Source organism: Aeromonas sp. FDAARGOS 1410 (genome assembly GCF_019048745.1).
GTDB lineage: Bacteria > Pseudomonadota > Gammaproteobacteria > Enterobacterales > Aeromonadaceae > Aeromonas > Aeromonas jandaei.
The window spans coordinates 541,131-587,500 of the sequence record NZ_CP077401.1 but is presented as its reverse complement, the minus strand read 5'-3'; the positions used below and the strand labels follow the sequence as shown (position 1 = coordinate 587,500).

The window sequence follows — 46,370 nt, the reverse complement described above, 5'->3', positions numbered from 1 at the left end:
AACAAGTTATCTATACGCCCCCCCAAGGTAAATTGCTGAGTCACCTCGTAACTGGCGGCCAGGTTTAACAATGTATACGCTCCGAGCTCTACCCGTTGGTTTGTCGCCCAGTTATTGTCATAGCGCTTGCCGACATAGAGCAGCTCAGTCGTCAGTGTCGTGGCATCGAATCGGGTATCTGCGATCCAGCTACCCTTATGCTCGGCTCTGCGCAGCAACTGCAAATCCTGATTACCCTTGTCTTTGGCTCTGGTGTAGTCGTAACTCAAACGATGATGCACGGGCCCGGTATCGATACCGATTTCCGTTTCCACCCCTTTGATATCCGCCGTGGTATTTTTGGGATTGCATGTGTAGCTCATGCTGGTCAGGCAATAAATCAGATTATCGATGCGGTTGCGATACAGATTTACAGACCAGTCCCAGGCCGAATAGCGACCTGACAGACCCAGCTCCAGGTTTTTGCTCTCTTCCGGCTTGAGTGTCGGATTCTCAGACCCGGGATAATAGAGCTGGTTGAAGGTGGGCGCTTTGAAGCCAGTACCGTAGCTCAGCCGGACATTATGGTTTTCATCGATATCCAGCCCGCTGGCCGCAGACCAGGTGTTGTGACGGCCATATTGCTGGTTGTCATCGGTACGACCTGACAACTCCCACAGCAGCGCCTGCCAACGGTAGCTCCCCACGGCAAACAGACCGGTATTGTCGCGATCAGGTGCGCTGAAGGTTTTGCCATAGCTGCGGGAGTCTGATTTCATCTCCTCACGCTGCCAATCTGCGCCACCGGTCAGATTCATCCCTTCGATGCCGCTCCAACTGTTAATCCAGGAGAAGCGGGTTAAACCTGTATGAATAGGCTCACCGCTAGCCTCTCCTTTAGCCTCCTGCCAAGTCTTCAGCTTGTTCTCACCGTAACTGGCTTCAAGTCGACTGCTCAGATCCTTACCCTGGAACTTGAGACCACCATCATATTGGAAAGCCTGTACCCGACTCTGGTCCGTGCTGCCATCTGTGTCGGTGAGATTGTCATAGCCCTGAGCATTGAAGTCCGCACTCCAAGCATCATTAAAAGCGTGGTTCAAACCAATTTGGCCATTACGGCTGGCAAAACCATCCCGATCCGGCTGTTTGGTATTTGCTACGACATCAAAACCATCGGTACGCTCGTAGCCGATCAGCATGTTCATATCGGTTTTTTGACCCAATGACTGAACCGTTCTGAGCTCGCCTTGGCCATAACCATTGCTGCCAGCACCGCCCTTCAGGTGTGTCTCGCTGCCATTTTTGGCGGATGTTTTGGTGATGAGGTTGATAACGCCGCCAATGGCATCAGAACCATACACAGCCGCGCGTGGGCCACGGATATACTCGATTCGCTCGATATTGCCGAGCGGGATTTGGCTGAGATCAGGCGTACCCGCCACCATGGCTGCAATCGGACGACCATTCATCAAAACCAGCGAGTGGTTGGAGTTGGTTCCACGGATAAACAGGCTGCTGATGTGACCCCGGCCTCCCAGTGTCGCCATCTGCACACCGGGCAGGGTTTTCAGCAGATCGGGCAAACTCTGAACCTGACGAGATTCGATCTCGGCGCGATCGATCACCACAACGGGCGCCAGCACCGAGCTGACCGGTTGTTCCACGCGGTTGGCCGTAATGACCAGAGTTGGATTGATGGGGATGGTTGTTTGGGCAAATGCCGCCGTCGGCAACAGGGCAGCCGCCAGAAATTTCTTCGACATGAGAGATCCTTAAGTTCGCGTAAGTATCTACTTCGTGGCCGGTTTCTCTCGGCCCGAAATACGAACTCTGGCAGGTCTTCGGGCTCGGGGGCTGATAGCCTACGGCGACGGCTTCCCGCCTGACGGCAGTGCCCTGATGTCGCTTCGTTCCCCCTTACCGCTGCGCGCCAGCTCCGGATTCTCACCGGATTCCCTATTAAGCATGATGCGCCAAAGCGGGAGGATTATAGGCAGAGCAAGGCTGGATGTATAGCCATCCAGATTTCTATTTGTTGCCCACCAGCGCCGCCAGCCGCTGCTGGGCCCCCTCCATCACCGCCTGCACCCCGGGATGAGAGAGATGGCGCCCTGCCGACACCAGATAGTAAGAGAGGGTGACGTCGGTGAGGGTCGCAATCCGCTCCACTCCGTAGAGGCGGCCAATCTCGTCGGCCATCGCCAGCGGCGCCGGGAAGATCCCCATCCCCGCCTTGCCGAACGACTTCATCAGGGTGGAGTCATCAAACTGCCCCACCAGATGGGGATGAATGCCCTGCTGGCGATACCACTCCAGCAGCCGATCGTGGGTGGCAGACTTCTCTCCGGGGATCAGCAGCGGCAACCCCTCCAGTGAGGCGGGAAAGCCGTCCCGCGCCCGCGCCGCCAGCTCCTGGCTGGCAAACAGCGCCAGCGGGCTGCGCCCCAGCTCGTGGTTATAACCGCGCACGCCGCTGTCGGGAGGGAGCGGGCGATCGATCAGCACCATATCCAGCTTGTGGCGGGCCAGCTCGCTGAACAGCTGCTCGGCCCGCTCCTCGTGACACACCAACCGCAGCGGCGTCGCCAGCGCCATGGCGGGAGCCAGCAGCTCGAACGCCAGGGTGCGGGGAACCGAATCGGCGATCCCCACCTGCATGGTCAGCTCCTGACTGGCGTGGCGCAGGGTGTGCTCCAGCTCGGCGCCGAGCGAGAAAATAGCCCCCGCCTGCTCCTGCGCCTGCCGTCCCGCAGCAGTCAGCACCAGACGTCGCCCCACCCGGTTGAACAGTGCCACCCCGAGGGACTGCTCCAGCTCGGCGACCTGACCGCTGATGGTCTGCGGCGTGAGATGCAGCTGTTCGGCGGCCTGCGTCACGCTGCCGCAGCGCGCCACATGCCAGAAGTAGTAGAGCTGTTTGTAGTTGAGCATGCCGTTCCCTATCAGTTTTTTCCGAACAACCATCAGCGAGAATCTGATTTTATCGAAACATTGCGGGCTCTAGCATGCAACCATTATCTGAACTGCCCTGCGAGCCATCATGCTGGACGTCGTTGTTCTCTTCTTTCTGTTTGGTCTGCTGGCCGGTCTGGTGCGCTCCGAGCTCAAGCTGCCGCCCGCCCTCTACGACACTCTCTCCCTCTTTTTGCTGCTGGCCATCGGCCTCAAGGGCGGCGTCGGTCTGGCCCAGCAATCCCTGCAACCTCTGCTGCCACAACTGACGCTGGTGATCCTGCTCGGCGTGGTGCAGACCCTGCTCGGCTTTGCCGTACTGCGCCTCAAGATGAACCGGGTCGATGCCGCCGCCACCGCCGCCCACTACGGCTCGGTCAGCGTCGCCACCTTTGCGGTCGGGGTGAACTGGCTCACCGAACGGGGCATCAGCTTTGAATCCCAGCTCTCCATCTTTCTCGCGGTGATGGAGATCCCGGCAATTCTGGTGGGCATAGTGCTCGCCCGCGGCATCAGTCGCGAGACCCGCTGGCGCATGCTGGCCCACGAGACCTTCCTCGGCAAAGGGGTAACCCTGCTGCTGGGCGGCATGGCCATCGGCTATCTGGCCGGGCCGGACGGGATTGCCCCGCTCAAACCGCTGTTTGTCGACCTGTTCAAAGGGGCGCTGGCGCTGTTCCTGCTGGAGATGGGCCTCATCGTCGCCCGCCAGTGTCAGGATCTGCGCCGCCATGGTCTGTTCCTGCTCGGCTTCGCCCTGTTGATGCCGCTCGCCTCGGCTGGACTGGGATTGGCAGCTGGCCAGCTGATGGGGCTCTCCCTCGGCGGCCTGACCCTGCTGGCCACCCTGGCGGCCAGCGCCTCCTATATTGCCGTGCCGGCCACCATGCGCATCGCCGTGCCCCAGGCCAACCCGGGGTTGTCACTCAGCGCCGTGCTGGGGGTCACCTTTCCGTTCAACATCATGCTGGGGATCCCGCTCTACCACAGCTGGGCCCGCCACTTCACGGAGTAGCCACATGCAGACCGAGACCCGCACCCTGCTGACCGTCATCACGGAAGCCAATCTGGAGCCTACCCTGCTGCGCACCCTCACCCGCGAGGGGCTGCGCGGCTACACCATCACAGATGCCCGTGGCCGGGGGGATCATGGCGAGCGCAACGCCAGCTGGAGCGAGAGCGGCAACATCCGGCTGGAGGCCATCTGCAGCCGGGAGCAGGCGGAGCGGCTGCTGGCCCATCTGCAGAGTCGTTACTACCCCGATTACGCCATGATCGCCTTTCTGCAACCGGTCGAAATCGTGCGACCCGAGAAATTCTGAGCCGGCTTGCCGGCTCTTTTTGTTCACCAAAAGCAAACGTTTAACAGCAAGGATTCAGAGAAAATGAACACCCCTCCCCTGATCGGCCTGGTAATGGGCTCCGACTCCGACTGGCCAGTGCTGCAGGCTGCCGCCCGCATCCTCAAGGAGCACGGCGTGCCCTACGAGGCGCAGGTGGTCTCGGCCCATCGCACCCCGGATCTGCTGTTCGAGTATGCCGCCACTGCCCGCGAGCGCGGCCTGCGCGCCATCATCGCCGGAGCCGGTGGCGCCGCTCACCTGCCGGGTATGGTCGCCGCCAAGACCACATTGCCGGTGCTGGGGGTGCCCATCCCCTCCCGCCATCTCAAGGGAATGGACTCCCTGCTCTCCATCGTGCAGATGCCCAAAGGGGTACCGGTCGCCACCTTCGCCATCGGCGAGGCGGGGGCTGCCAACGCAGCCCTGTTTGTCGTCTCTCTGCTCTCCGTTGCACAAGACGGCGACGCCCCCCGCTACTGGCAGCAGCTCGACGACTTCCGCACCCGCGAGCGAGATCGGGTGCTGGCACTGCAACTGGAGGAGCCGACATGATCCTGCCACCCGCCACCCTCGGCATGCTGGGGGGCGGCCAGCTCGGCCGCTACTTCGTGATGGCCGCCCATCGCCTCGGCTACAAGGTAGTGGTACTGGATCCCGATCCCGCCAGCATCGCCGGTGCCGCCGCAGATCACCATATTGTCGCCCCCTATGACGACCCGACCGCCCTGCACGATCTGGCCAGCCGCTGCGAGGCCATCAGCTGCGAGTTCGAGAACGTGCCGGCCACCGCCCTCGCGCTGCTCGAAAAACAAAAGCCGGTGCGTCCGACCGCCAGCGCGGTGCGGGTCTGTCAGGATCGCCGCGAGGAGAAAGCCTTTCTGCGCGGTGCTGACATCCCGGTCGCCCCCTATCTGGCGCTACTGCCGGAAGAGCCCATCCCCACACAGGCCAGCGAAATCCTCCCCGCCATTCTCAAAACGGCCCGCGAAGGGTACGACGGCAAGGGGCAGTGGCAAGTGAACAATCTGGATGAGCTGGCGACGGCGCTGGCAGCCAGTGCTGTGCCCTGCGTGCTGGAAAAACGGCTGGCGCTGGAGGGGGAGTTTGCCCTGACCCTGGCCCGCAGCCCGAGCGGCGCCATCAGCGCCCTGCCACTGGTGCAGAACTGGCACAGCGGCGGCATTCTCGACCAGACTCGCTCCCCAGCCAATATGCCGGCGCTGGAGCGCGAGGCCAAAGGGATCGCCGAGCACATCATCGCGGCCCTCGATTACGTGGGGGTGCTGACGGTGGAGTTCTTTCTGGTGGAAGGCCGACTGCTGGTCAACGAGCTGGCGCCCCGCCCCCATAACTCGGGTCACCCCAGCCTCGACAACGCCGCATGCAGCCAGTTCGAGTTGCAGGTGCGCGCCCTGTGCGATCTGCCGCTGCCGGAGCAGATTGCCGTGCGCCCCGCCCTGTTAATCAACCTGCTGGGGGATCTCTGGCAAAACGGCACCCCCGACTGGGCTGCGCTGCTGGCGCTGCCCGGCCTGCATCTGCACCTCTATGGCAAGGGCGAACCCCGCCCCGGCCGCAAGATGGGCCATATCACAGTAACCGGTGACGGCTGGCCAATGGTGGAAGAGACCTGCCGTCAGGCCCGCCAGCAGCTGGGGCTAGCGCCACGCTGAGCGACCATCGGAAATGCAAAGACCCGGGCATGGCCCGGGTCTCTGTTGTTGCTTGCTGTGGCAGAGAGGTTTAATCAGGCCCGTTCGGTGGTCAGCGCCACGGGAGCCGGCAGACGGATGGTGAGGGAGAGCACCAGCGCCACCACCAGCAACACCAGGATCAGGTGGAAGGTCGCCATAAAGCCGCCAAACAGGGAGGCTACGATAGAGCCGATGATGCTGCCCAGACCAAAGCCCAGATAGATGACACCGTAGTTCTTGGTCAGGTTGTTGAGACCGAAGAAGTCGCTCACCAGCGAGGGGTAGACGGTGATGGTGCCACCAAAGCTGAAGGCCACACAGGCAACCGCCACGAAGAACAGATTGGCATTGAGCGGCACGAACAGCAGCAGCGCCATGCCCGCCAGGGTAATCAGCTGGGCAATGGTGATAACCCGGATGCGGGACATCTTGTCGGAGAGGATACCCAGCACCAGACGGCCACCCAGGTTGGCCATGGCGATGATGGCGACGGCATTGGCGGCGACCACGGCCGGCAGACCCACCATCTTCTCGCCGATATCCTTGGCCACGCCGATGACGTAGAGGCCGCTCATGCAGGCGGTGAGGAACATCAGCGCCAGCATCCAGTACTGCGGCTTGCGCATCGCCTCGGCCAGGGTGAAGTCACGGCTCTCGCTCTGCTGCACGGAGGCGGCCTGCTTGGGCGCATCCTTCATCAGCATGCCGCCCACCAGCACCATGGACATCGCAATCAAGCCCCACAGCTGGAAGGTGGTCTCAAGGCCGGAGCTGGAGAGCAGCAGCAGGTTGATGTATTTGAAACCGAGACTGCCGAGACCATAGGCACCGATGGAGCAGGCGGAGATCAGCCCCTTGCGCTCCGGGAACCACTTCACGCAGTTGGAGAGGGTCATCAGGTAGCCGGTACCGTCGGCAAAACCGACCAGAATGCCGGCGCAGAGGTAGAGCATCGCCAGATTGCTGGCATGGGCGGTGAGGAAGAAGCCGATGCCGAGCAGCACGCCGGCGCCCAGGGTCACGTTGCGCACCCCGAACCGCTCCTGCAGCTTGCCCGCCATGGAGGAGGCGACTGCCAGCGAGAGGCTGAGCAGGCCGAAAGCGAAAGCGACCTGACTCACCGGCTCGTCCAGCTTGTCGGAGAGCTGGGCGTTGAACAGGCTCCAGGTGTAGACAGAACCCAGTGCGAACTGGGTGATGATGGTACCGATCAGTGTCAGGTACCGGGTGCGATTCATCTCTTTGGTCATGATGCGTCTCGGTCGATGGCCTTAAGGAAATTGAGGCCACTATAGGCAAGACGCAGCTCGCGCCGATCGATTAAGGCATGAAATGCAGATCGGCGGGAATGAATGACAATCAGAGCCGCATCAGCTGACGGAACGCCTTGATGTTGCTGCGACTGACCGGCACCTCGAACGGCAGATCATGGAGCCGGATGAGATAGGTGCTGTTAAACCAGGGGACGATTTCACGGATCTTGTTGATGTTGACGCAGTAGGAGCGGTGGCAACGGAAGAACCCCTCGGCAGGCAGCCGGCTGACAAACTCGCTGATGGTCATGGTCATCACGTAGCGGTCATCGCGGGTGTAGACATAGGTGAGCTTCTCGTCGGCTTCCGCGTAATAGATCTGCTCGCAGGGGGTGACGATGATGCGCTCCCCCTTCACCAGATTGACGGTGCGATTCTGCGCTGCCCCCGGCTCGCTCCCCTGCCCCGCCTGCGACTTGCCTGCCTGCTCCAGCTTTTGCAGCAGGCTGATGAGGCGCGGCTCGTTGTAGGGTTTGAGGATGTAATCGAACGCCTCCAGCTCGAACGCCTCCACCGCAAACTCCTTGTAGGCGGTGACGAAGACGATGTGGGGCGGGTGGCTCGACTTGTGCAGGTTCTTGGCCAGCAGCAGACCGTCGATGGAGGGGATCTGGATATCCAGAAACACCACGTCCACCTCGTGATCCTGCAGGTATTTGAACGCCTCCAGCCCATCCTCAAAGCTCGCCACTATCTCGATCTGGCTGTGCTGATTCACCAGATAGATGAGCTCCTCGCGAGCCAGATACTCGTCTTCCACAATGATCGCTTTCAGCATGACAACACCTCTCGCGGCACACACTTATCCTCAACCATGATGGCTCTCAGCATGGCATCGACTCCTGATCCGGCAGATAGAAACTCACCTCGGTACCCGGCTCCAGCCGCTTGAGGTGCAGGCCGTCGCCATAGAGCAGCTTGACCCGCTGATGCACGTTCATCAGGCCGATGCTGCGGCTCTCCACCCGCCCGGCGGCCACCCCGTCGATCACCTCCTGACTGATGCCGTAACCGGTGTCCCGCACCGCCACCCGGATGCCGCCCGCCAGCTGTTTCACCTCGATGGTGACCCGGCCCGGCGCACTGCGGGGCTGGATTCCGTGCAGGATGGCGTTTTCCACCAGCGGCTGCAACAGCAGGCTCGGCACCTCGATATGCACATCATCCACATCAAACACCACCTCCAGCTTGTCGCCAAAGCGGGCCTGCTCGATGGCCACGTAATCGCGCACCTGCTGCAACTCCTCCTTGATGTCGATGAGGGTGTCACCCTTGTTGAGGTTGTAGCGCAGGTAATCTGCCAGATTGGCGATCAGCTGGCGCGCCTGCTGGGGCCGGATGCGGATCAGCGACGAGATGGCGTTGAGGGCATTGAACAGGAAGTGCGGGTTGATCTTGCTCTGCAGCGCGGTGAACTCTGCCTTGCGGGTCATCTCTTTCAACTGCTCGATGCGCGACACCTCCATCTGGGTGGAGATGAGCTGGGAGAGGCCAACCGCCATCTCCCGCAGCGAACTGGTGATGCTGTGGGTGCGGCGGTAGTAGATCTTGAGGGTGCCGCTCACCGAGCCGTTTTCCCGCAGCGGAATAATGATGACCGAGTGGAAGTCGGCCAGATGGTACTGGCGCAGATCGTTGTTGATGATGATCTGGTCGAGCAGCACCGCCTGCTGGGTCATGCCGCTGATGGCGTGGTGCTCCTCCAGCTCATAGTAATCCTTGCCCACCCCGACATAAGCCAGCACGTCACGGGTGTCGGTAATGGCCACCGCGTCGGCACTGATCTCGCTGCGAATGATGGCGCAGACCTGACTCAGGGAGTGGCGGTCGATGTTCTGGAAGAAGGGCAGCGTCTTGTTGGCGATATCCAGCGCCAGCTTGGCCTGCTTGGCGGCAATCAGCTCCTTTTCGTCATCCAGATCCTGCACCAGCTTGATGATGAGACCGATGCAGAGCGCCCCGGCAATCATCGGGTAAGCGATATGGCTGACGATCTCGACGCCCACCTCGTGCGGCTCGGTCAGCAGCCAGATCAGCAGCATGGTGAGCCCTTCACACAGCATTCCCGCCAGAATACCGTAGAGCCAGAGCCGCGACTTGCGGCAGCGCAGGTGCAGCCAGGTAGCGAGCAGGCCGGCGATGATGCTGGCGATGAGACACGGGATCGAGGTGTGGCCATCCATGTCGATGAGATAGCGGTGCAGACCGGAGATAACCCCGGCCGGAATGCCGACCCAGGGGCCAAACAGAATGCCGCCGGAGATAATGGCGATGATCCGCACGTTGACCAACGCCCCCTCCACCGGAATGCCGGTGTAGGTACTGAACACAGCAAACAGACAGAAGATGGTGGCAACCAGCACCCGCTCCGCCGGTGTGTGATCCTGTTTCTGGAACAGCCGCTGGAACGGCCGGGTGCGGGTCAGGAAGAAGAGGGTCATCAGCATCAGCGCCGCCCGTTCGAACACCGCCAGCAGCATCATCTGATTTTCAAGCATCCAGACCCCCTCTTGTCACTCGTTCAACTCGCAATCATCACCAAAAACCGGGGCCGGATAAACCAGCCCCAGCGACATCAACAATATTGGCCGGCCACCCAGCCGGAGGACCAGGCCCACTGGAAGTTGTAGCCACCTAGCCAGCCAGTCACATCCACCACTTCGCCGATGAAGTAGAGGCCGGGCACCTTGCGCGCCTCCATGGTCTTGGAGGAGAGCTCGTTGGTATCGACGCCACCCAGGGTCACTTCGGCGGTGCGATACCCCTCGGTGCCGTTGGGCAGGATCTGCCAGTCACCCAGCAGGTTGGCGATCGCTTCAAGTTCCCGCTCGTTGTACTGGCGCATCGGCTTGCTGACCAGCTGACCCAACTCCACCAGCTTGTCGACGAAGCGCTTGGGCAGCTCGCGCCCCAGCACGGTTTTCAGCTCCTGCGCCGGATGAGCCTGCGCCCATTCACGCAGGGCAGCCGGAATATCCAGCTCCGGCAGCAGGTTGATGTGGATCTTCTCGCCGGCGTGCCAGTAGGAGGAGATCTGCAGGATGACGGGGCCGGAGAGGCCGCGATGGGTGAACAGCATCGCCTCCTTGAAGCGGGTGCCATCCTCGGCGGTCACCGCCACCGGCAGGCTGATACCCGCCAGATCGGCGAAGGCCTCTTTCTCTGCCTGATGGAGAGTAAAGGGCACCAGACCGGCGCGGGTCGGAATGACCTTGAGGCCAAACTGCTCCGCCAGCTTGAAGCCGTATGGGGTCGCCCCCAGCTTGGGCATGGAGAGGCCGCCGGTGGCGATGACCAGCGAGTGACAGCCGATCTCCCCCTTGCTGGTCGTCAGCACGAAGCACTCGTCCTGCTTGCTGACGGTGAGGATCTCGGTCTGGAACTGCAGGGTCACCCCGGCCCAGTCGCACTCGGTAAGCAGCGCATCGACGATCTCCTTGGCGCTCTCGAGACAGAACAGTTGCCCCAGGGTGCGCTCGTGATAGTTGACCCCGTGGCGATCCACCAGATCGATGAAGTCCTGCTGGGTGTAGCGAGCCAGCGCCGACTTGCTGAAGTGGGGATTCTCCGACAGGTAGGCGTGAGCGCCAGCCTGATGGTTGGTGAAGTTGCAGCGACCACCGCCACTGATGAGGATCTTGCGGCCCGGTTTCTTGGCATTGTCGAGCACCAGCACCGAGCGGCCCCGATAGCCTGCCTGCGCCGCACACATCAATCCGGCCGCACCGGCCCCGATCACCACCACATCGACCTGCTTCATCATCACTCACTTATCAAAATAGAAACGGCACCTGGCCAGAACCGAGATTGCCTCTGGCGGAACACAACCATAGTGGCTGCCCAGCAGAATAAACAACGGCCCTTAAAAGGGCCGTTATTGTACTGGCTGAACACTAAGTGTCCACGACTATCAGGCGTTGCTGTCCATGATGCTGGCCGGGGCGCCCTTGGCCAGTTCGGCCAGCTCCTTGTCGATGAAGTAGAGGCCTTTGCCATCTTCACCCACCAGACCGAGACGGTCGACGATGCTCTTGAACAGCTTCTCCTCTTCATGCTGCTCGGCCACATACCACTGCAGGAAGTTGAAAGTGGAGTAGTCCTGAGTAGTAAAGGCTACGTGGGCCAGACCATTGATGCACTTGGTGATGTGGTACTCGTGCTCCAGGGTGGTACGGAACACGTCGCCCAGTGACTTGAACTCGTGGGGAGGGGCATCGATGGCGCCCAGCTTGGGCATGGCTCCGGTCTCGCTCACATAGGTGAACAGGCGCTCCATATGCTGGCGCTCCTCGACGGCGTGCTGGCGCAGGAAGGTGGCAGCCCCCTCGAAACCCTTGTCTTCACACCAGGCGCTCATCTGCAGATAGAGATTGGAGGAGTAGAACTCCAGGTTAATCTGCTCGTTCAACTTCTCGATCATGGCTTTGGCCAACATCTTGTTTCTCCTCAGTGATTTGGTATCGATTGTCGCCACACTCCGGCCATGAATCAACCCGCCAGAGAGAGGGGGATCCCGTTCCTGCCAACTCAGGGTGTCAGCTCGCCAAGGGAGGCGACATCCACCGGCGCACCATAATCGACGCCCGGCAACTCGAAGCCGTTGAGCTGCATGAAATCCTGCCGCAGCCCGGCAAAATCCCCCAGCCCGTGGAAGTTGTCCGGCGTCACCTTGGGCCAGAGCGCCGAAACGGCGGCCTGAATGGCCGGGTCAAGCTCGTGGTCATCCATCCGGATCAACCTGTTGCCATCGGCCACCACCCCATTGGGCCCGTACATCTTGGCGGCGAACAGTCGCTGCATCTGCTCGATACAACCTTCGTGTACACCGCGCTCCTTCATCACCCCCATCAGCAGGCCGAGATAAACCGGCAGCACAGGAATATAGGCGCTCGCCTTGGTCACCAGCGCCTTGCAGACCGATACCCAAGCGTGACCGCCAATCTCGGCCAGCTGCAGGTTGATGGTCTCGGCGGTAGCGTGCAGATGCTCCTTGGCATAACCGATGGTGCCATCGCGATAGAGGGGATAGGTGGATTCCGGGCCGATATAGGAGTAGGCGACGGTTTGTGCACCAGCGGCCAGACAGTCGGCCTGCTGCAACGCCTGCATCCAGAGCTGCCAATCCTCGCCACCCATCACGGTGACGGTATCGCGGATCTCCTCAGGCGTGGCGGGCGCTAACGACTGCAGCACCAGCGTATCGCGCTCCAGATCCAGCCCCCAGCCGCTGAATGGCTGGCCGGTGGTCTTGAGCACAGAACGCACTTGCGTGCCATCGGGCAGCACCCGAATGCCGCTCGCGAGCGAATAGATCACCAGATCCACCTGCCCCAGCTGCTGGCGGATGGTGTCGATGGCCTGCTGGCGCATGCCGTCGGAGAAGGCATCACCAATCAGGTTGATGGCGATACGCCCCTCCTGCTCCGCCTCCTTGCGAAACCAGATGTTGTTGTACCAACCGGCACTGCCAAGCCCCTTGTCGGAGGGGCCCCGCTCGAACGAGATGCCGATGGTGTCGGCACCGGCACCGAAGGCGAGCGCAATGCGCGACGCCAGCCCGAACCCGGAGGAGGCCCCCAGCACCAGCACCCGCTTGGGCCCGTTGAACGGACCAGCGGCCTTGATGCGTTCGATCTGCTGTTGCACGGCGGCGCGGCAGCCGATGGGGTGACAGTTGCGGGCTACACAGCCCTGGATCTGCGGATGAATGATCATGGGAAGGCCTCCAAAGAAACTGGCTACAGCATAACCAAATCGAAGGAGATTAACTTGATGCCGGATCGCTATCAGTCAGAAAAGCGGCAAGAAATGAGGCAGAAAAACAAAAGGGAGCACGTGGCTCCCCAAAGCGGTATTCAGATGCTTTTTGTTGTTTTGTGTTCATTGCGAAGCACGGGCACATCCTATGCCTCTCACCGGCTGCGGGCAATAGAGTGGGTGTGACCTAGCTCAAACTCCTGTTTAATTTACGAGCAAAAAGTGATTATTAATTGAGTCAATTGCAACCGTCAGCTGGAAATTAAACTCGTTCAAATCCCTAAACTGTGCCCAAGGCACCATTTTAGTTTCAGCAGAGATTGGTATAGTGAGTGAAGGATCGGTAAGGAGACATCCCATGAGTGGTACAACCTATTACAAGCATATTCTGGCCGCGATCGACTTGTCGGAGGATAACCGCAAGGTGATCGACAAGGCGGTGGACAGAGCCCGTTCCAACGGCGCCAAGCTGTCGGTTATCCATGTCGATGTGGACCTCAAGGATCTCTACACCGAGATGATCGATATCGACATCGACAACGTGCAGGATCAGGTAATCGCCGAAGCGAAAGAGAAGCTGGAGGCCTTCCTCGCCTCGGTGGACTACCCCATCGAGAAGAAGCTGGTCATCTGCGGCGATCTGAGCGAGCGGGTCAATCAGGCGGTCAAGGAGTACGAGATCGATCTGCTGGTATGCGGCCATCGCCAGAGCTTCTGGAGCCTGCTCACCTCGAGTGCGCGCCAGCTGATGAATACCGTGCCCTGCGATCTGCTGGTCGTTCCCTTGCAGAAGTGATCAAACAGGCGTAGTGTGATTTGCCATGAATATGACCTCATTCAATCACAACTACTGGTGGTGCTGCTCTTAAACAGGCGGCACCGCGTTTCTATTGTAAATTTCCCAAAGAAAACACCGTGACCGCCGAGAGGCGGTCAACTGTTTTTATCCCTTTGTCGCCTCCCGGCTCACCCAACTGGAGAGAGTGACATGCACAACCCCGTTATCCTGACTGGCGATCGTCCCACCGGCAAACTGCACATCGGCCACTATGTCGGTTCCCTGCGCCAGCGCGTCGAAGCCCAGCACCACTACCGTCAATTCGTGATGATCGCCGATCTGCAGGCGCTGACCGACAACGGCCACAACCCGGCCAAGGTGACCGACAACGTGCTGGAGGTAATGGCCGACTATCTGGCGGTCGGCCTCGACCCGGCCAAGACCACCTTCTGTCTGCAGAGCGCCCTGCCCGCCCTCGCCGAGCTCACCTGCTACTACCTCAATCTGGTCAGCGTCGCCCGGCTGGAGCGCAACCCCACCGTCAAGGCGGAGATCCAGCAAAAAGGGTTCGAACGCACCCTGCCGGCCGGTTTTCTGGTCTATCCGGTGAGTCAGGCCGCCGACATCACCGCCTTTCGCGCCAGCCATGTGCCGGTCGGGGAAGATCAGCTGCCGATGCTGGAGCAGACCAACGAGATCGTCCGCCGCTTCAATTCTCTGGTGGGCAAAGAGGTGCTGACCGAGTGCCAACCGATCCTGAGCGACACCGGCCGCCTGCCCGGCATCGACGGCAAGGCCAAGATGTCCAAGTCTCTCGGCAACACCATAGAGCTCGGCATGTCGGCGGAAGAGGTCAAACAGGCGGTGTTCGCCATGTATACCGACCCCAACCACCTCAAGGTGAGCGATCCGGGTCAGGTGGAGGGGAATACGGTGTTCGCCTATCTCGATGCCTTCCATCCGGACAAGGAGCTGGTCGCCGAGATGAAGGCGCACTACCGGCGCGGTGGACTGGGGGACATGCGCTGCAAACAGGTACTGAACGACTGCCTGCAGACCCTGCTCGCCCCGATGCGGGAGCGCCGGGCCGCGGCCATCGCCGACAAGAAGATGCTGCTGGAACTGCTCTATCAGGGCACCGAGCAGGCCCGCATCATCACCGATGAGGTCTTGGCTGAAGTGAAAAGCGCCATGGGGCTCGACTACTTCGCCAGCATCCGCTGAGTCGACGTACCGAGCGCATCGGCGCCGTAGAGGTCGTACACCAGCTGATGCAGCAGGCTCTTGAACCAGCTGATCGCCTCGTCATGGGCGGTCAGCGGGTGGCCCGCCATCAGATAGACGATGGGGATCTCCGGATCCAGCTGATGCATCCGCAGCGGGTAGTAGCGGCAGAAGTGGCGCCCGATCATCTCGGGCACCACCACCAGATAGCGGCCGGTCGCCATCAGCGGCGGCACCGCCATAAAGCTCGGTAACCTGACCCCCAACTCCCGCTCCACCCCGAAGCGGGCCAGCCAGAGCTCCACCATCGCCTGGCTGTGGCCCCAGCTGGAGGTGTGGATATGAGGGCGGCTCACCAGCTCGACCGGAGTCAACAGATCGGGCAGCTCGCTGCCAAGGGGCGACAGGCAGACCAGCGGATTGCTGAACCACTCCTCGCGCCAGAGACGAGGCGAGAGGTGGTTGGCACCGGCAAAACCGATCACCAGATCCAGCTCCCCCTTCTCCAACTCCCGTTCGTAGTCGCTGTCGGCCAGCTCGCACACCTCCAGCCGGCAGTGGGGCGCTGCGCGGAACAAGCGATCCACCAGCAGCGGCACCAGCCCGTGCTCTACCGAACCCGGGGTGGCGATGCGGAAAATCCGCCGCGCGCTGGCTGGTTCGAATCCCTTGGCCTGACGCAGTCCCTGCTCCAGCATCGCCAGTGCCTGCCGCACCGGCCCGGCCAGCGCCTTGGCGCGCTCGGTCGGCATCATCTCCCGTCGGCTCATCACGAACAGAGGGTCATCCAGCGCGATCCGCAACCGACCCAGCGCATGGCTGACGGTGGATTGGGAGAGATGCAGCCGCTCGGCGGCGCGGGTGACATTGCGCTCCTGCATCAGCATGTCGAATACGGCGAGCAGGTTGAGGTCGAGGCGGGAGAGAGAGCTATCCATCGATATTAGCCATAGTTGAATGCCGACAATTCATTTTTACCATAGTAACAGATTACCTAGAATGCGCAGGCTTAATACATCGGAGATTAAAATGCGTAGCTATCTGTTATTGCTGGCCATCGGCCTGCTGTGGGGTTCCCAGTTCATTTTCATGCACCAGGCCGTTGCCGAGCTGCCCCCCATTCTGGTGGCTGCGGGTCGTGCCCTGTGCGGCAGTCTGACCCTGGGTCTGCTCTGCCTGTTCATGCGCCTCAAGAGTGAAAACACCCCGTGGCGGACCTACATGCTGATCGCCTTGCTGGATGCCACCATCCCCTTCATCATGGTCGCCTGGGGCCAGCAGTATGTGGATAGCGCCATCGCTGCCGTGGTCATGGGTTGTATCCCGTTTGTGACCATTCTGGCTGCACCGCTGTTTATTTCTGGTGAAAGAATCACCAAAACCGGTCTGCTCTCCGTGATCATCGGCTTTGCCGGTGTGCTCACCCTGTTCTGGCCGAAACTCTCCCAGGGCATGAACGCCGGTCTGCTCGGTGCCATGGCCATACTGCTGGGTGCCAGCTGCTTCGCCATCGGTCTGCTGATGATCAAGCGCTTCGCCAAGGACCATCCGGTCGTGGTCGCCCGCAATATCCTGATCTCCTCGGCCACCCAGTTGCTGCTGGTCGCCCCCTTCATGGTTGACCTCGGCAGCCTGACCCTGCCGAGCAGCCAGGCCCTGAGCGCCATTACCGTGCTGGGTACCCTCTGTACCGGTCTGGTCTACTTCCTCTACATGGCGCTGATCCAGAAGGCCGGCCCGACGTTCGCCTCCTTCAGCAACTATCTGGTGCCGCTGTTCGGCGTGATGCTGGGCGCCCTGTTCCTTGGCGAGCAGATCCACCCCACCACCGGCGTGGCACTGGCCCTGATCCTCGGCTCGGTCGCCATGAACCAGTGGGCCCAGCAGCGTCGTGTACAGCGTGAGGCAACCCTATGTCAGGCATCTTGACCACCCTGTGCGGCGGTCTGGTCCTGATTGCCGGCTGGCAGTATCGCCAGCGACTGGCGGGCATGCTGGGGTTGTTGATGGTACTACTGCCCTGGTTCTTCGATAGCAAGCTGCAAGCCATGCTGAGCTATGCCCTGAGTGCCTGAATCGCTTTTCTGAGTGTGTGAAGAGAGTACATCTCTCCTGTTTTTTGGGACTGTTTTAAAAAACCTCCGATTTGTCCCCCGCTACCGGCGCTCTGCGCCGGTTTTTTTATGCTCGCTTGCCGCTACTCACATCCGGTAGCGGTAGTCGATCCGCTCGTTCTTGCGCGGGCCGGTGATTTGCCAGCTCAGCAGAAAACCGCCGTCAATCTCGGTCAGCTCGGCGCGGTAGTGATCCGCCCCGCACAGATGGGGCTCGGCGGTCAGCCAGCGGCCATCCCCTTGTGGCAGCAGCTCGAACAGTTCGACCGGCGCTTCATAACGCAAGTGAGAAAGGCGGATCCCCCGCTCGCTACGTTGCCACCAGAAACGGTTGTGCATGGTGAGCACCCGACCATGGGGAGTGGTGTAGCGCCCCTGCTCGCTGAAGAGCCAGCCACCCTGATGATCGGTCACCGCCACAACCCCTTCGCCGCGACCATTCCAGTCGGTCGCCGACCCCTCGCCATTGCTGGCGGTGAAGCCAAATGCTCCGACCTGTGGCAATCGTGCCCATAAACGCTGGATTGCCGCTTCCATCTCGGCCATCATAGCCCCCTCAAAAATTGACAACTGATGACAAATCAACCACATGAACTACTTGATAGGGGTCACCCTGCTCTGGTCATTCTCCTTCAGCCTGATCGGGGTCTACCTCGCCGGTCAGGTGGATGCCTACTTTTCGGTGCTGACCCGCATCGCCCTCGCCACCTTGGTGTTTCTGCCCTTCCTGCGCCGCCGCTGGCTGCGACCCGCTCTGGTGGCCAAACTCATGGCGCTGGGCGCCATCCAGCTCGGCATTATGTATCTCTTCTACTACCACTCCTTTCTGCTGCTGACGGTACCGGAAGTGCTGGTCTTTACCATCTTCACCCCCATCTACGTCACCCTGCTCCACGACCTGCTTGAGCGGCGCTTCAACCTCGCCTATCTGTGGGGAGCCCTGCTGGCCGTCGCCGGTGCAGCCGTGATCCGCTTTGACGGGCTGACCGAGAGCTATGCGCTGGGCTTTCTGGTGGTGCAGGGAGCCAACCTCTGCTTTGCCATGGGTCAGGTGGGCTACAAGGTACTGCTGGCGAGGGAGGCTGAGCAACCGCCACAGCTGGCGATTTTCGGCTGCTTCTATCTGGGAGCACTGGTGATCGCCCTGCCCGCCTGGTGGTTGCTGGGCAAACCCCAGTACCCGACCAGCGGGCTTCAGTGGGGCATTCTGCTCTGGCTCGGGGTGGGCGCTTCGGGGCTGGGCTACTTCCTGTGGAACAAGGGGGCGACGCTGGTCAGCAGCGGGGTGCTCGCCATCATGAACAATGCGCTCATTCCGGCCGGTCTGCTGGTCAATCTGCTGATCTGGGGCAAGGATACCGATTTGACCCGGCTGGCCATCGGCGGCGTACTGATGCTGGCATCCCTCAAGGTGTGCCAGCATCGCAAGGTCACTTCATCCTGAGGGGCAACTAGCCGACGACGGCGTTGCGCTCCCGTCTGGCCTGACCGTGGCAGGTGGCCAGACGGGCCAGCAGATGGTCAAGCTGCTCGCCGGGCTGGCTCTGTACCAGCCCGATACTGACGGTCACCGGCCGCTGTGGCAGCAGGCTGGCGTCGGCAATCTCGAGGCGCAGCCGTTCGGCAATCTCCAGCCCCTTCATCCGCTCGGTGCCAGAGAGCATCAGAATAAAGCCGTCCTCATCCCAGCGTGCGAAGGGATCTTCGCGGCGCAGCTCGTGACGCACGATGCGCGCCAGTTTGGCCAGCATGGCGTCACAGGCGGCCTCGCCAAAGAGCTGGCGGATCTTGGCCATGTGATCGACGGAAAACTGCAGCAGACTGAAGCTTCCCCCCTCGGCCAACAGCCTCTCCTCCAGCAGTTGCTCGAAGCGGCTGCGACTCTCCAGCCCGGTCAGCGGATCGGTGCCGTGCCGCTCTTCCACCAGCACGACGGCGGGATCGAGATGGCGCACCACGCCAAGCAGATGGCCCCGCTCGTCACGGCGGATCCGTTCTTCCAGCCGGATGTAGTGGCCGTGGTGGTGAAGAATGCGATATTCGAGGCGCAGACCGCTGCTGCGGCCGCTCTGGCAAGCGCTCAGGGCATCAGCCAGCCGGGCAACGTCATCGGGATGGACCCGCTCCAGCCAGCCGAGATCATCCGGCCAGCTATCGCCAAGCCCCAGCAGGCGCAGGCAGGAGGGGTCGCGGCGCAGTCCCTGTTGCGGGGACCAGGTCCAGATCCCAGCCTCCAGCAGCGCCATGGCATCGAACAGCAGACCCGGATCAAGCCGGGCGGTGACATCCACCAAAGGTGTCTTGAGCATTTCCATGGGGCACCTCGAAACCGAATCTGAAGAGCTGATTCATAAGTAACATTGGCCATGGCGGCGAGCAACAGGGTCAGCTCGCTTTTCCGTGATAACCCTCCATCAGGGTCTGCCAGTTGTCCGGTACGAAGTGGAAGCTGGTGTGCAGTTGAGACTCCTTGTTGAAGGAGCGCAACAGCCGCTCCAGATTGCCCTTCTGCCACTCACCGGGGGAGCGGATCGCCCCCTTGTCGAAGTCGATCACCCACACCTTCTCATCCTTATCGAGCAGCAGGTTGTGGCTGTTGAGATCGGCGTGGTAGACGCCGGCATCGTGCAGCTGGCGCACCGTCTGGCCAATCTTGTGCCACACCTCGCTGGCCACCGGCCCCTGCTTGAGCAGGGCGACCATGTCCTTGGCACCGCGAATACGCTCGATCAGGATGTCGGCGCGATAAAATGGGCCCTGTTTGGCCATCCGCGCACCGAACGGACGCGGCACCGGCAACCCCAGTTCGCACAACTTGGCCAGCAGGGTGTATTCCGCCATGGCGCGGCTCGATTCGACCCCTTCGAACCAGAAGCGATCCCGCACCACCTTGCCCACCATGCCGCCGCGATAGTAGTGGCGCAGCACCAGATGGCGGGACTCATCCTTGACGAACCAGGTCACGCCGCGACCGATGGAGGTTCCCACCACCTGACGGTTGTTCTGCCACCAGGTCGGTTCGAATAACTGGGAAGTGGGGTCGCGAAAGGCCCCTTCGGCGAACCAGCAAACCTGGTTGTGTTCGGTCTGTATCAGCATCATGAAGATCCCGCTCGGTGGGTCGTTGATCGCCCCTGTTTATGGGCGATGAGGCTGCGACTGTGGCATGCCCGCAACATGTGCCAGCCATGGCGGCTATTCGGGTGACAAAGCCCGGCTGACGATTGCGCGCAATTTTACAATCCACAGGGGAGTTTGCATAATGCCATCCACCCTTTTTGCCAGCCGTGCGCCACATCATGCCGCTATTTCAAACGCCTCCCTCCTCCATCTGCATTCTGCGGCTCTCCGCCATCGGCGACTGCTGCCACGCGCTGGCACTGGTACGGGTCATCCAGCGGGAGTGGCCGCAAACCCGCATCACCTGGATCACCGGAAAAATCGAGGCAACCCTGTTTGCCGATCTGCCCGGTGTCGAAGTGATCGCCTTCGACAAGAGCAAGGGGTGGCGCGGCTATCGCGACCTGTGGCAGACCCTCAGGGGACGTCAGTTTGATGCCCTGCTGCATCTGCAGGCAGCCATGCGCGCCAGCATCGCCACCCTCGGCATCAAGGCCAGGGTCAAACTCGGGTTTGATCGGGAGCGGGCCAACGACGGCCAGTGGCTGTTCACCAACCACAAGGTGCCCTCGCCCGCCTCTCCCCACGTGCTGGACGGTTTCCTCGCCTTTGCCAAAGAGCTCGGCATCAAGGATCTGACCCCGGATTGGCAGCTGCCCATCAGCGCCGAGCATCAGGCCTGGGCGAAAGAGAAGATTGGTGGCAAACCGACCCTGCTGATCTGCGCCGCAGCCAGCAAGGCCTTCAAGAACTGGACGGCAGCGGGCTATGCCGCACTGGCGGATCACGCAGCCAGCAAGGGTTTTCAAGTCTATCTCTGTGGCGGGCCAGCCAAACTGGAGCGGGATCTGGCCGCCGAGATCCGGCAACTCAGCCAAAGCAAACCGGTCGATCTGGTTGGCCAGACCAACCTCAAGCAGCTGTTGGCGCTGATTGGTGAGGCGAGTCTGGTGCTGGCCCCCGACACCGGCCCAACCCATATGGCCACCATTGTCGGCACACCGGTCATCGGTCTCTATGCCCACCACAATCCGGCCCGCACCGGCCCCTATCTCTGCCGGGATTATGTGGTCAGCGTCTATCAGACCTTGATCGAGCAGGAGACCGGCAAGCCGCTGACCAAGCTCAGCTGGCGCACCCGCCTCAAGGATCCCGATGCCATGAGCAAAATCACCAGCGAGCAGGTCATCGCCGCCTTCGATCGCCTCTGCGCCGATCGCCACCTGCCTGACTGAAAGCAGCTCGGAAATCCCGAGCTGTGAGGCAGGGATAACCTGATGGCCCCACGCCGGAGCGACAGGCAGAATAACGACCGATGTGGGTTACGCTCCCGCAACAAGCTACGAACACTTTGATCGGCCGGAATATGATTCCGGCCGTTTTTTTATTCGCCACCTTCTGTTAAAATTCGCCGCCTTTACATCCCCCTGATCCAAGAATTTATCCGCATCATGCGTTTGGCTGTCTCCCTTTCGGGCACAAGACGGCGGCCTCTGCTACAACCAAAATGCGGGTTCCGATTAAAGGTAATAACATGGCGCAACAAGGCACTCTCTATATCATCTCCTCCCCGAGCGGTGCAGGTAAATCCAGTCTGCTCAACGCCTTGCTGACCAACCACAATCAAGCTGGCAAGATGCAGCTATCGGTCTCCCACACCACACGCGCTACACGTCCAGGCGAAGAGCACGGTGTCCACTACCACTTCGTCAAGGTGGAAGAGTTCAAGGAGCTGATCGAGCGCGGTGATTTTCTGGAGTGGGCTGAAGTATTCGGCAACTACTACGGCACCTCCCGCGCCGCCATCGAAGCCTGTCTGGCGCAGGGAATCGACGTATTCCTCGACATCGACTGGCAGGGCGCCCGCCAGATCCGCGAACTGATGCCGACCAAGTCCATCTTCATCCTGCCTCCCAGCCGTGAAGAGCTGGAACGCCGCCTGATTGGCCGCGGTCAGGACAGCGCAGAAGTGATCGCCGGCCGGATGGCAAAAGCCATTGCCGAAATGGTGCACTACGACGAATATGACTACGTGATTATCAATGAAGAGTTCGAGCAGGCGCTGTTCCAGCTCAGAGCCATTATTGAGTGCCAACGGCTGGAGATGCGTCATCAACAGCAGGCACAACAAAACTTGCTGCAACAGTTACTGGCAGAATAAGCCAAAAACGAGTAAACTTTTGCGTCATTTTTAAACACCGCTTTTCTAAACACAGAAAGCCCACATAACTGGAGCCCTGCATGGCACGCGTTACTGTAGAAGATGCTGTAAAACAGGTTGGTAACCGTTTTGACCTGGTGCTGGTCGCCGCACGCCGCGCCCGTCAAATCGCGGTTCAAGGCAAAGATCCGCTGGTTGAAGAAGAGAACGACAAGCCGACCGTGATCGCCCTGCGTGAGATCGAACTGGGTCTGGTAAACAACCAGGTAATGGACACCCAGGACCGCTACGAGCAGCAAGAACAGGAAGCCGCCGAGCTGGCTGCCGTTGCTGCCATCGCCGAAGGCCGCGGTTAAGTCACTCTTTCCCCATAGTCGGCACCCGCCCGGGTGCCGACTGTTCATCCCCATTTACAACCGCTCGAAAACCTCGCAAACTCAGGTCTACACGCTCAACTCCACGAATTGCCGTTTCACCGCTGCGGGGACTGTCTTGTATTTATTTGAAAATCTTAAAGAAATAGCCAGTTCCTACCTGCCGCCCGAGCAGGTCGAGAAGCTCAGGCAAGCCTATGTGGTGGCCCGTGATGCCCACCAGGGACAGATGCGTTCCAGTGGCGAGCCCTATATCACCCACCCCGTCGCCGTAGCCCGAATTCTGGGCGATATGCGCCTCGATCATGAAACCCTGATGGCCGCCGTGCTGCACGACGTCATTGAGGATACCCCCATCACCAAGGCCGATCTGGCCGAACAGTTTGGCGATGCGGTCGCCGAGCTGGTAGCCGGGGTCTCCAAGCTCGACAAGCTGAAGTTTCGCGATCGCAAAGAGGCTCAGGCCGAGAACTTCCGCAAGATGGTGATGGCGATGACCCAGGATATCCGGGTCATTCTGATCAAGCTGGCCGACCGCACCCACAATATGCGCACCCTGGGCTCGCTACGGCCGGACAAGCGCCGCCGCATCGCCCGGGAAACCCTCGAAATCTTCGCCCCCATCGCCAACCGCCTCGGTATTCACACCATGAAGAACGAGCTGGAAGAGCTGGGCTTCGAGGCGCTCTATCCCATGCGCTCCCGCGTGTTGCGCGAATCGGTGCGCCGCGCCCGTGGCAATCGCCGCGAGATTATCGACTCCATCCAGAGCGAAATCAGCGGTCGTCTGAAAGAGGCGGGGATCGAGCATCAGGTCAGTGGCCGCGAGAAGAACCTGTTCTCCATCTACAACAAGATGGAGAAAAAAGAGCTGCAATTTCATGAGGTAATGGATATCTACGCCTTTCGGGTCAAGGTGAAGGACATAGATACCTGTTACCGGGTGCTGGGACAGATGCACAGCCTCTACAAGCCGCGCCCGGGCCGCTTCAAAGATTACATCGCCATCCCCAAGACCAACGGTTACCAGTCGCTGCACACCTCGCTGGTGGGGCCGCACGGGGTGCCGGTCGAGGTGCAAATTCGCACCGAGTTCATGGATCAGATGGCTGATAAAGGGGTTGCTGCCCACTGGGCCTACAAGCAGGATGGCGACAGCTCGGGCACTACCGCCCAGATCCGCGCCCAGCGCTGGATGCAGAGCCTGCTGGAATTGCAGCAGAGCGCTGGCAGCTCGTTTGAATTTATCGAGGGGGTCAAAACCGACCTCTTCCCCGACGAAATCTACGTCTTTACCCCCGAAGGGCGCATCATGGAGCTGCCCGCTGGCGCCACGCCGGTGGACTTTGCCTACACGGTGCACACCGATATCGGCCACGCCTGCGTCGGTTCGCGGGTCGATCGCCACCCCTACCCGCTCAGCAGCCCGCTGCACTCGGGCCAGACGGTAGAGATCATCACGGCGCCGGGCGCCCGTCCCAACGCGGCCTGGCTCAACTTCGTGGTGACCACCAAGGCGCGCTCCAAGATCCGCCAGTTCCTCAAGAACCTGCGCACCGAAGAGTCGGTGGTGCTGGGTCGCCGCCTGCTCAACCATGCGCTGGGCGCCAAGAATATCGAAGACATTCCCGAGCCGCGCATCAAACAGGTGCTGGCCGATACCAAGCACGAGAACCTGCAGGGGCTGCTGGCCGATGTGGGTCTCGGCAACGCCATGAGCGTGATGGTGGCGCGTCGCATGCTGGGGGATGAGTTGCCGCCAGAAGAACAGCCCAAAACCAGCAGCAAGAAGATGCCGATCAAGGGTGCCGACGGCATGCTGGTCACCTTCGCCAACTGCTGCCGCCCGATCCCGGGGGATGCCATCATCGCCCACATCAGCCCGGGCAAGGGTCTGGTGATCCACCAGGAAGCCTGTCGCAACATCAAAGGCTACAGCAAAGAGCCGGACAAGTACTTGCCGGTGCAGTGGGAGGTGGACAAGGAGCAGGAACAGGAGTTCCGCACCGGCATCAGCATCGAGATCATCAATCATCAGGGTGCGCTGGCCGAGTTGGCCAACGTGATTGCCGCCACCGGTGCCAACATTCACGCCATCAGTACCGAGGAGAAGGATGGCCGGGTCTATCAGGTGAGCCTGCTCATCACCACCAAGAGCCGTATCCATCTGGCCAACATCATGCGCAAGATCCGCGTCATGCCCAACGTGCTCAAGGTGAGCCGGCAAAAGAACTGATCACACAGGCGGCGCAAGCCGCCTGCTGCTTTTTAAGAGACAACCATGACCCCCGAACGCTTCAAGCGCATCACCGATATGCTGGCCCAGCGTCAGCTCGATTTGACTGTCTGTATGGAAGAGGTGCACAAACCTCACAATCTGGCTGCCATCGTGCGTACCGCCGATGCTATCGGTATCCACCGGGTACACGCCGTCTGGCCCAAAACCTGGATCCACAAGCGCAAGGGCACCGCCCGTGGCAGCCAGAACTGGGTGGATGTGAAACTGCACCCGGACATCGGTAGCGCGGTAGCCGAGCTGAAAGCCTCCGGCATGCAGATCCTGGCAACCCATCTCTCCGACAGCTCGGTCGATTTTCGCGCCATTGACTACACCAAGCCGACCGCCATTCTGGTGGGACAGGAGAAACACGGCATCGGCGAAGAGGCGCTGGCCCTGGCCGATCACCATATCGTTATCCCCATGGTGGGTATGGTGCAGTCCCTCAACGTCTCGGTGGCTGCAGCCGCCATCCTCTACGAGGCGCAGCGCCAGCGCGAGCTGGCTGGTTGCTATCAACGCGGCTGCCCGCTCACGCTGGAGGAGCAGAACAGCATCCTGTTCGAAGGGGGATATCCCATCTATGCCCAGCTCTGCAAAGAGAAAGAGATGCCCTACCCCCAGCTCGGCCCTGCCGGTGAAATTCTGGCAGACGAAGAGTGGTGGCAACGGATGCAGCTGACCCGCAAAGGCTGGGCCCAGCAGATCGAGCAGGACGACATACAGGAGGAGTGATGGAGAACCCTTTTGGCAGCTGGCTGGAATCGCAAATCATCCGGGATCACCTGACCAACCCGAACATAGAGGCCGGCGACTACAGCTACTACTCCGGCTACTACCACGGCAAGCCGTTCGAGGATCACTGTGTCCGTTATTTACTCGGGGATGGCTCGACCAGAGCAAGCTGGGACAGCGGCGAGTGGGGTACAGAAGTAGATCGCCTGATTATCGGCAAGTTCTGCTCCATCGCCTCGGGCGCCACCTTCATGCTGGCAGGCAATCAGGGCCACCGGCTGGATTGGGTCTCCACCTTTCCGTTCAACCCCGACACCTTTGGCGAAGGGGCCCGCAGTGGCTTTCTGCGCAAAGGAGATACCCGGATAGGCAACGATGTCTGGATCGGCTCGGAAGCGATGATCATGCCCGGCATCACCATAGGTGATGGCGCCGTTATCGCCACCCGCGCCGTGGTGACCAAGGATGTGGCCCCTTACACCATAGTCGGCGGCAATCCGGCCCAACAGATCCGCCGCCGTTTCAGCGATGAGCAGATCGCCATGCTGCAAGAGATGCAGTGGTGGGACTGGCCTCTGCCCACACTGCAAAGCGCCATGTCGCTGCTCTGCTCCGGTGACATCGCAATGCTTTATCAATACTGGCAAACGGAGTGTGCCTGATGAAATCCCTCTCGATCCCCCTGTTGGCCCTGACCCTGTTTTCTGCCGGAGCCCTTGCCGTGACCAATCCCTATCAGCTCACCAGCGAAGCCGATGTGCCCACCCTCTACCAGCAAACCCTGCCCGACTTCTGGCGCCAGCATGCTATAGAAGGAGAGTTCAAGGGCAAGAATGGGGTGACAATACGCTATGCTGCGCTGCGGCAAGCCAAGGTCGATCGCGCCATCCTGATCGTCAATGGCAGGGTCGAGAGCTACCTCAAGTATCAGGAGCTGGCGTGGGATCTCTGGCGTCAGGGCTACAGCCTCTATCTCATCGACCATCGCGGTCAGGGGATGTCCGACCGGATGCTGAATGACTCGCAGAAGGGATATGTCGACCAGTTCGACGATTATGTGCTCGATCTCAAGCAGTTTCACGACCAGATAATCATGGCGGACCAACCTGCCAAGCTGTTCCTGCTGGCCCACTCCATGGGCGGCGCCATCTCGGCACGCTATCTGGAGCGCTGGCCCGATGATATCAAGGCGGCCGTGCTTTCCTCCCCCATGCTGAGCATCAATCTGGGCGGCCTGCCCAAATGGCTGGCCAAGGGACTGGCCACCACCATAGGCACAGTCGGCGGCTGGTTTGGCGAACCACCCTATGGACCGGGTCAGGGCCCCTATCAGGATCATGGCTTTGCCGATAACGAGCTGACTCACAGCCAGTCACGCTATCAGGCTTTCCGCCAGATTTATGAACAGCACCCGCAGATCAAGCTGGGGGGAGCCACCGCCCACTGGATTTATCAGGGGATCACCGGTGCTGATGCCGCCATTGCCGATGCGGGCGCCATCAAGACACCGCTGCTGCTACTGCAGGCTGGCAACGACAGCGTGGTGGACAACGCGGCGCAGGATGCGTTTTGCACCAAAGCCAGCTGTGAAGGGGGCAAACCGCTGCGGATTGAAGGGGCCTGGCACGAGCTCTTCATCGAATCCGACGACAAGCGCCAGCCCGCGCTGACCGCCATGCTCGATTTCTTCGCCCGCTACTAGGCTGGCTATTTTTTGTAACCCTAAATAAATGGGGTGACCATGCAGGCTGGGGTAAACTGCCCCCGCTTTCAATTGATGCCGAGGTAAAGATGTTCAAGGTTGTTGTATCCGATCTCGATGGAACTCTGCTCAACAAGCAGCACCAGATCTCCTCCCGTACCCGGGAGACCGTCCGCCGTCTGGTTGAGCAGGGCGTGAAATTCGTGGTCGCCACCGGCCGTCACCACGTCGATGTACGCAGCTTCCGCGATGCGCTGGGTCTGGATATCTACCTCATCACCTCCAACGGCGCCGTGGTGCATGACAAGCAGGGCAAACTGGTGTTCAACCAGCCGCTGCCAACCGACATCGCCGCCGAGCTGGTTGCGCTCGAACGTGACCCATCCATCCATCTCAACGTCTATCAGGGCGATGACTGGGTGGTCGAGGAGGAGCTGCCCTGGTTACTGCAATTCCACGACGAATCCGGCTTCACCTATCGTCTGGTCGATGACCTGAAACAGGAGTCGATGGAGCAGATCAACAAGGTCTTCTACATCGGTGACCACGAGAAGCTGCTGAAGATCGAGGCGCACCTCAACCAGCGCTACGGCGACCAGCTCAACGTCACCTTCTCCCTGCCGGATTGCCTCGAAGTGATGCACGCCGGCGTCCACAAGGGCAATGCCGTGCGCGCCGTACTGGAGCAACACGGGCTGGAGATGTCCCAGGCCATCGCCTTCGGTGACGGCATGAACGACTTCGAAATGCTGAGCATGGTGGGTCGCGGCATCGTCATGGGTAACGCCCACGACCGCCTGAAAATGGCGCTGCCGGAGCATGAGCAAACACTCACCTCCGATGAAGATGGCGTTGCCGTCTATCTGGAGCGCTGTTTCGAACTGGAACCGGTCGCCAGCTAAATAAAAACGGGAACCATCGGGTTCCCGTTTTTATTACTTCCGCCGAAAGCGCTGGTTGTCACCGCCGTGGCACTGCCAGAGGATCAGGGGAGTGCCATTGGCGCTTCCCCCCTGAGCAACATCCAGACAGAGCTTGCTGCTGCGGCTGATGAGCCGATCTCGCTCCCAGCGCCACTGCTGGTTGTCGCCACCATGGCAATCCCAGGCAATCACCCTGGAACCGGAATCGCGGCCGCCACCGGCAACATCCAGACACTTGTCGCCAACCCTTATGGCGTTGCCATCAAGACGAAAACGCTGGTTATCCCCGCCGTGACAATCCCATAACTGCAAGCGGTTGCCATTACGTACACCACCGGCAATATCGAGACATTTGCCATTGGCTGCCACGATTTGCCCACCATGCTCTTCCCGGGCGCGAGCTTCTTTCTTTTCCTGCTTGTGGCCGTAATACGCAGCGGCACCGATGGCGCCAATCACCACAGTGCCCAACAGCAGATCAGAAGAGTCGAGATTCTGGCACCCTCCCAGAGAGAGCGACAGACACGCAGCAATCAGAGGTGACGGGCGAATCATTCAATCCCCCCGACCAGAAAGCTCTGGTTGGCCCCACCGTAACAGTCAGCCAGACGCAGAGGCGTATTCGCAAAGTGACGTCGGCCAGCGACATCCAGACAACGGGAGACCTTGCTGTTAAAGAGTTTGTCCTCCTGCCACACCCACTGCGCATGGCCATCACAGGGCGCCAGCATCAGCTCATTGCTGTTCTTGGCCTGCAAGCAGGTCTGCTGCAACTTCAACTCGCCAAGATCCCACTCCAATGGTTGTACATCTTTATCAGTGCAAACCTGTGTCACCACCTGCTGACGGGCAATGCCGACACAAAAACCGTTGTTGGTCAGCAAAAGCGAGGGGGCTGACTCGCTCTGCGGATGAGCAACCACGATAGTGCTCAGCATCTCATCCGTCGATGGCGGTTTAAGGGTACACCCGCCCAGTACCATGGCCGCCATAAGTGCGGGGTAGCGGGAGAAAATCGAAATTCTGTTATGCATAAAAACAAGCCTGAAAGAGGTCTGTGACATCCGGTCACCAAGGACTCCAGCTGGCAGGATAACTGAAGAGAGGGCAAGACTGTCCGGATAGAGTGTAAACAGACGTTACAGCAACGTGGAAAACGAGGATAGGAGCGGCAGAAAGCAAAAAACCTCGCCGAAGCGAGGTTTTTCAGAATGTGGTCGGTGATAAAGGATTCGAACCTTTGACCCTCTGGTCCCAAACCAGATGCGCTACCGGGCTGCGCTAATCACCGAGAATATTTTGTCTTACAAAAAACAAAGACGACCTTATGGTCATCCTCGTTATACAGCAAGTATGGTGCGAAGAGAGGGACTCGAACCCTCACACCCGGGGGGCACTAACACCTGAAGCTAGCGCGTCTACCAATTCCGCCACCTTCGCGTACCTGACAAGCTGTAAAATGGGGTGGCTGATGGGGCTCGAACCCACGACAACCGGAATCACAATCCGGGACTCTACCAACTGAGCTACAGCCACCACAGCTGTTTTCGTTCTACAACAACGCCCGTTTAACCGGCGCACTTTGGATGGTGCGCCCGACAGGATTCGAACCTGTGACCTCTGCCTCCGGAGGGCAGCGCTCTATCCAGCTGAGCTACGGGCGCTACGCTGTCGAACGGGGCGCAATATTAATGATGGGGGGCATGCTTGTCTACACTTTTTTTGTCCCTTTGCGCCAAGCGTTGTTTTTTCAAACAAATAGCGCGTTTTTGGCTCATTTTTTCCCCTACAACACACCCGCTGCTTCGCCTAGATGATCGCTTCCGGCGCTATTTTCCGTATTAACCATGTTGCCGCCTTGACTTGATCTCTTCCCCACCTAGAATGAATGAACGTTCATTCACGAGTTCATTCTGATGAGTCACGACAAGAAAGAGATCATCTTCAATGCAGCCCACGAGGTGCTGGGTGAACGGGGTTTTCATGGCCTGTCGATCGCCGAAGTCGCCAATAAAGCCGGCGTCGCCGCCGGCACCATCTATCGCTACTTCAATGACAAGGATGATCTGATTCGACAGTTGCATCAGCACACGATATTGCAGTGCGTGCCGCTGGTCATAAGAGAAGTGAATTTTAATGAAGTTTCATTTCAACAATTTCGACAATTATGGCTCAATATTCATGCCATTTTTGTGAACGAACCCAACGCTCTGAAATGCAAATTACAGTATGAGAGCTCACCCCTCGGGGCCGAGCTGGCCACCAATCCTGTTCTGCTGTCGGCATGGGAGCCACTGGACAGATTTTTTGAGCGAGGTGTTGAGCAAGAATTGTTTATTGATTTACCGATACGAGCACTCCAGGTATTGAGCCTGGACAGTGTGGTACACCTGGCCCTGCAGTGCGGGGTTCACAAGATCATGCTGACCGAACAGCAGTTGGAAACTGTTATTCGTGCCAGCTGGAATGCAATTTTATCTCCCAATACTTCCACCTCAGGAGCCTGTTCATGAAAAAGTGGATGGCCATTATGTTGCTGATAGCGATCGCCTTGTTTGGCAGCGTCATCGGCTTCAATTTGTTTAAACAGAAAATGATTGCCAAATACATGGCCAACCGGCCGGAGCCTGAATTTCCGGTAACGGCCATGGTAACCAAGGCGCAGGACTGGATCCCGACCATCGAGGCGATCGGCTTTATCGAGCCGAATCAGGGGGTTACCCTCTCGACCGAACTGTCCGGTACCATTGATACCATCACTTTCGAATCAGGCAAGCCGGTCAAAGCTGACCAGCTGCTGCTGAGCCTCGACTCCAGCGTGGAGAAGGCCAATCTGCGCGCCTCCCAGGCCAAGCTGCCGGCGGCAAAAGCCAAGTTTGACCGCTTCCAGAACCTCTACAAGACCAGCTCCATCTCCAAAGAGCAGCTGGATGAGGCGGAAGCAGCCTATCGTTCGCTGGAAGCAGATATCGAGAGTCTGAAGGCGACCATTGCCCGTCGTGAAGTCCGCGCCCCCTTCAGCGGCGTGGTCGGTCTGCGCAATGTCTTCCTTGGTCAGTACCTGCAACCGGGTACCGATATCGTGCGTCTGGAAGACACCAGCGTGATGCGTCTGCGTTTTACCGTACCCCAGACCGATATCTCCAAAATCAAACTGGGTCAGATCATCAAAATCAATGTGGATGCCTATCCCCAGACCCAGTTTGATGGCCATATCACCGCCATCGAGCCAGCCGTCAACTACCAGAGCGGCCTGATCCAGGTGCAGGCAGATATCCCGAACAACGATGGCCAGCTTCGCTCCGGCATGTTTGCCCGCGCCAGCATCATCCTGCCAACCGTACAGAACCAGATCGTGGTGCCGCAGTCTGCCATCTCCTTCACTCTCTATGGTCAGAACGTCTACGTGCTCAAAGAGAGCGAAGAGACCGACAAAGAGGGCAAGAAGGTGATGGTCAAACGCGCCAAGCAGGTAGTCGTCAAGGCGGGTGAGCGCCGTGGCAATGACGTGCACGTGCTCTCCGGCATCCAGGCTGGCGACGAGATCGTACTGTCAGGCCAGGTTCGTCTGAGTAATGACACCAAGGTGCATGTGGTCGAGAACGATGCTCTGGCCGTTCCGGCACAAACCCCGATGCTGTAAGCGCGGAGATCTGCGATGCGATTTACTGACATATTCATAAAACGACCCGTGCTGGCAATCTCGCTCAGCTTCCTGATCGCCCTGCTGGGCTTTCAGGCAGTCTTCAAGATGCAGGTACGGGAATACCCCGAGGTGACCAACACGGTGATCACGGTCAGCACCAGCTATTACGGTGCCAGTGCCGACCTGATCCAGGGGTTCATCACCCAGCCGCTCGAACAGGCGGTCGCGCAAGCCGACAACATCGACTTCATGACCTCCTCCAGCCAGCTGGGCAGCTCCACCGTCACCGCGTACATGAAGCTCAACACCGACCCGAATGCCGCGCTGTCCGACATCCTGGCCAAGGTCAACTCGGTGCGCTCCCAGTTGCCCAAAGAGGCGGAAGACCCCTCGGTCACCTCCTCCACCGGTTCAACCACAGCGGTGCTCTACCTCGGTTTTACCAGCCCGGAGCTCAACTCCAGCCAGATCACCGACTATCTGGAGCGGGTTATCAAACCGCAGCTCTTTACCGTCGGCGGGGTCTCCAAGGTTGACCTCTACGGTGGTGTGAAGTTTGCGCTGCGGGTATGGCTGGATCCGGCCAAGATGGCGGCGTTCAATCTGACCGCCAGCGACGTGATGACAGTGCTCAACAGCAACAACTATCAGTCGGCCACGGGTCAGGCGACCGGTTACTTCACCCTCTTCAACGGCAATGCTGAAACACAGGTCGGTGATATCGAAGAGCTGAAGCGTCTGGTGGTAGCCAGCCGTGACAGCAAGGTGATCCGTCTCTCCGACATCGCCAAGGTCACGATGGAGAAGAGCCACGACGTCTATCGCGCCAGCGCCAACGGCCGCGAAGCCGTGGTTATGGCGGTCAACGCCGCACCGACTGCCAACCCCATCAACATCGCCCACGATGTACTGGAGCTGCTGCCGAGTCTGAAGCGCAACATGCCGAGCACCATGCAGGTGAACGTGCTGTATGACTCCACCATCGCCATCAACGAATCGATCAGCGAGGTTATCAAGACCATTCTGGAAGCGGCCGCCATCGTACTGGTGGTGATTACCCTGTTCCTGGGCTCGTTCCGTGCGGTCATCATCCCGATCATCACCATCCCGCTCAGTCTTATCGGCGTGGTGATGATGATGGATATGTTCGGTTTCTCGATAAACCTGATGACCCTGCTGGCGATGGTTCTGGCCATCGGTCTGGTGGTGGATGACGCCATCGTGGTGCTGGAGAACGTGGACCGTCACATCAAGGAGGGTGAAGAGCCCTTCCGGGCAGCCATTATCGGTACTCGCGAAATCGCCGTGCCGGTTATCGCCATGACGGTCACCCTGGCGGCGGTATACGCGCCGATCGCTTTGATGGGGGGCATCACAGGCTCTCTGTTCAAGGAGTTTGCCCTGACCCTGGCGGGCGCCGTGTTCGTTTCGGGCATCATCGCCCTGACCCTGTCACCGATGATGTGCTCCAAGATGCTCCGAGCCAATGAAACGCCAAGCAAGTTCGAGAGCACAGTCCACCACCTGCTGGAGCGGATGACCGATCGCTATGACCGCATGCTGCATGCCGTGATGCAAAAACGCATCGTGGTAGTAGTCTTTGCCATCATCGTCTTCGCCAGTCTGCCGCTGCTGTTCAAGTTCATCCCGAGTGAGCTGGCACCATCGGAAGATAAAGGGGTAATGGCGGTACTGGGGACAGCCCCCTCCAACGCCAACCTGGACTACATCGAAAACACCATGGCCGATGTGAACAAGATCCTGGATGAGCAGCCGGAAATCGCCTACTCCCAGGTCTTCTCCGGTGTGTTCAACTCCAACCAGGCGTTCGGTATCGCCTCCATGGTGCCCTGGAGCCAGCGTGAAGCGAGCCAGAAAGAGGTGCTGGATCGCGTCGCCAAACTGGTGAAAGACATCCCGGGTATGGCCATCACCACCTTCCAGTTCCCCGAACTGCCGGGTGCTTCCAGTGGTCTGCCGATCCAGTTCGTCATCACCACCCCGAACAGCTTCGAAAGCCTGTTCCTGGTAGCTGGCGAGATGCTGAGCGCGGCCGAGAGCAATGGACAGTTCGTCTATTCGGATCTCGACCTGAACTACGACTCTGCCACCATGAAGATCAAGATCGACAAGGACAAGGCAGGTGCCTACGGCATCACCATGCAGGACATAGGTATCACCATGGGTACCATGATGGCGGACGGTTACGTCAACCGTATCGACCTGGATGGCCGCTCTTATGAAGTGATCCCGCAGGTTGAGCGCAAATACCGCCTCAACCCGGAATCCATGAAGGGTTACTACGTCCGTGCCGCTGACGGCAAGTCGATCCCGCTTGGCAGCCTGATCAGCATCGAAGTTGTCGGTGAGCCGCGCGCCCTGCCCCACTTCAACCAGCTGAACTCCGCCACCATAGGTGCCGTTCCGGCGCCCGGAGTTGCCATGGGTGATGCCATCAACTGGTTCAAGACCACTGCCGACGAGAAGCTGCCACAAGGCTATCGCTACGACTTCATGGGTGAAGCTCGCCAGTTCGTTACCGAAGGCAATGCACTCTACGCCACCTTCGCACTGGCACTGGCCATCATCTTCCTGGTACTGGCCATCCAGTTCGAATCGGTGCGCGACCCGCTGGTGATCATGGTCTCGGTTCCGCTGGCCATCAGTGGTGCCCTGATCGCGCTCGCATGGGGTCTGGCGACCATGAACATCTACTCCCAGGTGGGCCTCATCACCCTGGTGGGTCTGATTACCAAGCACGGTATTCTGATCTGCGAGGTAGCCAAGGAGGAGCAGCTGTTGCACGGCATGAACCGGATGGAAGCCGTGATGCAGGCCGCCAAAGTGCGTCTGCGTCCAATCCTGATGACCACAGCCGCCATGATTGCCGGTCTGATCCCGCTGCTCTATGCAGCTGGCGCAGGGGCCGCCCAGCGCTTCAGTATCGGTATCGTCATTGTGGCCGGTCTGGCTATCGGCACCCTGTTCACCCTGTTCGTACTGCCGGTGATCTACACCTTCCTGGCATCCGAGCACAAACCGCTGCCGGTCTTTGATGAGACCATTCCACCCAAGGCAACCAGCGGAAACTAAGCGTTTATCTCAAGCAAAAGGCCCCGTAACGGGGCCTTTTTTATGCTTTGCAGGAAAGACGACATAAGTCCATGAAGCAGTTAAACTAAAAAATATCACATCCAGACCGCAAGGACGCCATGTCAGGACATTTCTTCAAGACCGCCAGGGCCGTCGGCAGTAACGGACTCTCATACCGTCTGCTCTCCTATATTCTGGTCTGCAGTACCGTACTGGCGATGATCATCACTGCACTGCAACTTGCCTGGGATTACCGCAAGGACGTTGCCGTTATCGAAGACAGCATCGGCCAGATCGAGGCCTCTTTTCTGCAACCTATCGCCGCCAGCTTGTGGAACCTTGATGAAGAGCAGGTGAAGGTACAGATCGAGGGCATCATGAACCTGCCCAACATGCAGTTCGTGATGGTCAAGGAGATGCTCGGCAACTCCGAAGTCCCGCTACTGACCCAGGGGGTGGAGCGGGAAAGCTACGACATCTCCCGCGAATTCAACCTCACCTATCAAGGCGAAGTGGTGGGCAAGCTGTTCGTAGCAGCCTCGCTGGAGCAGATCTACCAGCGCCTGATCGAGAAATCGGTGCTGATCATGGTCAGCCAGACTATCAAGACGCTGGTAGTCTCGTTTTGCATCCTGATCATCATTTACTACCTGGTGGTTCGTCACATCAACCGCATCGCCAGCTATGCCCAGAAGTTCAATCTGGATCGGCTCGACATGGAGCTTGAGCTGGAGGGGCGCCCGTTGCCCCGCAAAAAGCCCGATGAACTTGATACCCTGGTCGCCACCCTCAACCAGATGCGCACCCGGCTGCGCGATGAGCTGCTGGCTCGCCATCAGGCCGTGGAGCAGTTGCAACAGGAGCGTGACTTCTCTGCCACGCTGATCAATTCGGCCAACATGGTGATCTGCTGCATGGAGCCGGATCTCACCATCGCCAGCATCAACCCGGCAGCCATCCTGCTGACCGGCTACCACCAGCAGGAGCTGCTGCAACACAACTGGCTCGATCTCTTTGTCAGCAGCGCCCAACGTCAGGAGCTGAGCAACATCCTCTCGGCAGAGGGTTCACTCGCCGACAAGGTGGTCATCATGCATGACCAGCAGGCCCATGAACTGGTGCTGCAGTGGACTTTTGTCCCCTTCTACGAAGGGCCCAACCTTAAATACCAGATCGGGTTTGGCTATGACATCACCCAATTGAAAAAGGTCGAGCGGGAGATTATCCAGCTCAACGAGCAGTTGGAAGGCAAGGTTGCCGAGCGGACACGCAGCCTGAGCGAAGCCAACACCCAGCTGGGCAAGGCTTACGACGATCTGAAGCAGGCTCAGCAGACACTGGTAGAGTCGGAAAAAATGGCCTCCCTCGGTTCACTGGTGGCCGGTGTGGCCCACGAGATCAACACCCCGATCGGTATCAGTGTGACCGCCTCCTCCTATCTGCAGGAGCGGGTTGCCGACTTCAAGTCGCACATTGAGTCAAAACAGCTGTCACGCTCCTATCTCAACGAGTTCACCGTCAACCTCGACGAGTCCATGCAGCTGCTGCAAGGCAACCTGCGCCGCGCTTCCGAACTGATTGCCAGCTTCAAGCAGGTGGCAGTCGATCAGTCATCGGAGGCTCGCTACAACTTCAGCCTCGCCGACAACCTCCATCAGGTGGTTGTCTCCCTCGGTCACAAGCTGAAAAAGGCCCAGTGCGAAGTCGATATCCAATGCGATCCCAAGCTGTCGATCTTCTCCTTCCCCGGCAGCTTTACCCAGATCTACTCAAACCTGATCCTCAACTCCATCAACCATGGTTTCGACAACTGGGACAAACCCAAGAAGATCACCATCAAGGTAGAGCAGCAGGGAGAAGAGTTGCTGATCGACTACAGCGACAACGGTCGCGGCATTCCGCCGGAGATATTGCCACGCATCTTCGATCCGTTTGTCACCTCCAAGCGGGGTCAGGGCGGTAGCGGCCTCGGTACTCACATCATCTACAACCTGGTGGTGCAGCTGCTGCGCGGCCGCATCCACTGTGCCAGCGAACCGGGCAACGGCGCCGAGTTCCATATTCGCCTGCCGATCCAACATAACTGAGCGCTGGCTCTTGTGAGCCAGCCGCTTTATCCCCATCATGCTGTGATTGCATTCTTAATGAGCGGAGAACCTCGCAATGGCACAGCATTTTGACTATATCGCCATCGGCGGCGGCAGCGGCGGTATCGCCTCTGCCAACCGGGCTGCCATGTACGGTAAGAAAGTTGCCCTGATTGAAGCCAAAGAGTTGGGTGGAACCTGCGTCAACGTAGGCTGCGTCCCGAAGAAAGCCATGTGGTATGCCGGCCAGATCGCCGATGCCCTGAAATATGGCGCCGATTACGGCTTCGACACCACTCTCAACCACTTCGACTGGGCCAAGCTGGTCGAGTCCCGCCAGGCCTACATCGGCCGCATTCACACCTCCTATCAGAATGTACTGGGCAAGAACCAGATTACCGTCATCAAGGGATTCGCTCGCTTCGTCAATAGCAACACGATCGAGGTCAATGGTGAGCAATACACCGCAGATCACATCCTGATCGCTACCGGTGGCCGCCCGGAAATTCCGGCCATCCCGGGTGCCGAGCTGGGTATCGACTCCGACGGCTTCTTCGAGCTGCAGAGCCAACCCAAGCGGGTTGCCGTGGTAGGTGCTGGCTATATTGCCGTCGAGATCGCAGGGGTGATGCAGGCACTGGGCTCCGAGACTCATCTGGTGGTGCGCAAACACGCCCCACTGCGCAATTTCGATCCCATGATCCACGAGACACTGGTCGAAATCATGGCGCAGGAAGGGCCCAAGCTGCATACCCACGCCATTCCCAAGGCCGTGCTCAAGAACGCTGACAACAGCCTGACCCTGCAGTTGGAAGATGGCCGCCACCTCACCGTCGACTGCCTGATCTGGGCCATCGGCCGCGTCCCGGCCACCGACAACCTGAATCTGGCCGCTGCCGGTATCGCGCTGGACGAGAAGGGCTTTATCCCGACCGACAAGTTCCAGAATACTGCCGTTGCCAACATCTATGCAGTAGGTGACAACTCTGGTCGCATCCAGCTCACGCCGGTAGCCGTCGCAGCGGGCCGTCGCCTCTCCGAGCGGCTGTTCAACAACAAGCCGAACGAGCACCTTAACTACGATCTGGTGCCGACCGTGGTCTTCAGCCACCCGCCCATCGGCACCATTGGCCTGACCGAGCCGGAAGCCATCGCCGAATATGGCGAGGAGCAGGTGAAAATCTACCGCAGCCAGTTCACCGCCATGTACTCGGCGCTGACCCAGCATCGCCAACCTACCCGGATGAAACTGGTCTGCGTCGGCCCTGAAGAGAAGGTGGTCGGTCTGCATGGCATCGGCTTTGCCATGGACGAGATCCTGCAAGGATTTGGCGTTGCCATGAAGATGGGGGCCACCAAGGCGGACTTCGACAACTGTGTCGCAATCCACCCCACCAGTGCGGAAGAGTTTGTGACTATGCGATAAGCGTGTTTGAAGCTGAACTGTCACTATCAGGCCTGCTACAACAACTGCGTGCCCATTCCTCATCCCACCAGCGCGGAAGAGTTTGTGACAATGCGATAAGCACGTTGCAGGCTGACCCGCCAATATCAGGTCATCTTCATCCACCAGCGTTCAAACCCGGCTCAGGCCGGGTTTTTTGATCCCGCCTCGCCACCAGAACCCTCGCAAAAGCCTCGTTCTTTACGCCGATTTTACGCCTGCCACATGGCGCTTTATGGCGCCTTTACGCCGGTTCTTCTTACCATTTCAGCGTCAATGACACCAACAGAGTCGATATGGTTTTACATCGGCTCTCGCAGCTAATTATCTCAATGGAGTCGATATGAATTGGCTATATCTGCTGCTGGTCCTCGCCTTGATGGTCTACCTGCTGCGCGCACTCACGCGCAGTCACGAGTGAGGAATCCGCTATGTGGCAAGAAATGATCTACCCCGTCGCATTTGTGCTGCTGGTTCTGCTGCCAGCACCGCTGCTTGGCGGTTATCTCTACCGGGTATTTGAAGGCCAGTGCCGCTGGCTGGCCCCCGTGGAGCGTGCCACCCTGTTATGTTGCGGCACGGACGGACGGGAACAGGACTGGAAGTCCTATACCCTCAGCCTGCTGGCCTTCAATGGCGCCGGCTTCGGCCTGCTGTTCCTGATCCTGATGGCGCAGGGTCTGCTGCCCCTCAACCCGCAGCAGTTGCCCGGCCTGAACTGGCAACTCGCCTTCAACACTGCGGTCAGCTTTATGACCAACACCAACTGGCAAGCCTATTCCGGTGAGGCCAGCCTCTCCTACTTCAGCCAGATGGTGGGCCTGACCACCCAGAACTTCGTCTCTGCCGCCACAGGTGCTGCCGTAGCGGTTGCGATGTTCCGCGGTATCGCCCGCCAGCAGACAACCCACCTTGGCAACTTCTGGCTGGATCTGGTGCGTTTTTGCCTCTACGTGCTGCTGCCGATGTCGCTGATCCTGGCGCTGCTGCTGGTATGGCAGGGGGTTCCGCAGAGCCTGTCAGCCTATCTGCCGTTCCACACTCTGGAAGGTCAGGAGCAGCTGCTGCCGCTCGGCCCGGCAGCTTCGCAAATTGCCATCAAGCAGCTCGGCTCCAACGGCGGCGGCTTCTTCGGCATCAACTCCGCCCACCCGTTCGAGAACCCGACCGCCCTCTCCAACTGGCTGGAGATGGTCGCCCTGCTGACCCTGGCCGCCGCCATGGTCTTTACCCTGGGTCGCTATGTGAAGGACATGGCCCACAGCCGCGCTATCGTCATTGCCATGACCATCATGCTGGCATTGGGACTCTTCGTTTCCATCACTCAGGAGATGAAACTGGATCCGGCCCTGACTCATCTTGCCAGCGAAGCGGGTAACTGGGAGGGCAAAGAGAGCCGCTTCGGCCCGGTGCTATCCAGTATCTGGGAAGTGGCGACTACCGCAGCCTCCAACGGCTCGGTCAACGCCATGCACGACAGCTTCGCCCCTCTCTCCGGCATGGTCGCGATGATCAACATGCTGCTGGGTGAAGTGGTCTTCGGCGGCGTGGGTGCCGGCATCTACGGCATGATGCTGTTTGTGCTGCTCACCGTCTTCCTGTGCGGTCTGATGGTGGGTCGTACCCCGACCTATCTGGGCAAGCGCCTCGGTATCACCGAGATGAAGTGGGTCGTCGCCAGCATGCTGGTGATGCCGGTGGGGGTTTTGGTGATCGGCGGTGTCACTCTGCTGATGCCGGATGCGGCCACTATCATAGGTCACGATGGCCCGCACGGCCTGTCACGCCTCATCTATGCCTACGCCTCGGCTGCCGGTAACAACGGCTCAGCCTTCGCCGGCTTTGCTGCCGGTGACAACTGGCAGTGCGTTGCCATCGGTCTGGCCATGCTGCTCGGTCGCTTCGGCTACATCATCCCCATCATGGCCATAGCCGGCCAGCTCGCCCGCGCTCCGCGTCAGGAGATAAGCGAGGGGGATTTCCCGATCCGCGGCCCGCTCTTCATTACCCTGCTGATCATCACCGTATTGCTGATTGGCGGCCTCTCCTTCCTGCCAGTGCTGGCACTGGGCCCCGTGGCAGAACATCTGATGCTGGGAGCTTTCTAAATGAGCAAGTCCACTTCAATGAGCCCCGACACCATGCTGGTGAAGGGCAAAAAACAGCAATCGCAGATCCTGCAGGCCATGGTTGAAGCCATCTACCGCTTCAATCCCAAGGCGCTGTTTGGCAGCCCCATTCTGTTCACCCTCTGGCTGGCAGCAGTCATGGCGACGGTGGAGTCACTGCTGGGGCAGCCGTTCTCCGGCGTTGCCCCCTCGCTGGCCTGGCAGCTGACTGCCTGGCTCTGGCTCACCCTCTGGTTTGCCAACTTCGCCGAGACGCTGGCCGAAGGTCGCGGCAAGGCGCGAGCCGACAGCCTCAAGGCTGGCATGAGCCAACTCAAGGCCCTTCGGGTAGCTAATGCAAAAGATGGTCAGGGCGAATGGGTACCCGCCACCAGCCTGATGAAGGGTGATCTGGTGCTGGTACGCAGCGGCGAGATGATCCCGGCCGACGGCGAGGTGATCGCCGGTATCGCCTCGGTCAACGAGGCCGCCATCACCGGCGAATCCGCCCCCGTTATCCGCGAGTCGGGTACCGATCGCAGCGGTGTAACCGGCAATACCACCGTCGTTTCAGACGAGATCTGGGTACGCGTCAGCAACAATCCGGGCGAAAGCACGCTGGATCGCATGATTGCACTGGTGGAAGGGGCCAAGCGCCAGAAAACGCCCAACGAGATGGCGCTGGATGCCCTGCTGGTCGGGCTGACCCTGATCTTCCTGCTGGTAGTCGCCACCCTGCCCTGGTTCCTCGACTACAACGGCACCCAGGTCCCGCGCCTCTACCTGATCGCTCTCTTTATCACCCTGATCCCGACCACCATCGGCGGCCTGCTCTCCGCCATCGGCATTGCCGGTATGGATCGACTGGTGAAACTGAACGTGATTGCCAAGTCGGGCCGGGCCGTCGAAGCGGCCGGTGACGTGCGCACCCTGCTGCTGGACAAGACCGGCACCATCACCTTCGGCAACCGGATGGCTGACGAACTGATCCCGGCACCGGGCATTGACCCGGCCCTGCTGGCACAAGCGGCCATGCTGGCTTCGCTGGGTGACAACACTCCCGAGGGTAAATCTATCCTGACCCTGGCGGGCAAGAGCCACACCAAACCGAGCCAGCTGGACGATGACAAGGTAATCCCCTTCAGCGCCGAGACCCGTCTGAGCGGACTGGATCGCAACGGTCACCAATATCGCAAGGGGGCAGTCGATGCGGTACTGAACTACCTCTCCCTCGACCGCAAAGCGGTGCCGGAGCTGGTGCTCAAGTCAGTCGACAACATCGCCCGCCAGGGTGGTACTCCGCTGCTGGTCTGTACCCATGAGCAGCTTCTGGGGGTGGTCTACCTCAAGGACATCATCAAGCCCGGCATCAAGGCCCGCTTCCAGATCCTGCGCCACATGGGGATCCGTACCGTGATGATCACCGGTGACAACCCGAAAACGGCCGCCGCCATCGCTGCCGAAGCCGGGGTGGATGACTTCATCGCCGAAGCAACGCCAGAGAAGAAGCTGGCCTATATCCGGCAGGAGCAGGCCGATGGCCGTCTGGTCGCCATGTGTGGTGACGGTGCCAACGATGCGCCTGCGCTGGCACAGGCTGATGTGGGTCTGGCCATGAACGAGGGTACCCAGGCCGCCAAGGAGGCGGGCAATCTGGTGGATCTCGACTCCAACCCCACCAAGCTGCTGGATGTGGTGCTGGTCGGTAAACAGCTGCTGGTGACCCGTGGCGCCCTGACCACCTTCTCCATTGCCAACGATGTGGCCAAGTATTTCGCCATCCTGCCAGCCCTCTTTATCGCCGCCTACCCGCAACTGGGGGTACTGAACCTGATGCAGCTGGGCAGCCCGCAGAGCGCCATCCTGTCGGCCATCATCTTCAACGCCCTGATCATCGTAGCGCTGGTACCGCTGGCCCTGCGCGGTGTCGACCTGAAGGGGTCGGCCGCCAGTCTGCTGCGCCGCAACCTGCTGATCTACGGTGTCGGCGGCCTGCTGGTGCCTTTTATCGGCATCAAGCTGATCGACCTGGTCATTACCGGCCTGAGTCTGGTGTAACGGCATAACCGGGATGCGGGTCAGCCCGCATCCACACAACGAATTCGGAGCATATCCATCATGATCGCAATCAGAACCCTGCTGACCCTGACCCTGCTGCTGGGCGTGGGTTATCCGCTGGCCGTCACCGGACTGGCCCAGCTGCTCTTCCCCTGGCAGGCCAACGGCAGCCAGCTGACCGACAGCAAGCAGCAGCTCATCGGTAGCGCCCTGCTGGGGCAGAAATTCGAGCGGGCTGACTACTTCCACCCCCGCCCTTCAGCCAGTGATTTCAACACCATTGGCGGTAGTGCCAGCAATCTGGGGATGAGCTCACCGCTGCGGGCAGAGTTCGCCGAACAGGCCGCCAAGGCACAGCCTGAAACCAGCTCTCCTGCCATGCTGACCCGTTCCGCCTCTGGCCTCGATCCCCATCTGCCACTCGATGCGGTGCTGGCGCAGGTGGATCGCGTCGCCAGAGAACGTGGACTGGATCCCGCCCAACTGACGGAGCAGGTCAAGTCGGCCACACAAGCTGGTATCCTTGGCCCGCAGGTGGTCAACATTCTCCAGCTGAACCTGCAACTGGATCATCAAAAGGGCGCCTGAGGGCGCTCCTTGCCGATCTGGCGTTGACCTCCATTTTCGACGCGGGCAGTTGGCTCGATAGGGATAAGCATGCGTGATGAGGTAAGGGCTGACGCCCTGCTGGCAAGTCTGGAGCAAGAGCACAAGGGCAAGCTGAAAGTCTTTCTCGGGGCCGCCCCCGGCGTGGGCAAGACCTACGCCATGTTGCAGGCGGTGCGGGAACAGGCCAAGGAGGGGGTCGACATCCTGATCGGCGTGGTGGAGACCCACGGCCGGCAGGAGACGCTGGCCCTGCTCGACAAACTCGCCATCCAGCCGCGCAAGATCCACATGCACCGTCAGCAGCGGCTGGAGGAGATGGACCTCGACGGCCTGCTGGCACGCAAGCCGGCCATCGCAGTAGTGGACGAGCTGGCCCATAGCAACGCCCCTGGCAGCCGCCACGAGAAGCGCTGGCAGGATGTCGAGGAGCTGCTCAACGCCGGTATCGACGTCTATAGCACACTCAACGTCCAGCATCTGGAGAGCCTCAACGATCTGGTGTGGCAGCTGACCGGGGTCAGGGTCAAAGAGACCCTGCCCGATCAGGTTCTGCTCGATGCAGACAGCATTATCCTTATCGACCTCCCCCCCAAGGAGCTGCTCGGCCGCCTGCGCGAGGGGAAGGTTTATGTACCCCATCAGGCCAAGGCCGCCCTGCAATCCTTCTTCTCCCTCAACAACCTCACTGCATTGCGGGAGCTGGCGATGCAAACCGCAGCCAGCCATGTGGAGGGCGATCTGCAACTGCAATGGCAGGCGGCGGGCAAGACCACATTGCCGCTGCGGGGCAAGCTGATGGTCTGCCTCGGCAACCAGCACGGGGCTGCGCTCGTGCGCTATGGCCACCGCTTTGCCCAGCGTCGCCAGCTACCCTGGCTGGTAGTGCACGTGGATAGCAATGGCCGCAGCTCGGCCGACGTGGAGCAGGCGCTGGCGCTCGCCTCCCAACTGGGAGCCAAGGTGCTGACCCTCTCCAGTCCGGCGGTCGCCAATACCCTGCTGGAGACTGCCGAACAGCAGCAGGTCTCCCAGCTTCTGCTCGGCAAACCTCACAAGGCGCCGTGGCGTCGCTCGCTGGTGCAACACCTGCTCAAGCAGGCTCAGGGGCTCGAAATCACCCTGGTCGATACCGAGAAGCAGAAGCCCGAAGTGGGGATGTGCGTCCCGACCCCGAAGGATATTCACCACAGCCTGCTGGCGGTGACCATCATGGGGATCACCTCGGCCGCCGCCTGGGGGCTCTCCTACTGGCTGCCGCCCGCAGCATTGCCGCTCATCTTCGTGCTGGGGGTGCTGGCGACCGCCCTCACCACCAGTCTGGTGCCCGCCACGCTGGCAGCGGTGCTGGGCTTTATCGCCCACAATCTGCTCTTCACCGCCCCCTACTTCTCCCTGAGCGTCGCCAACCACAGCGACCTGCTCACCCTGTTTGTGCTGCTTATCGTCGGCATGACTGCGGGACGGCTCGCCTCCCGCCAGCGGCAACAGCTGATCGGTCTGCGCGAGACCCAGCAGTTGGGCAATGCCCTGCTCTCCCTCAGTCAGGGGTTGGCCACCGCCAGCAGCCCGGAGGAAGTTTTGAGACAAGGTGCCCAGGCCATTTCGCTGGCGCTCGGCCAGCCGACCGTGGTGATCGACAAGGAGTTCAACGATCGGCTCGGCAACGAGAAGCACAGGCCCGGCCAGACCGACAAGGCGGCCATCGACTGGTGTCTGGCCCAGAAGCAGAGCGCCGGAGCCCACACCGCCACCCTCAATGCTGCCGAGGCCCAGTATCACCATCTCAGCGACGATCTGGTGATCGGCATAACGCTGGCCAATCCTTTCTCCTCCTCCGCCGAGCATCAGCTGCAGGCGCTGCTCACCGATATTCGCGCCGCGCTGGCGCGGATCGACCTCAACGAGCGGCTGGCCGACAGTCAGTTGCAAGCGGAGACCGACCGGATGCGCGCCGCCCTGCTCTCCTCGGTCTCCCACGATTTGAAGACGCCGCTGGCCACCATCATGGGGGCTGGCAGCACCCTGCTGGAATATGGTGACCGGATCCCCGCCGAAGACCGCGACGAACTGCTCCACTCGGTGCAGGAGGAGGCGCGCCGCCTGCACAGCTATGTGCAAAATCTGCTGGATATGACTCGTATCGGCTCCCCCGACTTCCAGCTGAAACGGGACTGGGTCGATCTGGCGGATCTGGTGGAGAGCGCCCGCAAGCGGCTCGAATCCTCCTGGCGCCAGCACAAGCTGCTGGTCCATTTCGATCAGCATGTGCCCCAGCTCTATGTGCACGGCGCCCTGATCGAGCAGGTGCTGGTCAATATCCTCGACAACGCCTCCCGCTACTCGCCGGCAGGCACCCCCATCGAGTTCAAGGTGATGGTGGCCGAACCCGACCTCATCATCGACATCATCGATATCGGGGTCGGTATCGCCGAATCGGATCGGGAGAAGATCTTCAACCTCTTCTACACCCAGCCGGTGGGCGATTGCGGTAGCCGTGGCACCGGACTTGGCCTCGCCATTTCCCGCGCTATGATAGAGGCCCACGGCGGCAAGATTTGGGCCTTCTCCGGCCCCAATGGCAACGGCACCTGCATGCGTATCTCCCTGCCGCTCGCGCTCAATTCACCGGAGGTCTGATGGCTGAAAGCCTGCTCGAGTCACTCAGCCCCTCCCACCATTCGCCTCTGGAGGTTCGATGGCGCACATTCTGGTCATAGATGATGAAGCGGCGATCCGTCGCTTTCTGCGGATCAGCCTGATTGCCGAAGGGCATCAGGTAAGCGAAGCGGTCAGCGTCACCGAGGGGTTGGAGCAATATCGCCACCTCAACCCCGATCTGGTGATCCTCGATCTCGGTCTACCGGATGGCGATGGC

Annotated in this window: 41 protein-coding genes, 4 tRNA genes and 1 riboswitch (2 of these 46 cut by a window edge); of the genes, 27 read left to right on the top strand and 18 right to left on the bottom strand. The window is 60.0% G+C overall.

The genetic code is table 11. The features are described from left to right. Both I6L40_RS02750 and nhaR read right to left on the bottom strand, forming a co-directional pair. Positions 1-1,745 carry the 5' portion of a TonB-dependent receptor gene (locus I6L40_RS02750; protein ID WP_071914599.1) on the bottom strand. Its footprint begins 79 nt before the window's first position, so only the first 1,745 of its 1,824 coding nucleotides appear in the window; its start codon is at positions 1,743-1,745; its stop codon lies beyond the left edge, outside the window. A 51-nt stretch (positions 1,746-1,796) separates the two neighbouring features. Then, positions 1,797-1,975, bottom strand: a riboswitch (cobalamin riboswitch). A 35-nt stretch (positions 1,976-2,010) separates the two neighbouring features. Beyond that, the gene (gene nhaR / locus I6L40_RS02745) at positions 2,011-2,913 is read right to left on the bottom strand and encodes a transcriptional activator NhaR (RefSeq protein WP_071914597.1); all 903 of its coding nucleotides are present in this window, start codon (positions 2,911-2,913) and stop codon (positions 2,011-2,013) included. A 109-nt stretch (positions 2,914-3,022) separates the two neighbouring features. Here nhaR and I6L40_RS02740 point away from each other — a divergent pair, with 109 nt between their 5' ends. The 4 genes from I6L40_RS02740 to I6L40_RS02725 all read left to right on the top strand — a co-directional run bounded on the left by I6L40_RS02740 (position 3,023) and on the right by I6L40_RS02725 (position 5,950). Next, entirely contained in the window at positions 3,023-3,949 is a 927-nt protein-coding gene (locus tag I6L40_RS02740) for a sodium-dependent bicarbonate transport family permease (RefSeq protein WP_041210841.1), read from the top strand. A gap of 4 nt (positions 3,950-3,953) precedes the next feature. Further along, the gene (locus tag I6L40_RS02735) at positions 3,954-4,256 is read left to right on the top strand and encodes a hypothetical protein (protein WP_005321666.1); all 303 of its coding nucleotides are present in this window, start codon (positions 3,954-3,956) and stop codon (positions 4,254-4,256) included. A gap of 63 nt (positions 4,257-4,319) precedes the next feature. Further along, positions 4,320-4,829 carry a 5-(carboxyamino)imidazole ribonucleotide mutase gene (gene purE / locus I6L40_RS02730; protein WP_071914595.1) on the top strand — a complete coding sequence of 170 codons (510 nt, stop codon included), beginning with the start codon at positions 4,320-4,322 and terminating at the stop codon, positions 4,827-4,829. Next, complete coding sequence (locus tag I6L40_RS02725; RefSeq protein ID WP_071914592.1) at positions 4,826-5,950, top strand: 5-(carboxyamino)imidazole ribonucleotide synthase; 1,125 nt, start codon at positions 4,826-4,828, stop codon at positions 5,948-5,950. Before purE ends, I6L40_RS02725 begins: the two co-directional genes overlap by 4 nt. Before the next feature lie 74 nt (positions 5,951-6,024). Here I6L40_RS02725 and I6L40_RS02720 read toward each other — a convergent pair whose 3' ends face one another. The 6 genes from I6L40_RS02720 to fabV all read right to left on the bottom strand — a co-directional run bounded on the left by I6L40_RS02720 (position 6,025) and on the right by fabV (position 12,999). Further along, entirely contained in the window at positions 6,025-7,221 is a 1,197-nt protein-coding gene (locus I6L40_RS02720; protein WP_019446255.1) for an MFS transporter, read from the bottom strand. Positions 7,222-7,330: 109 nt separating this feature from the next. Continuing rightward, positions 7,331-8,062: a LytTR family DNA-binding domain-containing protein gene (locus I6L40_RS02715; protein WP_033115292.1), complete on the bottom strand. Its 732-nt coding sequence runs from the start codon at positions 8,060-8,062 to the stop codon at positions 7,331-7,333. Positions 8,063-8,108: 46 nt separating this feature from the next. Continuing rightward, positions 8,109-9,782, bottom strand: a complete 1,674-nt coding sequence (locus I6L40_RS02710) for a sensor histidine kinase (protein ID WP_071914590.1) — start codon at positions 9,780-9,782, stop codon at positions 8,109-8,111. A 77-nt stretch (positions 9,783-9,859) separates the two neighbouring features. After that, positions 9,860-11,044 (bottom strand): NAD(P)/FAD-dependent oxidoreductase, encoded by a 1,185-nt coding sequence (locus I6L40_RS02705; protein WP_083593536.1) that lies wholly within the window; start codon positions 11,042-11,044, stop codon positions 9,860-9,862. 150 nt (positions 11,045-11,194) lie between these two features. Continuing rightward, positions 11,195-11,719: a non-heme ferritin gene (gene ftnA, locus I6L40_RS02700; RefSeq protein WP_041210835.1), complete on the bottom strand. Its 525-nt coding sequence runs from the start codon at positions 11,717-11,719 to the stop codon at positions 11,195-11,197. A 92-nt stretch (positions 11,720-11,811) separates the two neighbouring features. Continuing rightward, positions 11,812-12,999 carry an enoyl-ACP reductase FabV gene (gene fabV / locus I6L40_RS02695; RefSeq protein WP_071914586.1) on the bottom strand — a complete coding sequence of 396 codons (1,188 nt, stop codon included), beginning with the start codon at positions 12,997-12,999 and terminating at the stop codon, positions 11,812-11,814. Positions 13,000-13,399: 400 nt separating this feature from the next. Between fabV and I6L40_RS02690 the strand changes: the two genes are divergently transcribed. Together I6L40_RS02690 and trpS are read left to right on the top strand one after the other, a co-directional pair. Then, positions 13,400-13,837, top strand: coding sequence for a universal stress protein (locus tag I6L40_RS02690; protein WP_005339229.1), 438 nt, complete (start codon positions 13,400-13,402; stop codon positions 13,835-13,837). Positions 13,838-14,029: 192 nt separating this feature from the next. Continuing rightward, entirely contained in the window at positions 14,030-15,043 is a 1,014-nt protein-coding gene (gene trpS, locus I6L40_RS02685; RefSeq protein WP_019446260.1) for a tryptophan--tRNA ligase, read from the top strand. On the opposite strand, the gene I6L40_RS02680 is transcribed toward trpS, so the two are convergent. Then, entirely contained in the window at positions 15,022-15,981 is a 960-nt protein-coding gene (locus I6L40_RS02680; protein ID WP_071914582.1) for a LysR family transcriptional regulator, read from the bottom strand. The genes trpS and I6L40_RS02680 overlap by 22 nt on opposite strands. 91 nt (positions 15,982-16,072) lie before the next feature. Between I6L40_RS02680 and I6L40_RS02675 the strand changes: the two genes are divergently transcribed. Together I6L40_RS02675 and I6L40_RS02670 are read left to right on the top strand one after the other, a co-directional pair. Beyond that, on the top strand, positions 16,073-16,972 hold the full coding sequence (locus I6L40_RS02675) for a DMT family transporter (protein ID WP_071914580.1): 900 nt from the start codon (positions 16,073-16,075) through the stop codon (positions 16,970-16,972). Further along, entirely contained in the window at positions 16,957-17,118 is a 162-nt protein-coding gene (locus tag I6L40_RS02670) for a hypothetical protein (protein ID WP_104016764.1), read from the top strand. Before I6L40_RS02675 ends, I6L40_RS02670 begins: the two co-directional genes overlap by 16 nt. 126 nt (positions 17,119-17,244) lie before the next feature. Here the strand turns inward: I6L40_RS02670 and I6L40_RS02665 are convergent, their stop codons facing one another. Beyond that, complete coding sequence (locus I6L40_RS02665) at positions 17,245-17,703, bottom strand: DUF6314 family protein (RefSeq protein WP_071914611.1); 459 nt, start codon at positions 17,701-17,703, stop codon at positions 17,245-17,247. 43 nt (positions 17,704-17,746) lie between these two features. On the opposite strand from I6L40_RS02665, the gene I6L40_RS02660 reads away from it, so the two are divergent. Further along, positions 17,747-18,601 carry a carboxylate/amino acid/amine transporter gene (locus I6L40_RS02660; RefSeq protein WP_071914577.1) on the top strand — a complete coding sequence of 285 codons (855 nt, stop codon included), beginning with the start codon at positions 17,747-17,749 and terminating at the stop codon, positions 18,599-18,601. A gap of 7 nt (positions 18,602-18,608) precedes the next feature. Here the strand turns inward: I6L40_RS02660 and I6L40_RS02655 are convergent, their stop codons facing one another. Both I6L40_RS02655 and I6L40_RS02650 read right to left on the bottom strand, forming a co-directional pair. Beyond that, on the bottom strand, positions 18,609-19,472 hold the full coding sequence (locus I6L40_RS02655) for a sensor domain-containing diguanylate cyclase (RefSeq protein WP_071914575.1): 864 nt from the start codon (positions 19,470-19,472) through the stop codon (positions 18,609-18,611). 70 nt (positions 19,473-19,542) lie between these two features. Beyond that, on the bottom strand, positions 19,543-20,256 hold the full coding sequence (locus I6L40_RS02650) for a 3-deoxy-D-manno-octulosonic acid kinase (RefSeq protein WP_071914610.1): 714 nt from the start codon (positions 20,254-20,256) through the stop codon (positions 19,543-19,545). Positions 20,257-20,456: 200 nt separating this feature from the next. On the opposite strand from I6L40_RS02650, the gene I6L40_RS02645 reads away from it, so the two are divergent. From I6L40_RS02645 to I6L40_RS02610, 8 genes are all read left to right on the top strand, one after another. Then, positions 20,457-21,512, top strand: coding sequence for a glycosyltransferase family 9 protein (locus I6L40_RS02645; RefSeq protein WP_071914609.1), 1,056 nt, complete (start codon positions 20,457-20,459; stop codon positions 21,510-21,512). Positions 21,513-21,811: 299 nt separating this feature from the next. Beyond that, the gene (gmk, locus tag I6L40_RS02640) at positions 21,812-22,438 is read left to right on the top strand and encodes a guanylate kinase (protein ID WP_033115281.1); all 627 of its coding nucleotides are present in this window, start codon (positions 21,812-21,814) and stop codon (positions 22,436-22,438) included. Between the two features lie 80 nt (positions 22,439-22,518). Next, the gene (gene rpoZ, locus I6L40_RS02635) at positions 22,519-22,794 is read left to right on the top strand and encodes a DNA-directed RNA polymerase subunit omega (RefSeq protein ID WP_026456240.1); all 276 of its coding nucleotides are present in this window, start codon (positions 22,519-22,521) and stop codon (positions 22,792-22,794) included. Between the two features lie 136 nt (positions 22,795-22,930). After that, entirely contained in the window at positions 22,931-25,048 is a 2,118-nt protein-coding gene (gene spoT, locus I6L40_RS02630) for a bifunctional GTP diphosphokinase/guanosine-3',5'-bis pyrophosphate 3'-pyrophosphohydrolase (RefSeq protein ID WP_043851698.1), read from the top strand. Between the two features lie 45 nt (positions 25,049-25,093). After that, the gene (trmH, locus tag I6L40_RS02625; RefSeq protein WP_071914571.1) at positions 25,094-25,825 is read left to right on the top strand and encodes a tRNA (guanosine(18)-2'-O)-methyltransferase TrmH; all 732 of its coding nucleotides are present in this window, start codon (positions 25,094-25,096) and stop codon (positions 25,823-25,825) included. Further along, on the top strand, positions 25,825-26,487 hold the full coding sequence (locus I6L40_RS02620) for a CatB-related O-acetyltransferase (protein ID WP_071914569.1): 663 nt from the start codon (positions 25,825-25,827) through the stop codon (positions 26,485-26,487). Before trmH ends, I6L40_RS02620 begins: the two co-directional genes overlap by 1 nt. Beyond that, positions 26,487-27,527: an alpha/beta fold hydrolase gene (locus I6L40_RS02615; RefSeq protein ID WP_216994954.1), complete on the top strand. Its 1,041-nt coding sequence runs from the start codon at positions 26,487-26,489 to the stop codon at positions 27,525-27,527. Before I6L40_RS02620 ends, I6L40_RS02615 begins: the two co-directional genes overlap by 1 nt. 89 nt (positions 27,528-27,616) lie before the next feature. Next, on the top strand, positions 27,617-28,429 hold the full coding sequence (locus I6L40_RS02610; protein WP_041210824.1) for a Cof-type HAD-IIB family hydrolase: 813 nt from the start codon (positions 27,617-27,619) through the stop codon (positions 28,427-28,429). 33 nt (positions 28,430-28,462) lie between these two features. Here the strand turns inward: I6L40_RS02610 and I6L40_RS02605 are convergent, their stop codons facing one another. The 6 genes from I6L40_RS02605 to I6L40_RS02580 all read right to left on the bottom strand — a co-directional run bounded on the left by I6L40_RS02605 (position 28,463) and on the right by I6L40_RS02580 (position 30,114). Beyond that, the gene (locus I6L40_RS02605; RefSeq protein WP_254204069.1) at positions 28,463-29,005 is read right to left on the bottom strand and encodes a lectin; all 543 of its coding nucleotides are present in this window, start codon (positions 29,003-29,005) and stop codon (positions 28,463-28,465) included. Further along, a complete protein-coding gene (locus tag I6L40_RS02600; RefSeq protein ID WP_216995401.1) occupies positions 29,002-29,442 on the bottom strand; it encodes an RICIN domain-containing protein in 441 nt (146 codons plus the stop codon). Before I6L40_RS02600 ends, I6L40_RS02605 begins: the two co-directional genes overlap by 4 nt. Before the next feature lie 222 nt (positions 29,443-29,664). Then, positions 29,665-29,741, bottom strand: a tRNA-Pro gene (locus I6L40_RS02595). Positions 29,742-29,804: 63 nt separating this feature from the next. Further along, positions 29,805-29,890 (bottom strand) — tRNA-Leu (locus I6L40_RS02590). A 20-nt stretch (positions 29,891-29,910) separates the two neighbouring features. Continuing rightward, positions 29,911-29,986 (bottom strand) — tRNA-His (locus I6L40_RS02585). Between the two features lie 51 nt (positions 29,987-30,037). Further along, positions 30,038-30,114: transfer RNA gene (locus I6L40_RS02580), tRNA-Arg, on the bottom strand. A gap of 252 nt (positions 30,115-30,366) precedes the next feature. On the opposite strand from I6L40_RS02580, the gene I6L40_RS02575 reads away from it, so the two are divergent. From I6L40_RS02575 to I6L40_RS02530, 10 genes are all read left to right on the top strand, one after another. After that, complete coding sequence (locus I6L40_RS02575) at positions 30,367-30,963, top strand: TetR/AcrR family transcriptional regulator (RefSeq protein WP_216994953.1); 597 nt, start codon at positions 30,367-30,369, stop codon at positions 30,961-30,963. Then, complete coding sequence (locus I6L40_RS02570; RefSeq protein WP_071914563.1) at positions 30,960-32,093, top strand: efflux RND transporter periplasmic adaptor subunit; 1,134 nt, start codon at positions 30,960-30,962, stop codon at positions 32,091-32,093. Before I6L40_RS02575 ends, I6L40_RS02570 begins: the two co-directional genes overlap by 4 nt. Before the next feature lie 15 nt (positions 32,094-32,108). Then, positions 32,109-35,189: a multidrug efflux RND transporter permease subunit gene (locus I6L40_RS02565; RefSeq protein WP_139394804.1), complete on the top strand. Its 3,081-nt coding sequence runs from the start codon at positions 32,109-32,111 to the stop codon at positions 35,187-35,189. 119 nt (positions 35,190-35,308) lie between these two features. Beyond that, the gene (locus I6L40_RS02560) at positions 35,309-37,276 is read left to right on the top strand and encodes an ATP-binding protein (RefSeq protein ID WP_104016756.1); all 1,968 of its coding nucleotides are present in this window, start codon (positions 35,309-35,311) and stop codon (positions 37,274-37,276) included. A 76-nt stretch (positions 37,277-37,352) separates the two neighbouring features. Further along, entirely contained in the window at positions 37,353-38,702 is a 1,350-nt protein-coding gene (gene gorA, locus I6L40_RS02555) for a glutathione-disulfide reductase (protein ID WP_216994952.1), read from the top strand. 449 nt (positions 38,703-39,151) lie between these two features. Next, positions 39,152-40,828 (top strand): potassium-transporting ATPase subunit KdpA, encoded by a 1,677-nt coding sequence (gene kdpA / locus I6L40_RS02550; RefSeq protein WP_216994951.1) that lies wholly within the window; start codon positions 39,152-39,154, stop codon positions 40,826-40,828. Then, positions 40,829-42,886 carry a potassium-transporting ATPase subunit KdpB gene (gene kdpB / locus I6L40_RS02545; RefSeq protein ID WP_216994950.1) on the top strand — a complete coding sequence of 686 codons (2,058 nt, stop codon included), beginning with the start codon at positions 40,829-40,831 and terminating at the stop codon, positions 42,884-42,886. Between the two features lie 60 nt (positions 42,887-42,946). Next, positions 42,947-43,474: a potassium-transporting ATPase subunit C gene (locus tag I6L40_RS02540; RefSeq protein WP_201963244.1), complete on the top strand. Its 528-nt coding sequence runs from the start codon at positions 42,947-42,949 to the stop codon at positions 43,472-43,474. Positions 43,475-43,543: 69 nt separating this feature from the next. After that, a complete protein-coding gene (locus tag I6L40_RS02535; protein ID WP_216994949.1) occupies positions 43,544-46,132 on the top strand; it encodes a sensor histidine kinase KdpD in 2,589 nt (862 codons plus the stop codon). Positions 46,133-46,190: 58 nt separating this feature from the next. Then, on the top strand, positions 46,191-46,370 hold the 5' portion of the coding sequence (locus I6L40_RS02530; RefSeq protein ID WP_120415979.1) for a response regulator. Its footprint extends 504 nt past the window's final position; 180 of the gene's 684 nt are visible here — the first part of the coding sequence; its start codon is at positions 46,191-46,193; its stop codon lies off the right edge, out of view.

Bases quoted from the DNA above. Each gene is read 5' to 3' on its own strand.
- I6L40_RS02660 (WP_071914577.1), top strand. From the start codon at position 17,747: ATGAACTACTTGATAGGGGTCACCCTGCTCTGGTCATTCTCCTTCAGC.
- I6L40_RS02680 (WP_071914582.1), bottom strand. From the start codon at position 15,981: ATGGATAGCTCTCTCTCCCGCCTCGACCTCAACCTGCTCGCCGTATTC.
- purE (WP_071914595.1), top strand. From the start codon at position 4,320: ATGAACACCCCTCCCCTGATCGGCCTGGTAATGGGCTCCGACTCCGAC.
- I6L40_RS02740 (WP_041210841.1), top strand. From the start codon at position 3,023: ATGCTGGACGTCGTTGTTCTCTTCTTTCTGTTTGGTCTGCTGGCCGGT.
- I6L40_RS02675 (WP_071914580.1), top strand. From the start codon at position 16,073: ATGCGTAGCTATCTGTTATTGCTGGCCATCGGCCTGCTGTGGGGTTCC.
- I6L40_RS02645 (WP_071914609.1), top strand. From the start codon at position 20,457: ATGCCGCTATTTCAAACGCCTCCCTCCTCCATCTGCATTCTGCGGCTC.
- I6L40_RS02540 (WP_201963244.1), top strand. From the start codon at position 42,947: ATGATCGCAATCAGAACCCTGCTGACCCTGACCCTGCTGCTGGGCGTG.
- trmH (WP_071914571.1), top strand. From the start codon at position 25,094: ATGACCCCCGAACGCTTCAAGCGCATCACCGATATGCTGGCCCAGCGT.
- I6L40_RS02600 (WP_216995401.1), bottom strand. From the start codon at position 29,442: ATGGCGGCCATGGTACTGGGCGGGTGTACCCTTAAACCGCCATCGACG.
- I6L40_RS02735 (WP_005321666.1), top strand. From the start codon at position 3,954: ATGCAGACCGAGACCCGCACCCTGCTGACCGTCATCACGGAAGCCAAT.
- gorA (WP_216994952.1), top strand. From the start codon at position 37,353: ATGGCACAGCATTTTGACTATATCGCCATCGGCGGCGGCAGCGGCGGT.
- I6L40_RS02610 (WP_041210824.1), top strand. From the start codon at position 27,617: ATGTTCAAGGTTGTTGTATCCGATCTCGATGGAACTCTGCTCAACAAG.
- nhaR (WP_071914597.1), bottom strand. From the start codon at position 2,913: ATGCTCAACTACAAACAGCTCTACTACTTCTGGCATGTGGCGCGCTGC.
- I6L40_RS02705 (WP_083593536.1), bottom strand. From the start codon at position 11,044: ATGAAGCAGGTCGATGTGGTGGTGATCGGGGCCGGTGCGGCCGGATTG.
- rpoZ (WP_026456240.1), top strand. From the start codon at position 22,519: ATGGCACGCGTTACTGTAGAAGATGCTGTAAAACAGGTTGGTAACCGT.
- I6L40_RS02575 (WP_216994953.1), top strand. From the start codon at position 30,367: ATGAGTCACGACAAGAAAGAGATCATCTTCAATGCAGCCCACGAGGTG.
- I6L40_RS02605 (WP_254204069.1), bottom strand. From the start codon at position 29,005: ATGATTCGCCCGTCACCTCTGATTGCTGCGTGTCTGTCGCTCTCTCTG.
- I6L40_RS02665 (WP_071914611.1), bottom strand. From the start codon at position 17,703: ATGGCCGAGATGGAAGCGGCAATCCAGCGTTTATGGGCACGATTGCCA.
- fabV (WP_071914586.1), bottom strand. From the start codon at position 12,999: ATGATCATTCATCCGCAGATCCAGGGCTGTGTAGCCCGCAACTGTCAC.
- I6L40_RS02535 (WP_216994949.1), top strand. From the start codon at position 43,544: ATGCGTGATGAGGTAAGGGCTGACGCCCTGCTGGCAAGTCTGGAGCAA.
- I6L40_RS02615 (WP_216994954.1), top strand. From the start codon at position 26,487: ATGAAATCCCTCTCGATCCCCCTGTTGGCCCTGACCCTGTTTTCTGCC.
- I6L40_RS02620 (WP_071914569.1), top strand. From the start codon at position 25,825: ATGGAGAACCCTTTTGGCAGCTGGCTGGAATCGCAAATCATCCGGGAT.
- I6L40_RS02720 (WP_019446255.1), bottom strand. From the start codon at position 7,221: ATGACCAAAGAGATGAATCGCACCCGGTACCTGACACTGATCGGTACC.
- I6L40_RS02715 (WP_033115292.1), bottom strand. From the start codon at position 8,062: ATGCTGAAAGCGATCATTGTGGAAGACGAGTATCTGGCTCGCGAGGAG.
- I6L40_RS02560 (WP_104016756.1), top strand. From the start codon at position 35,309: ATGTCAGGACATTTCTTCAAGACCGCCAGGGCCGTCGGCAGTAACGGA.
- I6L40_RS02650 (WP_071914610.1), bottom strand. From the start codon at position 20,256: ATGCTGATACAGACCGAACACAACCAGGTTTGCTGGTTCGCCGAAGGG.
- I6L40_RS02710 (WP_071914590.1), bottom strand. From the start codon at position 9,782: ATGCTTGAAAATCAGATGATGCTGCTGGCGGTGTTCGAACGGGCGGCG.
- kdpA (WP_216994951.1), top strand. From the start codon at position 39,152: ATGTGGCAAGAAATGATCTACCCCGTCGCATTTGTGCTGCTGGTTCTG.
- I6L40_RS02690 (WP_005339229.1), top strand. From the start codon at position 13,400: ATGAGTGGTACAACCTATTACAAGCATATTCTGGCCGCGATCGACTTG.
- gmk (WP_033115281.1), top strand. From the start codon at position 21,812: ATGGCGCAACAAGGCACTCTCTATATCATCTCCTCCCCGAGCGGTGCA.
- I6L40_RS02670 (WP_104016764.1), top strand. From the start codon at position 16,957: ATGTCAGGCATCTTGACCACCCTGTGCGGCGGTCTGGTCCTGATTGCC.
- I6L40_RS02655 (WP_071914575.1), bottom strand. From the start codon at position 19,472: ATGGAAATGCTCAAGACACCTTTGGTGGATGTCACCGCCCGGCTTGAT.
- trpS (WP_019446260.1), top strand. From the start codon at position 14,030: ATGCACAACCCCGTTATCCTGACTGGCGATCGTCCCACCGGCAAACTG.
- ftnA (WP_041210835.1), bottom strand. From the start codon at position 11,719: ATGTTGGCCAAAGCCATGATCGAGAAGTTGAACGAGCAGATTAACCTG.
- I6L40_RS02565 (WP_139394804.1), top strand. From the start codon at position 32,109: ATGCGATTTACTGACATATTCATAAAACGACCCGTGCTGGCAATCTCG.
- kdpB (WP_216994950.1), top strand. From the start codon at position 40,829: ATGAGCAAGTCCACTTCAATGAGCCCCGACACCATGCTGGTGAAGGGC.
- I6L40_RS02725 (WP_071914592.1), top strand. From the start codon at position 4,826: ATGATCCTGCCACCCGCCACCCTCGGCATGCTGGGGGGCGGCCAGCTC.
- I6L40_RS02570 (WP_071914563.1), top strand. From the start codon at position 30,960: ATGAAAAAGTGGATGGCCATTATGTTGCTGATAGCGATCGCCTTGTTT.